Consider the following 56696-nt stretch of genomic DNA (forward strand, 5'->3'; position numbering starts at 1 on the left):
GTTCGACTCGATCCGCCCGAAGATCGAATCCGCGGTCAAGGACGCTCTCGCGAGCGGGACCAAGGACGAGCACCGGCTGCAGCAGGTCATCCGCCGCACGCTCGGCCGCTGGATCTCCTCGAAGCTGCGCCGCAAGCCGATGATCGTCCCGATGGTCGTCATCGTGTGAGCCGACTGCCCGCCACGGAGCTCGCCGCCCGAGTGTGTGAAGAGCCGGCCCACCCCGCGGGGTGGGCCGGCTCTTCACATCCGTGCGGGTTCAGCCCCGGTCGTAGGCGTGCCAGCGCTCGGCGAGCCCGGCGGCGGTCGCGCTGAGGGCGCGGGCGACCTCGGCGAAGGTCTGCGGGGTGAGCCGGGAGGACGGCCCGGACACCGACAGCCCGGCCGGTGCCGGTCCGCCGGGGACGGCGACCGCGAGGCAGCGCACCCCGACCTCCTGCTCTTCGTCGTCGACGGCGTAGCCCACCTCGCGGGCGCGTGCGATCTCGCCGAGCAGCGCCCCGACATCGGGGGCCGGGCCGCCGTCCACCGGCGGGAGGGCGAGCAGTCCGCGGGCCTCCTCGACCGGCAGCGCGGCGAGCACCGCTTTGCCGACCCCGGTGTTGTGCAGCGGCACGCGGCGGCCGACCTCGGTGAACATCCGCATCGAGCGCGGCGAGGCGGCCTGGGCCACGTAGGTCATGGAGTCGCGGGTGAAGAATGCGAGGTTGACGGTCTCCCCGAGCGACTCCGCGAGCTCCGCGAGGAGCGGCTGGGCCTCCGCGCCCGTCTGGTGCGCGGCGACGGCGCCGAGGCGCACCAGCCGGGGCCCGAGCGAATAGCTCCGGTCGGCGAGCTGGAGCACGATCCCGCGCGCGGCGAGCGTGCCGAGGATCCGGTGCACCGTGGGCACCGGGAGCCGGATCGCCGTGGCGAGATCCTTGCTCCGCGCCGCACCCCCGGCGTCCGCGAGGGCTTCGAGGACGTCGAGGGTGCGGTCGACCGATTGGACGCGCTGGGGCGAGGACACGGTTCAGCGGCGGCCGGCGGGCCCGGTGCCGCCGGGGCGGTCGTCCCCATCGGTGGCGCGGTCGCCCGTACGATTGGCGTGCGGATCCGCGGCGAGGGAGCCGGCCGGGACCTCGGCGGCCGCGCGCTCCTGCTCCTCGTCGACCGGGAGCAGCTCGTCGTTGTCCCGGCCGCTGGAGCGGGAGAGCAGGACGAACGTCACTGCGAGGCCGATGAGGATGAGCGCGAACATGATCGTGCCGATGTTGAGGCCGGGCCCGAATACCATCATGTAGGCGATCGATCCCGCCGTGAGGCAGTAGACGGCCATCGGGATGATCGTCTTGCGGATGATGTCGCCCTCGCGACCGAGCAGGCCGACGGTCGCGGCGGCGGCGACGACGTTGTGGACCGCGACCATGTTGCCGGCCGCACCGCCCACCGCCTGCGCGGCAACGACGGTCTCCGGCGAGGACGCACCGATATTCACGCCGGTGGTGAACTGGAACTGCGAGAACATGAGGTTGGACACGGTGTTCGACCCCGCGACGAACGCGCCGAGCGCCCCGACGAAGGGTGCGGCGAGCGGCCAGTTGTGACCGAGCGTCTCTGCCGCCGCCGACGCGAGCGTCACCGGCATCGAATCCATGCCCGCAGCGTTGTAGTCCGGGCCCGAGTTGATGAACACCCGGACCATCGGGACCGAGCACAGGAGTGCGACGGCCGCACCCGCGATCTGCCCGCCGGCGAGCTTCCACGCGGCGGCGACCTGGCGGCCGCTCATGCGGTGGAGCGCGATGGTGATGAGCGAGGCGAGGACGAAGAGCGCACCCGGCGAGTAGATCAGGTCCATGTTCTGGTTGATCGGGGTGCCGAAGATGCCCTCGACCTTGATGACGGCGGGGCCGGTGAGGAATGCCTTGACCGCCGGGATGTTGCGGGTGATGAGGAGGAGGACGACGACGATGAGGTACGGCGCCCAGGCCTGCACGAGCGGCATCCGCTTCTTGAGGTGCGAGGCCTCCGCGGCTGGGCTGACCGTTCCCATCCAGCGCTCGGGCCAGCGGTAGCGCGGCGCGAACTCCCAGGTGTCCTTGGGGGTGAGGAAACCGGCGCGGGCGGCGGGCACGACGATGAGGAGGCCGACGAGACCGCCGATCATCGAGGGGAACTCCGGGCCGAGGAAGGTTGCGACGAGGAGGTAGGGGACGATCATTGCGAAGGCGGCGAAGATCGCGAAGGGTGCGACGGCGAGCCCGTCAGCGAACCGGCGGCGGCTGCCGAAGAACCCGGTCATGAAGCAGCACAGGGTGAGCGGGATCAGGATGCCGCAGATCGCGTGGATGAGCGCGACCTGGCCGGCGGTGTGCGCGACGAAGCCGAGCTGATCGAGGCCGAGCACGCCGGCGCGCTCGGCGACATCGGCCGACATCGCACCGGTCTCATCGGCCAGGCCGTTGCCGATGCCGGTGAGCATGGGGGTGCCGACCGCGCCGAAGCTCACCGGGGTCGACTGGATGATGAGGCCGAACATCACCGCGGCGATCGCGGGGAAGCCGAGGGCGAGCATGAGCGGAGCGACGACCGCGGCGGGTGCGCCGAATCCGGCCGCGCCCTCGATGAAGCTGCCGAACAGCCAGGCGACGATGATGACCTGGACGCGGCGGTCGGCGGACACGGAGATGAACCCGGCGCGGATCGTGTCGATCGCCCCGGACTTCGTCACGGTGGCGAGCATGACGAGCGCACCGAACACGATCCACAGCAGGCCGATGGCGACGAGGATGCCCTGCACGATCGAGGCGCCGATGGTCACGAGGTCGATCTGCCAGGCGAAGAACGCGACCGCGGCCGCGACGACGAGGCTGATGGGCATGGCGATCGCCGCGGGCATTCGGAAGCCGAGCAGCAGCACGCCGGCCACGATGATCGGGAGGAGCGCGAGCAGCGCCGCGACGAAGAGGTTGTCCATGTCATTCCTGTCTGCGGGGGAGCCGCATGAAGTGTCGGGTCGGCACGTCCCCGCGAGGCGGCGGTGCCCGAGCGAGGTGTGATTCCAATCACGGTGACAGTAGAGCATGCCGCAGCACTGTGCAAGCGTTCGATGAGTGCTTCGCGGGGAGCCGGATGTGAGCGATCCCCGGCGATTCGGGAGGCCGTGCTTCCGCAGGGCAGAAAAACGTTCTCGAAATGAGACCGGGCTTCGGAAACTGATTTCACAGTGCGGAATCGCGATTTCATTCTCAAAGGAGTAGATTGCGAGTGACGAAGGTGTCGCACCTCATACTCGGCCGCGCGGCCCGCGGCCCGGGAAGGACGGAAGCCATGACCACCGTGGACGCCACGACCACTGCACAGACGCTCGAGGAGCTCGCCGCCCAGCTGCCCGACGGGGCGGTCATCACCGACCCCGTGAAGATGGAGGCCTATCGCTGGGACCGCGCCAACGACCCCGACGCGGGCATGCCGCTCGCGGTCGTCCGCGCCACCTGCACCGAGGACGTCCAGGCCGCCGTGCGCTTCGCGGCCGCGACGAACACCCCGGTGGTGCCGCGCGGAGCCGGTTCGGGGCTGTCCGGCGGATCCACCGCGCAGAACGGTGCGATCGTGCTCTCCGTCGAGCGGATGCGGGAGATCCGGATCGACCCGCTCACCCTCACCGCCGTCGCCCAGCCCGGCGCCATCAACGCCGAGGTCAAGGACGCGGCCGCGGAGCAGGGACTGTGGTACCCGCCGGACCCGGCCTCCTTCGAGTTCTGCTCGATCGGCGGGAACATCGCGACGAACGCCGGCGGTCTGTGCTGCGTGAAGTACGGCGTGACCACCGACTACGTGCTCGGGATGAAGGTCGTGCTCTCCGACGGCCGCCTCGTCACGCTCGGCGGGCCGCGCCTCAAGGACGTCGCCGGGCTGTCCCTGACGAAGCTCTTCGTCGGCAGCGAGGGCACGCTCGGCATCATCACCGAGGTGACCCTGCGCCTCATCCACATCAAGCGCAATCCGAACACCCTCGTCGCGACCTTCCGGACCCTCGACGACGCCACTCGTGCGGTGCTCGGCATCACCCAGCAGATGCGCCCCTCGATGCTCGAGTTCATGGACCGCCCGACGATCAACGCGGTCGAGGACGAGACCCGGATGGGCCTCGACCGGGAGGCCGCCGCGATGCTCATCGTGCAGTCCGACGAGCCGGCCGGCTACGCCCAGCACGAGATCGAGACCATCGCCGAGGTGTGCGAGGCGAACAACGCCACCGAGTGCTATCACACGGACGACCCCGACGAGGGCCAGGCATTCATCGCCGCCCGGCGCATCGCGATCCCCGCGGTGGAGAAGAAGGGCACGATCCTCCTCGAGGACTGCGGCGTGCCTCTGCCCGAGCTCGGGCGCCTCGTCTCCGGCATCGAGGAGATCAGCCGCAGGCGCGAGGTGCTCGTCGCCGTCATGGCCCACGCCGGGGACGGCAACACCCACCCGCTCGTCGTGTTCGACCCCACCGACGACGCGCAGCGCGAGCGCGCGCACGTGGCCTATGGCGAGATCATCGACCTCGCGGTCTCGCTCGGCGGCACGATCACCGGCGAGCACGGGGTGGGTCGCCTCAAGCGGCCGTGGCTCGGCGACTACCTGGGTCCGGACGTCCTCGAGCTCAACCACCGCATCAAGAACGCCCTCGACCCGCAGGGCATCCTCAATCCGGGCACCGTCTTCGAAGCCCAGGAAGGACGCTGAATGACCTCCGATACGACCGCCCCGGTCTACACCACCGTTCCCGTCATCACCCACGACACCGCCGCCCGTGCCGTCGCGCTGACGATCGAGGAGGGGGAGAGGGTCGGTGTGCGCGCCTGCGCGACGATCGTCGATCCCGCCCTCGGGCTCGTCGCCTACGGCCGCGCCGACGGCATGACGCCGCACAGCGTCGAGACGAGCCGGCGCAAGGCGAACACCGCCGCCTCCACCCGCCGGCCCAGCGCGCTCATGAACCCCGAGCTCGCGCAGAAGCTCGAGCACGGCACCGGCGGCCTGCTCACGAGCATCGCCGGCGGGGTGCCGCTCGTGTTCGACGGCACCCTCGTCGGCGGCCTCGGCGTCGCCGGCGGCAAGCCCGACGAGGATGCGGTGATCGCCGCGGCCGTGCTCGAACGGCTCGGGGCCGAACCTCCGGCGACGGCCTGACCCGGCCCACCGCACCGCACCGGGCCATCCGTCCGCCACAGTCCATCCCGCCACCCGCTCCAGACCGCACCCGCACCCGACACTGAGGAGTCCCTCATGACCACGACCCCGATCGACCTGCCCGACGGCCTCGAGATCACCGGCGAGATCAAGCCGGAGCACCTGTCCGTCCTCACCCCCGACGCCCTGCAGCTCATCGTCTCGCTGCACCGCGCCTTCGCCGGCACCCGCCAGGAGCGCCTCGCCGCCCGCAAGGACCGCCAGGCCCGCCTCGACGCCGGCGAGGAGCTCGACTTCCTCGAGGAGACGAAGGCGATCCGCGAGGACGACTCGTGGAAGGTGGCACCGCCCGCCCCCGGCCTCGAGGACCGCCGCGTCGAGGTCACCGGCCCGACCTACCGCAAGATGACGATCAACGCGCTCAACTCCGGGGCCAAGGTGTGGCTCGCCGACCAGGAGGACGCGAACACCCCGGCCTGGGACTCCGTGCTCGGCGGCCAGGTCAACCTGCTCGACTCCCTCAACCGGGAGATCGACTTCGTGTCCGAGCAGGGCAAGGAGTACACGCTGCGCCCGGACGAGGAGCTGCCGACCATCGTGGTCCGCCCCCGCGGCTGGCACCTCGAGGAGAAGCACATGCGGATCGACGGCGAGATCGCCTCGGGATCGCTCGTCGACTTCGCCCTCTACCTCGCGACCGCCGGCAAGGTGCAGATCGAGAAGGGCCGCGGCCCCTACTTCTACCTGCCCAAGATGGAGTCGCACCTCGAGGCGCGCCTGTGGAACGACGTGTTCATCCATGCGCAGGAGGCGCTCGGGATCCCGCGCGGCACCATCCGCGCCACCTGCCTCATCGAGACCTACCCGGCGGCGTTCGAGATGGAGGAGATCCTCTACGAGCTCCGCGAGCACTCCGCCGGCCTCAACGCCGGCCGCTGGGACTACATCTTCTCCGTCATCAAGACCCACCGTGCCAAGGGCGAGGACTGGATCCTCCCCGACCGCGCCCAGGTCACCATGACCGTGCCGTTCATGCGCGCCTACACCGAGCTCCTCGTGCGCACCTGCCACAAGCGCGGTGCCCACGCGATCGGCGGCATGAGCGCGTTCATCCCCTCCAAGGACGAGGCCGCCAACACCAAGGCCTTCGACCAGGTGGAGAAGGACAAGTCGCGCGAGGCGAACGACGGCTTCGACGGCTCGTGGGTCGCCCATCCCGGAATGGTCGAGGCCTGCCGCGCCGAGTTCACCAAGGTGCTCGGCGACAGCCCCAACCAGATCGACAAGACCCGCGAGGACGTCGCCGTCACCGCCGCCGACCTCCTGTCGGTCAAGGACACCCCCGGTGAGATCACCGAGGCCGGTCTGCGCGCGAACATCTCCGTGGGCATCCAGTACGTCGGGGCGTGGCTCAGCGGCAACGGCGCGGCCGCGATCAACGGGCTCATGGAGGACGCCGCGACCGCGGAGATCTCCCGCTCGCAGGTGTGGCAGTGGCTCCATTTCGGCGTCACCCTCACCGACACCGGGGAGGCCGTGACCAAGGAGCTCGTCGACCGGCTGATCGACGAGGAGGTCGACTCGCTGCCCGGCGGTGCCGCGCAGTGGGGCACCTCGAAGGACCTCTTCGCCCGCATGGCGACGGCCGAGGAGTACCACGACTTCCTCACCATCCCGGCCTACGAGCTGCTCGACTGATCCGAGTCGCACCGGCCGAGGCCGGTCCTGCCGCCCGGGCAGGCGACGCGGGGGCATCCACCGATCGGTGGGTGCCCCCGCGGCGTTCGCGGTGAGGACACAGGGTGCGCGAATCCCGGTTCCCGGACCCGCTTCCCCGTACCATGGGGATCATGGCGACCAGTACGACTTCCCCCGCTGCTGGTACCGGCACCAGGCGTCGACGCAGCGCGTCGACCGCACCCACCGGACGTGCGGGGGCACACGAGACCGACCCGAACGTGGTGACAGGTGCATGGATGGGAGTGGCCCGCATGGCAGGCAACAGGACCCGCAAGGTGCTCACCGAGACCCCCGATGAGCAGAGCCCGACCCGACGCGACGGCACCGCCTTCTTCCTCGTCGGGCTCGCGATCGTCGTCGCCGCCTTCGAGTGGTGGAACATCCCCGGCGCATTCGGCAACGGCGTGCGCGCCGTCATCGAGGGCTCCCTGGGGCGCGTCGCGCTCTCCCTGCCCGTGCTGCTCCTCGGCTACGCCGTGCGCCTGTTCCTGCGCGGCGAGGACACCCGCGGCAACAACCGGATCCTCATCGGTCTCATCGCCTTCGTGCTCGCCGCCGCCGGGCTCGCCCACATCGCGGCGGGCAGCCCCGGCTTCGCGAACTCGCGCGAGGCGATGATCAACGGGGGAGGGGCGCTCGGCTTCATCGTGTCCTCCCCGCTCGTCGCCGCGACCACGGTGTACGTCGCCGTCCCGCTCCTCGTGCTCCTCGGACTGTTCTCGCTCCTCGTCATCACGGCCACCCCGGTCAGCACGATCCCGCAGCGTCTCCACGGCCTCTACACCCTGCTCGTCGGCGGGGAGGCCGCGCCCCGCGAGGCCGCCGGAGCCGACGACACCGACCTCGTGCGCGACAACCGCACGACGAGCACACTCAAGCCGGTGATGGGCGCCAAGCGCCGCTCCCGGAAGAAGAAGGACGACTCCGCCCCGCAGTACGAGAAGGAGGAGGAGAAGGCCTACGACAAGGCCTACATCCACGACGCGGAGGTCGACCCCGACGCTCCCGCCGCCCCGTCCCCGGAGCCGGAGCTCTACGACGTCGACGCCGAACCGCGGGTCCGCCCCGGTCAGCGCCGCCCCACCCGGGCGGAGAAGGAGACGGCCAAGCTCAAGGCCGACCTCGGGATGGAGGACGAGGCGACCCGCGTCATCGACCGCGAGCCCGACCCCGAGGCCACCGTCCCCGCCGTGTCCACCCCGGCTCCGCAGGCCACCGGCGAGCTCCCGCAGCGCGTCGAGCAGCTCACGCTGGCCGGTGACATCACCTACACCCTCCCGAGCTCCGATCATCTGCTCGCCGGGCCCCCGGCGAAGGAGCGCTCCGAGGCCAACGACCGGGTCGTCGAGGCGCTGCGCGACGTGCTCGAGCAGTTTAACATCGACGCCGAGGTCACCGGGTTCTCCCGCGGCCCGACGGTCACCCGCTACGAGGTCGAGCTCGGCGCCGGCACCAAGGTGGAGAAGGTCACTGCGCTGAGCAAGAACATCGCGTACGCGGTGGCGAGCGCCGACGTGCGCATCCTGTCCCCGATCCCGGGCAAGAAGGCGATCGGCATCGAGATCCCCAACGCGGACCGCGAGACCGTCGCGCTCGGCGACGTGCTGCGCTCGCAGGCCGCGCGGAAGACCGACCACCCGATGGTCGTCGGCGTCGGCAAGGACGTCGAGGGCGGCTTCGTCGTCGCCGACCTGTCGAAGATGCCCCACCTGCTCGTCGCCGGCGCGACCGGCTCCGGCAAGTCGAGCTTCATCAACTCGATGATCACCTCGATCATGATGCGCGCGACCCCGGACGAGGTGCGCCTCATCCTCGTCGACCCCAAGCGCGTCGAGCTCACGATCTACGAGGGCATCCCGCACCTCATCACCCCGATCATCACCAACCCCAAGAAGGCCGCCGAGGCGCTCGAATGGGTCGTCCGCGAGATGGACGCACGCTACGACGACCTCGCGCAGTTCGGGTTCAAGCACGTCAAGGAGTTCAACAAGGCCGTCCGCGAGGGCCGTGTGCAGGTGCCGCCCGGCTCCCAGCGGGTGCTCCAGCCGTACCCGTACCTCCTCGTCGTCGTCGACGAGCTCGCCGACCTCATGATGGTCGCCCCGCGCGACGTCGAGGCCTCGATCCAGCGGATCACGCAGCTCGCCCGTGCCGCCGGCATCCACCTCGTGCTCGCCACCCAGCGCCCGAGCGTCGACGTCGTCACCGGCCTCATCAAGGCCAACGTGCCCTCGCGGCTCGCCTTCGCCACCTCCTCGCTCGCGGACTCCCGCGTCGTGCTCGACCAGCCGGGCGCGGAGAAGCTCATCGGCCAGGGCGACGCCCTGTTCCTCCCGATGGGCGCGGCGAAGCCGATGCGCGTGCAGGGTGCGTGGATCAACGAGAGCGAGATCGAGAAGGTCGTCTCCCACGTCAAGGGCCAGCTCACGCCGGTCTACCGCGAGGACGTCGCGGTGGAGAAGCCGGCGAAGCAGATCGACGAGGAGATCGGCGACGACCTCGACCTCCTGCTCCAGGCCACCGAGCTCGTCGTCACCACCCAGTTCGGCTCCACCTCGATGCTCCAGCGCAAGCTCCGGGTGGGCTTCGCCAAGGCCGGGCGCCTCATGGACCTCATGGAGTCCCGCGGCATCGTCGGCCCCTCGGAGGGGTCGAAGGCCCGCGACGTCCTCGTCACCCCCGAGGACCTGCCGGGCACGCTCGCGGTGATCCGCGGCGAGGAACCGCCGGCGGGAGAGGCCGCGCCCGCCAGCGGGGGTGCGGCCGGTGCCGCCGGAGCGGGAGCCGGTGCCGCCGGAGCGGCGGGCGCGGCGTACGGGACCGATCCGGACGCCGAGCCCACCGACGTCGTGCCGACCGTCGGGGACATCGATCCGGACACCGGGTTCGAGGTCGTCGAGGCCGGCGGCGAGGACGCCTGGGATCTCACCGGCAGGTAGGCTGGAGCGGTGATGACCGAGAAGCCGCAGCCGAGTCCGTGGAACCTGCCGAATGCGCTCACCGTGCTGCGCATCCTGCTCGTCCCGCTGTTCCTGTTCCTGCTGCTCGGCTACGACGGCCTCGACCCGATGTGGCGCCTCGGCGCGTTCGTCGTGTTCGGTCTGGCGATGCTCACCGACAAGATCGACGGGGACCTCGCGCGGCGCTGGGACCTCATCACCGACTTCGGCAAGATCGCCGATCCGATCGCCGACAAGTCCCTCATGGCCGCGGCCCTCATCGGCCTCGCCCTCATCGGTGCGCTGCCGTGGTGGATCCCGATCGTCATCCTCGTCCGCGAGTTCGGGATCACCGTGCTCCGGCTGCTCATCGTGCGCAGAGTAGTGCTGCCGGCCTCGAAGGGCGGCAAGCTCAAGACGCTCCTGCAGACGATCGCGATCGGCCTCTTCATCGTGCTCCTGCCGCTGGCCGCAGTCGTCCCCGACGGCGTGACGATCGCCGTCATCGTCATCGCCTGGGTCGTCATGACCGCCGCCGTCATCGTCACGCTCGTCACCGGGATCGACTACTGCATCCGGATCGCCCGGCTGCTGCGGGAGCCGCGCGAGCCCCGCGCCCGCGCATGAGCGGCTCGCCGGACCCGGACCCGGGCCCCGCTGTCGCCGAGGTCGTGACCGGCCTCGTCGAGCGCGGGCTCACCCTCGCGACCGCGGAGTCCCTCACCGCCGGCCTCATCGCCGCGACCCTCGTCACGGTGCCCGGCGCCTCGGCCGCGGTGCGGGGCGGTCTGATCACCTACGCCACCGACCTCAAGGCGCGTCTCGCCGGGGTCGACCCCGCGCTGCTCGACCGGGTCGGTCCGGTCGACGCCGAGGTCGCGAAGCAGATGGCCCAGGGCGCGGCCCGGGTGTGCGGCGCCGACCTCGGACTCGCGTGCACCGGAGTGGCCGGCCCGGACCCGCAGGACGGGAAGCCGGTGGGCCTCGTCCACCTCGCACTCGCCCATGCCGACGGCACCGAGCACGCGGCGCACCGCTTCTCCGGCGACCGGGCGGCGATCCGCGCCGCGACGACGGCCGCGGGGATCGCGCTCCTCGCGGAGCACCTGCGCAGCCGCGGCGCCCCGGGTCCCGGGGCCGGGCGTCGCCCGGTTCGACAGTAGCCCTCCGGCAGCGTCACAGTTCGCTGTCAATCGCCTGCGCAGGCCGGTGCGGGATGGAGCGGCCGGGTGCGGTGCGGTTAGGCTACAGGGAACAAATCGGTGGCGTCGGCGGTTGCATCCTTCACATGGATAGAGTTCTGAACCGAGACCGCACCCACCGTCCGCTGCTACCGGGAGGATCGTCATGACGCTGCTGCGCACCGAGATCGGCGACTCCCTGCGTGCCGCCCGCCGGCGCCAGAACCGCACTCTGCGCGACGTCTCCACCGGCGCGAGCGTGTCGCTCGGCTACCTCAGCGAGATCGAGCGCGGCCAGAAGGAGGCCTCCTCGGAGCTCCTGTCCGCGATCTGCGAGGCCCTCGATCTGCCCGTGTCCTCCCTGCTCCGCGAGGTCAGCGACCGGTTCGCGATCAGCGAGGGCGTGGAGATCCCGGACACCGTCCCGGTGGAGATGTCCCGGCGCGTGCTCCAGGGCGAACCGGCCGATGCCCTGGCCGGGCCCGCCTGAATGCGTCACACGCTCTACTGGACGTTGATGAACGAGGAGTTCGGACAGGTCCGCGCGGAATCCCTCCACACCGACCTCGCCCTGTCCACGCTGGGCTCACGCACCGCGGCCGAGGCCTTCGACGCCGGAATCGAGCCGCGCGACATCTGGACCGCGATCTGCGAGGCCACCGGGGTGCCCCCGGAGCGGCGGCTCGGCCGCGACACCCCGCGCGCAGCACCCTTCTGAGGCGGCGTGCGCCCGTTGCCGGTGCCGGGTGCTGGGGACAGGCGACGACGGCCCGCCGTCCGCGGGTCACAGCATCGCCACGACACGCCCGGACATATCGAACAGGTGTTCCCATTCCGGGTTAGGATGGGTCCCATGACGGGTTCGGCTGTGACCCGGGGACGCGCGCACCACCGTTCTCATCCACAGCCGGGCCGCTGATCCGGACCCGTGTCCGTGCCGCGTTCTAGAGTGCTGGCAGACGGACCCACCCAAGGAGGAACCCATGGCAGCACGCACCCCCCGCTCACCGCAGACCGGCTCGGCGGACAACAAGTCCAAGGCGCTCGAGGCCGCGCTCGGCCAGATCGACCGCCAGTACGGCAAGGGCGCAGTGATGCGCCTGGGCGACGAGACCCGCGCCCCGATCGAGTACATCCCGACCGGCTCGATCGCCCTCGACATCGCGCTCGGCATCGGCGGACTCCCGCGCGGCCGCGTCGTCGAGATCTACGGCCCGGAGTCCTCGGGCAAGACGACCGTGGCGCTCCACGCCGTGGCGAGCGCCCAGCGCGCCGGCGGCATCGCCGGCTTCATCGACGCCGAGCACGCGCTCGACCCGGAGTACGCGAAGAAGCTCGGCGTCGACACCGACCAGCTGCTCGTCTCGCAGCCGGACACCGGTGAGCAGGCGCTCGAGATCGCGGACATGCTCATCCGCTCCGGAGCGCTCGACGTCATCGTCATCGACTCCGTCGCCGCGCTCGTCCCCAAGGCGGAGATCGAGGGCGAGATGGGCGACTCCCACGTCGGCCTCCAGGCCCGCCTCATGTCCCAGGCGCTGCGCAAGATCACCGGTGCGCTCGCCCACTCGAAGACCACCGCGATCTTCATCAACCAGCTCCGCGAGAAGGTCGGCGTGTTCTTCGGCTCCCCGGAGACCACCTCCGGTGGCAAGGCGCTGAAGTTCTACGCCTCGGTGCGCCTCGACGTGCGCCGCATCGAGACGCTCAAGGAGGCCGGCGAGGCCGTCGGCAACCGCACCCGCGTCAAGGTCGTGAAGAACAAGATCGCCCCGCCCTTCAAGCAGGCGGAGTTCGACATCATCTACGGCCAGGGGATCTCCCGCGAGGGCAGCCTCATCGACATGGGCGTGGACAACGGCATCGTCCGCAAGTCCGGCTCCTGGTTCACCTACGACGGGGACCAGCTCGGGCAGGGCAAGGAGAACGTCAGGAACTTCCTCCGCGACAACCCGGGCCTGGCCGAGGAGATCGAGCTCAAGATCAAGCACAAGCTCGGCCTCATCGCCGAACTCCCGGACGCGCCCGCCGAGGATGCCGCAGCACCGGCACCGGCACCGGCCGACGACCCGGCGGCCGCGCCGGAGAAGAGCAATGTCGACTTCTGACGCGCACCGCCGCGAGGACCGCTCCCCGGAGGCGGTCCTCGCGGCGGCCCGGCAGGCCATCGACGAGGTCATGGCCCGCTCGAGCAGCGGGGCGACCGGCGATTCCGGTGCCGCCGGGTCACCTGACGGTGGCGCACCGCTGCCCGGCGGGCTCGCCGGGGTGTGGCGGGGTGCCGAGCGCGCCCCGGTGCCTGCAGCACCTGCGGCATCCGATGCCGAGGACGAGTCCGCGGCACTCGCCGGCGGGGTGAGCCCGGACGACCCGGAGTACAAGCGCGCGAAGAAGCGGGCGCTCAACATGCTCGCCGCCCGCGACCATGCGACCGAGGAGCTCCGGTCGAAGCTCCTGCGCAAGGAGCACCCCGAGGACGTCGTCGACACCCTGCTCGACCGGCTCACCGCCTCCGGGCTGCTCGACGACGAGCAGTTCGCCGCCGGCTTCGTGCGCGCCCGCCGGGAATCCCGCGCGCTCTCCGTACGGGCCCTCCGCCAGGAGCTCACGAAGAAGGGGATCCCTGAATCCGTCAGCGAGCACGCGCTCGAGGACCTCGACGACGAGTACGACCTCGCCTACGAGGTCGCGCTGAAGAAGGCGCGGAGCACCGCGAACCTGCCCCACGACACACGACTGCGCCGCACGCTCGGCATGCTTGCCCGGCGCGGCTTCCCCCAATCCGTGTGCATGGCCGCAGCCCGCCGTGCTCTCGAGGACGCCTGAGCATTCCGAGGGCGCGTTCGATTCCCGCGACGCACCCTGGCTCGCGACGTTCCTCTGTCCGTGACGTCCCCCTGTCTTCGACTCTCCCGACCCGGCGTTCCCGGAGTCGACGGCCATGGAGCCTTCGGGGCAGCACGGGAGGCCTCGGTACACTGGAGCCCTGATGACTGACACCACCGCACCCCCGCTGCCGCTGACCGAGGCCCCCGCAGATGCCCGCACCTACGCGGTGACGACCTACGGGTGCCAGATGAACGTCCACGACTCCGAACGGCTCTCGGGCCTCCTCGACGACGCAGGCTACCGGCCGGCCGACACCGGCGAGACCGCCGACATCGTCGTGTTCAACACCTGCGCCGTCCGTGAGAACGCGGACAACCGCCTCTACGGCAACCTCGGACGCCTCGCCCAGGTCAAGAAGGAGCGCCCGGGCATGCAGATCGCCGTCGGCGGCTGCATGGCCCAGAAGGATCGCGCCGCGATCGTCGAGCGGGCCCCGTGGGTCGACGTCGTGTTCGGCACCCACAACATGGGCTCGCTGCCTGCGCTCCTCGACCGCGCCCGCCACAACGAGGAGGCGCAGGTCGAGATCCTCGAGAGCCTCGACGTGTTCCCCTCGACCCTGCCCACCCGGCGGGAGTCGCACCATTCCGGCTGGGTGTCGATCTCCGTCGGCTGCAACAACACGTGCACCTTCTGCATCGTGCCCGCGCTGCGCGGCAGGGAGAAGGACCGCCGGCCCGGCGACATCCTCGCCGAGGTCCAGGCACTCGCCGCCGACGGCGTCATCGAGGTCACCCTGCTCGGCCAGAACGTCAACTCCTACGGGGCGGAGTTCCGCGACCGCGGCGCCTTCGCCAAGCTGCTCCGCGCCGTCGGCGCGGTCGAGGGGATCGAGCGGGTGCGCTTCACCAGCCCCCACCCGGCGGCGTTCTCCGACGACGTCATCGACGCGATGGCGGAGACTCCCACGGTGATGCCGCAGCTCCACATGCCGCTCCAGTCCGGCTCGGACCGGATCCTCAAGGCGATGCGCCGCTCCTACCGCACCTCGCGCTTCCTCGGCATCCTCGAGAAGGTGCGCGAGGGCATCCCGCACGCCGCGATCACCACCGACATCATCGTCGGCTTCCCGGGGGAGACCGAGGAGGACTTCCAGGGCACCCTCGACATCGTCCGCCGGTCTCGCTTCGCCCAGGCCTTCACTTTCCAGTACTCCAAGCGTCCCGGCACGCCGGCGGCGGACATGCCCGACCAGCTCCCCAAGGAGGTCGTGCAGGAGCGCTTCGAGCGACTCGTCGCCCTCCAGGACGAGATCTCCTGGGAGGAGAACCGCGCCCAGGTGGGCCGCCGGGTCGAGGTGCTCATCACCTCCCTTCCCGACAGCGAGCACCACCGGTACACCGGCCGTGCCGCCGACAACCGGCTCGTCCACGTCGGCCCCACCGGCCCGCTGCCCACCGTGCGTCCCGGCGACCTCCTCAGCGCCGAGGTGAGCGAGGCCCGGCCGTTCTTCCTCATCGCCGACGGTCCGGCCCTCGTGCGGCCCACCGCCTCCGGCGACGCCTGGGACCGCGCACAGGCCGACTCCTGCGGCACCGGCGGCGGCGCACCCGGCGGGCCCACCGTGCTCGGCATGCCCACCCTGCGCCCCCGGAGCTGATCCGTGCCGGCCCGCGCCGCACACCCCGACGGCCCCGGAGCATCTCACGGCCCCGAAGACCCGGTCGATCCCGCGCACCCGGACGGGCCCGACCGCCCGGACGCCTCCGACCATCCCGTGATCAACGTCGTCGGCGCGACCGCGACCGGCAAGTCCGAGCTCGCGATCGCCCTCGCCCAGCGCCTCGGCGGGGAGATCATCAACGCCGATGCGATGCAGTTCTACCGCGGCATGGACATCGGCACCGCGAAGCTCGCGCCCGGTGAGCGCGGCGGCATCGCCCACCACCTCCTCGACATCCTCGACGTCGACGAGGACGCCTCTGTCGCGACCTTCCAGCGCGAGGCTCGCGCCCTCATCACCGCGATCCGCGGCCGCGGGCACGTGCCGATCCTCGTCGGCGGCTCCGGCCTCTACGTGCGCGCCGCGACGGATCGGATGGCGTTCCCCGGCACCGACCCGCAGGTCCGGGCCCGGCTCGAGGCCGAGGCGCACGACCACGGCAGCACGGTCCTCCACCGGCGGCTCGCCGGGCTCGACCCGGAGGCGGCGCAGACCATCGCCCCGGCCGACACCCGGCGGGTGGTGCGCGCCCTCGAGGTGCTCGAGATCACCGGCGAGCCCTTCAGCGCCCAGCTGCCGCGCTACGAGTACGCCCTGCCCACCGTGCAGGTGGGGCTCGCCCTCGACCGGGCGACCCTGCACGAGCGGATCGCAGCCCGCGTCGAGCGCATGTGGGAGGCCGGCTGGGTCGACGAGGTGCGGACCCTGCTGCCGCGCGGCCTGCTCACCGGCACCACCGCCCGGCAGGCGATCGGTTACGCCCAGATCGTCGACCTGCTCGCCGGCCGCGTCGCCGAGCTCGCCGCCCGCGAATCGACGATCGTGCGCACCCGCCAGTTCGCCAAGCGGCAGGACACGTGGTTCCGGCGCGACCCCCGGATCCGCTGGCTGCCCGCGGGCGCCTCGGCCGTCGATCGCGCTCTCGAGATCCTCAGGGCGGACGGCGGCGCGCAGCGGTAGATCGGGGCAGCAGCAGAGCGGAGCAGTAGACTGGCCGGGTGACTACGTACGCACTCACCCGGGGCCACGGCACCGCCAACGACTTCGTCCTCCTCGCCGATCTCGACGGCGCCGCCGACCTCTCTCCCGAAGCGGTCGCCCTGCTGTGCGATCGTCGGCGCGGCGTGGGCGGCGACGGTCTCATCCGGGTGGTCCGTTCGGCAGCGGCCGGGATCCCCGAAGCCGTGGACGCCCACACGGTCGGTGCCGAATGGTTCATGGACTACCGCAACGCCGACGGCTCGATCGCGGAGATGTGCGGCAACGGCGTGCGCGTCTTCGCCCACTACCTCGTCGAGCACGGCCTCGCCGACCTCGCCGCCGGACCGCTCGCCGTGGGCACCCGGGCCGGCGTCAAGCACGTCGCCCGGGTCCCGGACCCCACCGGCGCGCAGGAGGCCTGGTACCGCGTCGACATGGGCCGCTGGGAGTTCCCGCGCCCGATCACCGAGGGTGCCGACTCGCTCGTCGACACCGCCGGCATCGACGTCCCCCGTCCGGCGATCAGCGTCGACATGGGCAACCCCCATACCGTCGTCGCGCTCGCCGGGGCCGAGGAGCTCGCCGCCGCCGACCTCACCCGGCTCCCGGCGGTCGACCCGCTGCCCGCGCACGGCACCAACGTCGAGTACATCGTCATCGAGCCCGACCACGACGGAGACCCGTCGACCGGCCGGCTCGCGATGCGAGTCCACGAGCGCGGGGTGGGGGAGACGCAGTCGTGCGGCACCGGGGCCTGCGCGGCCGCGCTCGCCGCCCGCTTCTGGGCCGGGGAGCACGGCCCGACGACCTGGACGATCGCTCTGCCCGGCGGCACCGTCGAGGTCGAGATCACCGAGAGCTCGGTCGCCCTGTCCGGTCCTGCCGTGCTCATCGGCGACGTGGTGCCGACCGCGGAGTTCGCCGCAGCCCTCGCCGCGCGCTGACAGGCCGCGCAGCTCCCGGATCCTCGCCCTATCAGCCTGTGTGTGCGCGGGACCGTGTGCCGGCGAGCGGAGGTCAACGGTTCCGGAAGGTATGATCCCCGGCTCTCAGTCGGCTGAGCGCGTCACGACGAGGACGCGGAAGCCCTTCGCCGAGGAGTGCTTGGCCACCGTGTAGCCCGCGCCGAGCATGTCGGCGATCCACACCCGGAGCGAATCGGCGCCGAGGTTCTTCGACACGACGAGCCACGCCTGCCCGCCCGGGGCGAGCCTCGGCAGCCAGGTCTCCAGCAGCCCGTGGAGGACCTCCTTGCCCACCCGGATCGGTGGGTTGGACCAGATCGCGTCGAACGCGATGTCGGCGGGCACCTCGGCGGCGGTGACGGTCCGGATCGCATCCAACCCGAGGTCGCGGGCATTGCAGGCGGTGAGCTCGAGGGCCCGCTCGTTGACGTCGAGCGCCCAGATCCGCACCGCGGTCCCCGCTTGACGCGCCTCGAGACCGGCCTGCAGGGAGATCGGCCCCCAGCCGCACCCGAGGTCGAGCAGCTCCCCGGCCGGCGGCTCCGGCAGCGCCTTGAGCAGCACCTGCGTGCCGAGGTCGAGTCGGCCGGGGGAGAACACGCCACCGGCCGTCGTCACCGCGACCTCCCGGCCCGCGAGCCGGGCGGTGATCGTCCGGAGCGGCCCGGGCGCGGAAGGATTCGCGGAGAAATAGTGTTCAGTCATCACGCCCATGGTAATCCGCGCACCGGCCGCCGCCCAGCGCGCCTGTGGGAGAATGGAAGACCGACCACTACCGAGAGAAGTCGATGCCCGTGACCGGATCCACCCCGGATTCCCCCGTCGATCGTCCGACGACCGACCAGCTGTCGAACGGCACCCCGCACGACGACCCGAGCACCGTCCCGACCAGCGAGGACCGACGGCGCGCGATGATCGACCGCGTCCTCTCCCGGGCCGGCACCGCGCTCACCGACGAGCAGCTCACGCACGAGGACGAGACCCAGCTCGACGTGCTCGAGCGGCGCGCCCTGCGCCGCGTCGACGGACTGTCGACCGAGCTCGAGGACGTCACCGAGGTCGAGTACCGGCAGCTGCGCCTCGAGAAGGTCGTGCTCGCCGGGCTCTACACCTCCGGCACCGCACTCGAGGCGGAGACCTCCCTGCGGGAGCTCGCCGCGCTCGCCGAGACCGCCGGCTCGACCGTGCTCGACGGCCTGCTCCAGCGTCGTGACACCCCGGACCCGGGAACGTTCTTCGGGCGCGGCAAGGCCCAGGAGCTCGCGGAGATCGTCGCCGCCGTCGGCGCGGACACCGTCGTCGTCGACTCCGAGCTCGCCCCCGGCCAGCGGCGCGGGCTCGAGGACGTCGTCAAGGTCAAGGTCATCGACCGGGTGGCGCTCATCCTCGACATCTTCGCCCAGCACGCCAAGAGCCGCGAGGGCAAGGCCCAGGTCGAGCTCGCCCAGCTCGAGTACCTGCTGCCGCGGCTGCGCGGCTGGGGCGAGTCGATGTCCCGGCAGGCCGGCGGCCGGGTGGCCGGCGGTGAGGGCATCGGCTCGCGTGGTCCGGGTGAGACGAAGATCGAGCTCGACCGGCGCCGCATCCGCACCCGGATGGCCAAGCTCCGCAAGCAGATCAAGGCGATGGAGCCCTCGCGGGAGACCAAGCGCGCCAACCGGACGCGCAACCACGTGCCGAGCGCGGCGATCGTCGGCTACACCAACGCCGGCAAGTCCTCCCTCCTCAACCGGCTCACCGCCGCCGGCGTCATGGTGCAGAACGTCCTGTTCGCCACCCTCGACCCGACGGTGCGGCAGGCGCAGACGGCCGACGGCCGCGACTTCACCTACACCGACACCGTGGGCTTCGTCCGCAACCTGCCCCACCAGCTCGTCGAGGCGTTCCGCTCGACCCTCGAGGAGGCCGCCTACGCCGACCTCCTCGTCCACGTGGTCGACGCCTCCCACCCGGACCCGACGAGCCAGATCCAGGCGGTGCGCGATGTCCTCGCCGACGTCGACACCGCCGACATCGGCGAACTCATCGTCTTCAACAAGGCCGACATCGCCGACCCGGTCGCCCTCTCCGCGCTGCTCCGCGCCCACCCGGGTGCGCTCGCGGTGTCCGCCGCGAACGGGGCGGGGATCGCCGAGCTCGAGGCGCGCATTGCCGAGCTCCTGCCCGAGCCCGAGCACGAGCTCACCGTCCTCCTGCCCTACGACCGCGGCGACCTCGTGTCCCGCATCCACGACGAGGGCACCGTGCTCGAGGAGAAGCACCTGGCGGAGGGCACCGCAGTGCAGGCGCGCGTCGACTCCGACCTCCTCAGCGAGCTCGAGGAGTACCGCAAGCCGGACATGTTCTCCGGGCCGGCTGCGTGACCGCGACCGCCGACCTCCTCGCGAGTGCCGTCGCCGCGCTGGGCGGCAGCCCGCGGGAGGGACAGCAGACCATGGCCGAGGCCGTCGCCGGCGCGCTCGGCTCGGAGACCCACCTCCTCGTCCAGGCCGGCACCGGGACCGGGAAGTCGCTGGCCTACCTCGTGCCCGCGCTCGAGCACGCCGTGCGCACCGGCGAGCGGGTCGTGGTGTCGACGGCGACCCTGGCGCTGCAGAACCAGATCGTCAACCGCGACGTGCCCCGCCTGCTCAAGGCGCTCGGCGGAGACCTCGAGCGCAAGCCGCGCGCCGCGGTCCTCAAGGGCCGCCGCAACTACGTGTGCAAGCACAAGCTCGACGGCGGCTATCCCGATGACGCGCTCGGCATGCTGTTCGACCTCGGGGCCGACGACGCCGCCGGGCGCGGCTCCGCCTCGGCGTCCGCGTCCGCGCTCGGCGAGGAGATCCAGCGGGTGCGCAGCTGGGAGCGGATCACCGAGTCCGGGGACCGCGACGACCTCGTCCCCGGCGTCTCCGACCGGGCCTGGGCCCAGGTGTCGGTCAACGCCTTCGACTGCCTCGGCTCGAAGTGCCCGGTGTTCGAGGAGTGCTACGCGGAGCGGGCGAAGATCGCCGCGGCCGCAGCCGACCTCGTCGTCACCAACCATGCGCTGCTCGCGATCGACGCCTTCGGGGACCACGCGGTGCTGCCCGAGCACGACGCCGTCGTCATCGACGAGGCCCACGAGCTGCGCGACCGGGTGACGAACGCGCTCTCCGGTTCGCTCACCGTCGCCATGCTCCACGCCGCCGCGCAGGCCGCGCGGAAGAACACCGCCGTGCAGGACGGGGTGATCGGGCTCCTCGAGACCGCCGCCTCCGCCTTCGACAAGGCGCTCCAGGCGACCACCGAGGGGCTGCTCCAGGTCTGGCCCGAAGCGCTCACCACCGCCGTCATCGCCGTCCGCGACGCAGCCCGGCAGATCCTCGCCGAGGCCGGTCGCGGCACCGAGTCCAAGGAGGCCGACGCCGGCCTGCAGATGGCCCGGGCCCGCCTCCAGGAGGTGTTCGAGCTCGCCGAGCGGATGAGCGAGCTCGCCGACAACGACGTCACCTGGGTCACCCGCTCGACCTTCCGGGAGACGGAGACCGTCTCCCTCGTCGTCGCTCCGCTCAGCGTCGCCGGCACCATGCGCAACGGGATCTTCGCCGAGTCCACCGTCGTCGCCACCTCGGCGACCCTGGCACTCGGCGGCCGGTTCGAGCCCGTGGCCGCCTCGCTCGGCCTCGCCGGTCCCGAGGCGCCCCGGTACGACGCGATCGATGTCGGCTCCCCGTTCGACTATCCCAAGCAGGCGATCCTCTACGTCGCCTCCGGGCTGCCCCGACCGGCGCGCAGCGGGCTCAACGAGGAGATGATCGCCGAGCTGCGCGAGCTCGTCACCGCCTCGCGCGGCGGTGCGCTCGGACTGTTCTCCTCCCGCTTCGCCGCCGAGCAGGCCGCGACGGCCCTGCGCGAGACGCTCGACACGCCGGTGCTGCTCCAGGGGGAGGAGTCGCTCGCCGCGCTCGTCGCCCGGTTCTCCGCGGAGGACGACACCTCGCTGTTCGGCACGATGTCGCTGTGGCAGGGGGTCGACGTGCCGGGCCGCACGTGCCGGCTCGTCGTCATCGACCGGATCCCGTTTCCGCGCCCCGACGACCCCCTCACCCGTGCGCGCACGCAGGCCGCCGAGCGGAACCGCGCCAACGGCTTCATGACGGTCAGCGCCACCCACGCCGCGCTCCGGCTCGCGCAGGGGGTCGGCCGGCTCATCCGCACCACCGACGACCGCGGCGTGGTCGCCGTGCTCGACTCCCGGCTGCGCACCGCGCGTTACGGAGGCTTCCTCGCCGATTCGCTGCCTCCGATGTGGCGCACCGAGGACGGCGCGGCCGTGCGCTCCGCCCTCTCCCGCCTCGCCGAGCAGGACTGAGGCCGACCGCCGGGGTACGACGAGGGCGGGATCAGACGAAGTCTGGGTGGGGCGCGGCCGGGCACAACGAGGGCGGAGCACCGATCGGTGCTCCGCCCTCGTGACGCTGCGGACGCGCTGTGCGGTCGGTGTCCAGCAGGCCTCAGACCCGCCGGATGACCGCGGTGACGATGCCCATGATCGTGGCGTGGTCGCCGTCGATCGGGTCGTAGATCGGGTTCTGCGGCAGCAGCCACTGCTTGCCGCCGCTGCGCTTGAGCGTCTTGACCGTGGCCTCGTCGTCGAGGAGTGCCGCGACGATCTCGCCGTTCTCCGCCGACTGCTGGCGCCGCACGACCACCCAGTCGCCGTCGCAGATCGCGGCGTCGATCATCGAGTCGCCGGCGACCTGGAGGAGGAAGAGGTCACCGGAGCCGACGACCTGGGTGGGCAGGGCGAAGACGTCCTCGACCGCCTGCTCCGCGGTGATCGGGCCGCCGGCGGCGATCCGCCCGAGCACCGGCACCATCGCCGTGTTCGCCGAACCGGGTTCGGCGGCCGGCGGGGCCTCCTCGGCCGGGTTGACGATCTCGATTGCACGGGGGCGCTTGGGATCGCGGCGCAGGTAGCCGAGGCGCTCGAGCTGGGAGAGCTGGTGGGCGACGCTCGACAGGGACGCCAGACCGGCGGCCTTGCCGATCTCGCGCATGCTCGGCGGGTAGCCGTTGGTGTACACGGCCGACTCGATCGTCTCGAGGACGAGCCGCTGGCGCGGGGTGAGGCGCTGGTCCCCGGCTGCGGCGGAGCCCTCGGGGAGCTCGACGATATCGGCCTGGGTGGCGCGGAAGTCCTCGATCTCGTCGACGACGGCGTCATTGCGCGGGCGTCCTCTGGGGCGTCGTGATTGGGGGCTCATTCCTCTTCCCTTCCCGTTCCTCTCACCGTGCTGCACGACCGGTGCGCCGTGGGCTCCGGTCCCGACCGCGAGGCCGTGTCCGCGCCCGGTGCAACACTTCGAACATAGCCGATCGCGACGTCGTTCGAATCCATTTTCACACACGTGTTCGAGAGATAGTGGACATCCGTTCGATTGTCGTGTTCAATAGTACATGAGTTCGAATCCCCGGGCCGCAGCCGCCGCGCATCATCAGTTCGGCGCACCGGCCGGCCTCGGGATCGATGAAGAGGAGGACACCCCATGTCTGCAAACACCGCACCCGCACCCGCGGCCGCCACCGTGCTCACCCCGCGCGGTCGCCGCGCCCTGCGCCTGGCCCGCACCCTCGGTCTGGCCCTGTGCGCGCTCGTCATCGGGATCGTCATCGCGCTGAGCTCCGGGGCCCAGGCCTCCGCCGGGTCCGCCGCCGGCGCCCCGGCCGGTGCGGGCTTCGACACCGTCGTCGTCGAGGAGGGCGACTCGCTGTGGTCGATCGCACAATCGGTCTCCGGCGGCCAGGACACCCGTGACGTCGTCCTCGACATCGTCGAGGTCAACGGACTCGACCGTCAGGTGGTCCACCCCGGGCAGGAGCTCGCCGTCCCCGGACGATAGACTTCTGCGGTGACGACTCTCGATGATCTCCCGCTCCGGGACGACCTGCGCGGCCGGTCCCCGTACGGCGCCCCGCAGCTCGACGTCCCCGTCCGGCTCAACGTCAACGAGAATTCCCATCCCGTCCCCGCGGAGGTCGTGAGCGCGCTCGAGCACGAGCTCTCCGCGGTGCTCCACGACCTCAACCGCTACCCCGACCGCGAGTTCGACCGCCTGCGCTCCGCGCTCGCCCACTACCTCGACGGGGTGCTCGAGCGTCAGGGAGGCCCTGCCGCCGGAACCGCCGCGCCCGAGCGCACCGACTCCGAGCGCAGTGCCACCGAGAGCACCGGCACCGGGCGCATCGACCCGGCGCAGATCTGGGCGGCGAACGGATCGAACGAGGTCCTTGCCCATATCCTCCTGGCCTTCGGCGGTCCGGGCCGCACCGCGCTCGGCTTCACCCCGAGCTACTCGATGCATCCGCTGATCACCGCGTCGACCGGCGCCGCGTGGATCGCCGTCGACCGCGAGGCGGACTTCGGGATCAGCGTCGAGTCCGCGGTGGCCGCCGTGCGCGAGCACCGGCCTGACGTCGTGTTCCTCTGCACCCCGAACAACCCCACCGGCAACGGTCTCGACCTCGCCGTCGTCGAAGCCGTGCTCGCCGCGAGCACCGGCATCGTCATCGTCGACGAGGCCTATGCCGAATTCGCGCGACCCGGATTCCGCACCGCGCTCACGCTCCTCCCGGACCACCCCCGGCTCATCGTGTCGCGCACGATGAGCAAGGCCTTCGCCTTCGCGGGCGTGCGCCTCGGGTACGCAGTCGCACACCCGGCCGTGATCGACGCGCTGCGCCTCGTGCGGCTGCCCTACCACCTGTCCGCGCTGACCCAGGCCGCCGCCTGCGCCGCGCTCGCCCACGCCCCCGCACTGCTCGCCACCGTCGACGCGCTCGTCGAGCAGCGCGAGCGCATGGCCGCCGCCCTGCTCGACGCCGGCTTCACCGTGGTGCCGAGCGACTCGAACTTCCTCCTGTTCGGCGGCATCGCCGAGCCCCACGCCCTGTGGCAGGACCTCCTCGACGCCGGCGTCCTCGTCCGCGACACCGGGATCCCCGGTCACCTGCGCGTCAACGCCGGCACCGCCGAGGAGACGGACGCCTTCATCGACGCCGTGCGCCGGGTGCTCGAGAGCACCCCGGAGCACCTCGCCGCCCCCGCCCAGATCCCCGCCGGCCCGCCCGCCGGCGCCGCCCCCCGGACAGCAAAGGACCAGGACCCCGCATGACCGAACGCCAGGCCTCGGCACACCGTGCGACGAGCGAATCCGACGTCACCGTGCGCGTCGACCTCGACGGCACCGGTGCCTCGGACATCTCCACGGGAGTGCCGTTCTACGACCACATGCTCACCGCCCTGTCGAAGCACTCGCTCATCGACCTCAACGTGAAGGCCGAGGGCGATGTCCACATCGACGTCCACCACACCGTCGAGGACACCGCGATCGTCATCGGCCAGGTCCTGCGCGAAGCGCTCGGCGACAAGGCCGGGATCCGCCGCTACGGCGACGCGCTCGTGCCGCTGGACGAATCGCTCGCCCGGTGCGTCGTCGACGTCTCCGGCCGCCCGTACTTCGTGCACAGCGGCGAGCCCGAGGGCCAGCAGTACCACCTCATCGGCGGTCACTTCACCGGCTCGATGGTCGCCCACGCGCTCGAGTCGCTCGCCTTCAACGCCGGCTTCACCGTCCACCTCTCGCTGCTCGCCGGCCGCGACCCCCACCACATCGCCGAGGCCCAGTTCAAGGCCTTCGCCCGGGCGCTGCGCGCCGCGGTCGAGCCCGACCCGCGCGTCACCGGGATCCCGAGCACCAAGGGAGCACTGTGAGCCGCACCGTCATCGTCACCCCCTTCGGCCGGCCGGATCAGCTCGCCGCGGCGTGCGTGCTCTCCGACATCCCCGGCGAGGTCGCGCCGATCGGAGACTTCTCCGCGCTCGTGCTCTCCGGCACCGACATCGCCGAGGGCAACGCCGCGGCCGCACAGCTCTCGAAGCTCACCGGACAGCACGAGGTGCTCCTCCTCGTCCGCAACGACGAGCAGATCGACGCCGCGCACTACCGGCGCGGCACCCGGGAGGCCGACGTCCCCGCCGGGCTCGCCCTCACCAACCTGCCCTCCGAGCTCGAACAGCTCCTCCTCGAGACCCTCGCCCCGCAGGACATCGACGGATGGATCGACACCGGTTCGATGACGAAGCTCCAGGCGAGCGCGGCGACCATGACCCCGGCCCGTGCGGCACTCGCCCGCACCGCGATCCTGTGGGGCATCGTCGCGCTCCTCGCCGTGATCGCGATCGTCGTCGGCGTCATCGCCGCGCTGAGCGGGATGGCAGCGGCCTGGGTCGCCGCCGGACTCGGCCTCGTCGTGCTCGTCCTCGCCGCGCTCCGCCTCCGCTCCCTGCTCGCCGGACGCACCGCATGAGCGCCCCGGTCGCGGTCCTCGACTACGGCTCGGGGAACATCCGCTCGGCCGTGCGGGCGCTCGAGCGCACCGGTGCGCGCGTCGAGCTCACCTCCGACCCGCAGCGCGCCGCCGCTGCCGCCGGCCTCGTCGTACCCGGGGTCGGGGCGTTCGCCTCGGTCATGGACGGCCTGCGTGCCGGCGGTGCCGTCGACGTCATCCGCGAGCGGCACGCCGCCGGCCGACCGCTCCTCGGGATCTGCGTCGGCCTCCAGGTGCTGTTCGCCTCCGGCTCCGAGCACGGGGTCACCAGCGCCGGCATCGGCCTGTGGGCCGGCGAGGTGACCCGCCTCCACGCCCCGGTGATCCCGCACATGGGCTGGGACACCGTCGCCCCGCCGGCCGACAGCGCGATGTTCGCCGGGATCGGCGACGAGCGCTTCTACTTCGTGCACTCCTACGCCGCGCACACCGCGCCGGCAGGAGTGCGCACCACCACGACCGTCCACGGCGAGCCGTTCGTCGCAGCCGTGGAGGACGGGGCCACCTGGGCCACGCAGTTCCACCCCGAGAAGTCCGGGGACGCCGGCGCGCAGCTGCTCGCCAACTGGGTGAAGACCCTCGACTGAGAACCGATGAAGGAAGAGACGATGACTGAACTCGTGACAGAACCCGCGCTCACCCTGCTGCCGGCCGTCGACGTGGCCGACGGCAAGGCCGTGCGGCTGGTCCAGGGCGAGGCGGGCTCCGAGACCGACTACGGCTCGCCCGTCGAGGCCGCGCAGCAGTTCGAGGACGCCGGGGCGGAATGGATCCACCTCGTCGACCTCGATGCCGCGTTCGGCCGCGGCTCGAACTACGCACTGCTCACCCAGGTCACCAAGGCGCTGTCGATCAAGGTCGAGATCTCCGGCGGCATCCGCGACACGGAGAGCCTCGAGCGCGCCCTCGACACCGGTGCGGAGCGGGTGAACATCGGCACCGCGGCGCTGGAGAACCCGGCCTGGACCGCCGAGGTCATCCGCGACTACGGCGACCGGATCGCGATCGGCCTCGACGTCCGCGGCACCACCCTCGCCGCCCGCGGCTGGACCGAGGACGGCGGGGACCTCTACGACGTCCTCGCCGAGCTCGAGGCCGCCGGCTGCGCCCGCTACGTCGTCACCGATGTGCGCAAGGACGGCACCCTGCAGGGCCCCAACCTCGACCTGCTGCGCACCCTGTGCGCGCGGACGGACCGCCCGATCGTCGCCTCCGGGGGAGTGTCGAGCCTCGACGACATCGCCGCGCTGCGCACGCTCGTGCCGGAGGGCGTCGAGGCCGCGATCGTCGGCAAGGCGCTCTACGCCGGCCGGTTCACGCTCGCCGAGGCGCTCGACGTCGCCGGCCGCTGAGGCCGTCGCACCGATGACCGAGGACACTCCCGGGACCCCGGGGAGCCGGGACCTGCCCGCCCACCTCACCGGCATGACCGCCGGGAACACTGCTGACTCGGCCGGGGTACCGTGGGCGGGCAGGGACCTCAAGCCCAATCCCTTCTCCGGGGACACAGGGCTGGCCGAGCCGCGGCTCACCGCCGCGCTCGATGCGGTGACCGCCGCACCCTTCGACCCGGCCGCCCACCGCGGTGTGCTCACGGCCCTGCGCGGTGCCCGGGTCTACGCCCCGGTCCTGCCCACCGCCGTCGAGCACACGACCGATGAGCGCGGCCTCGTCCACGACAACTCCTCGGAGATGGCGATGGTGCGCCTCGCCGCCGACGACGGCCGGGAGTGCACCCCGTGCTTCTCCGACATCCCCGCGCTCACCGCCTGGGGCACCGCGGCCAGGCCGGTGCCCATCGAGGCCGAGCGCCTGTGCGTCGCCGCGATCGAGGAGGGCGCGCAGCTCGTCGTCATCGACGCCGGGTCGGCCCACCCGTTCCTGCTCCGTCGCACCGCGCTGTGGGCCTTCGTCCAGGACCAGCCGTGGACGCCGGCGTGGGCCGACGGCGAGGTCGCCCGGGCCGCCGGTCGGATCGCCGGGCAGTTCGACTGGATCGCCCGGGTGGGACTCGCCCCGGCCGGCCGGTCCGTGCATCTCGCAGGTCCCGAGCTCGCCCTCGTCCTCGGCGTCGACCGGCTCCCGGAGCCGGGTGAGACCGCCGCCCTGCGTCAGGCGCTGAGCGCGGACGCGGAGTTCGTCGAGCGCGTCGACTCGATGGTGATCTCCATCGACCCCGCCCGCGGCTGAGACCCGCCCGCGGCCCGGCCGCAGTGGCTGTCACCCGCCCGCAGTCCTGCCACGCCCGCGGCTGCCTGCGATGGGGGAGGCGCAAGACCCGGACACGTCAACGGGCCCCGGACCAGAGGTCCGGGGCCCGTCGCGTGCAGCTCGGCTCGCAGGCGCAGGGCCGGGAGCTCAGCTGCGCAGTGCGCTCAGCTGATCCCTGCGATCAGCTCGGCTTGTTCTCCGTCGCGGCGGTGCCGGCGCCCTCCTTCTGGGCGCCGCGCACGACGTTCTCCACGCGTGCGCCGAGGTCCGCATCGACGTTCTTCCAGTAGTCGAACGCCTTGACGAGGATCGGCTCGGACACCCCGTTGAGCAGGTGCCCTGCGATGTTGCCGACCAGGCGGTCGCGGCCGGCGTCGTCGAGGACCTTGCGCACGAGATCGCCGGCCTGGTTGAAGTCGCCGTCGTCCTTGCGCAGGGTCGGGGCCGAGCGCAGGACATCGCCCTCGACGGACACGAGGTTGTTCTCCGTGGTCCGCGAGGCATCGGCGTGCGGGCCGCCGTAGCTGTTCGGCGCGTAGGTCGGCTGGTCCTTCGGGTAGTTCTCGAAGGACATCGGACCGGCCTGAGAGTAGCTGTTCTTCACCGCGTTCTTCGGGCGGTTGACCGGCAGCTGCGCGTAGTTCGGGCCGATCCGGTAGCGGTGGGTGTCGGCGTAGGAGAAGATCCGGCCCATGAGCATCTTGTCGGGGGACAGGCCGGTGCCGGGCACGAGGTTCGACGGGGCGAAGGCCGCCTGCTCGATCTCGGAGTGGAAGTCCTCCGGGTTCCGGTTGAGCTCCATGACGCCGACCTCGTGCAGCGGGTAGTCCGCGTGCGGCCAGATCTTCGTCACGTCGAAGGGGTTGATCCGGTAGTCCTTGGCGTCCTCGTAGGGCATGATCTGCACCTTGAGGGTCCAGGACGGGAAGTTGCCCGCCTCGATCGCGTCGAACAGGTCACGACGGTGGAAATCCGCGTCGATGCCGGCCATCTGATCGGCCTCCTCGGCGGAGAAGCCCTCGTGACCGTGCTTCTCGATGAACTCCTGCTTCTGGTTGGAGATCCAGTGGTACTTGACCCAGAAGCGCTCGCCGGCGGCGTTGACCCACTGGAAGGTGTGCGAGCCGTAGCCGTTCTGCTCGCGCCACGACCGCGGGATGCCGCGGTCGCCCATGAGGTAGGTGACCTGGTGGGCCGAAGCCGGCACCTGCGTCCAGAAGTCCCACTGCATGTTGTGGTCGCGCAGACCCGAGTCGCTGCGGCGCTTCTGCGAGTGGATGAAGTCCTGGAACTGGATGGTGTCGCGGACGAAGAACACCGGGGTGTTGTTGCCCACGATGTCGAGGTTGCCCTCGGTGGTGTACATCTTCACCGCGAAGCCGCGCGGATCGCGCCAGGTGTCGGGGGAGCCCTGCTCGCCGGCGACGGTGGAGAACCGGGTGAGGGTCTCGGTCTTCGTCTTCGGCTGGAACACCGCGGCCCGGGTGTACTTCGAGACGTCCTGGGTCACCGTGAAGGTGCCGAACGCGCCGCCGCCCTTGGCGTGCACCACGCGCTCGGGCACGCGCTCGCGGTTGAAGTGGGCCATCTTCTCGATGAGGTAGTGGTCCTGGAGCAGGATCGGGCCGTTGGGGCCGACGGTGAGCGAGTGCTCATCGCTGCCGACGGGGATTCCGAAATCGTTGGTCGTGTAGTTCTCGGCCATTGTTCCTCCTTAAAGGGAGACCGTTGCGGATCGTGATGGATCCTCCTGGGCGTCGCGACACCGGGCGCACTGCCCCCAGTACACGACCTCCGCGAGCTCCACGGCGAAGCCGTGGGACTCCGGGGGGTGCATGCACGGCACATCGTCCCCGCTGCACGGCACATCGACGATCTCCCGGCAGGACCGGCAGACCAGATGATGGTGGTTGTCGTGCCGCTGGAACTCGTACCGGGCCGCGGCGGAGCCGGTGGGGTCGATGCACCGGACCAGGTCGGCGCGCTCGAAGGCTGCGAGCACGTCGTAGACGGTCTGATGCGAGACCCTGCCGATCCGCGTGCGGGCGGCGGCGGTGATCTCCTCCACGTCGGGATGACCGGAGGAGGTGCGGAGCACCTCGAGCACGGCCTGGCGGGGCGCGGTCACCCGCAGCCCGGCAGCCCGGATCAGCTCGGAGGCACTCGATGTCGTCACGTCCACCACTCTATGCCCTTTTCTGGAACTGCTCAAGAAAACGACTGTGGAGTCGCTCACCCGGCCGATAGGGTGGCGAGCATGAGTGATCGAGCCGAGCCCACCCGTCCGAGCACGCTCTACCTCGATGCGATGCGGGCCGAGACCGAGGCGCGGGCCCGGGCGGCGGGTCCGCCCCACTCGGTGCACACCGGGGCGCCGGTCTCCGTCCTCCACCGCCTCCGCGCCGCGCTCGAGGGTCGGCGGGAGCGCCTCGTCGCGCTCTCCCATGCTGTCCACCGCACCGCCGAGGTGGCCTTCGAGGAGCATCGCTCGGTGCGCCTCCTCGAGGGCGTCCTCGCCGGTGCCGGGGTGAGTGCGGAGATCGGGGTGCACGGCCTCGACACCGCGCTCGAGGCGGGCTGGGGGAGCGCGGACACCGGTCGGACCGTCGCCTTGCTCGCCGAGTACGATGCGCTGCCCGGCATCGGCCATGCCTGCGGCCACAACGTCATCGCCGCCTCGGCCGTGGGCGCCTTCCTCGCCGTCGTCGACGTCATGCGCGGCACCGACCCCGCCACGCCGCTGCCCGGACGGGTCGTGCTCCTCGGCACGCCGGCGGAGGAGGGGCGCACCGGCAAGGAGATCATGGCCCGCCACGGGGCCTTCGCCGGCATCGACGCCGCGCTCATGCTCCATCCCTCGGGCACCGATGCCGCGGAGCAGACCTGGCTCGGACGGCGCACGCTCGACGTCACGTTCCGCGGGATCGCCGCGCATGCCTCGGCGCAGCCGTTCATGGGGCGCAACGCGCTCGACGCGGCCGCGCTCATGTACCAGGGGATCGGACTGCTGCGCCAGCAGATGCTCCCCGTCGACCGCGTCCACGCCTCGATCCCGGACGGCGGGGACCGGCCGTCGATCATCACCGAGTCGGCACGGGTGAGCGTGTACGTCCGCTCCGCGTACCCGCAGACCCTGCGCGAGCTCTCCGCCCGGGTCGAGGACATCGCCCGCGGCGCGGCGCTCATGACGGGCTGCGGGGTCGAGGTCGGCTGGGACGCCAATCCGCCGAGCCTGCCGGTGCGGGCCAGCGGCGAGCTCGCCGCGCGCTGGGCCGTCCACGAGCAGGAGCGCGGACGGCAGCCCGTGCCGGCCGGGATCGTGCCGGACACGCTCGCGGCCTCGACGGACTTCGGGAACGTGAGCTGGCGGATGCCGGGGATCCACCCGACGATCGCGATCGCGGACGCCGACGTCGCCTGGCACACCCGCGCCTTCGCCGATGCCGCCGCGTCCCCGCGGGCCGATGCCGCGGTGGTCGACGGGGCCTACGGGCTGGCCGCCACCGCCCTCGACTACCTGTGCGACGACGCGCTCGCCGCGGCCGTCGAGCGGGACTTCACGGCCGGCGGCGGCGCGATCGACGTCCCGAGCTATTTCGACTGAGCGGGGCACAGCCGCGAACTGCGCGGTATCCGAAACCGAGCGCGCAATTGCGCGACCGGATCCGGATACCGCGCAGTTCTGCGGGGAGGGATCGGTGAGCGGGGCCCGGGCGGGTCAGCGGACCGGGCCGGTGAACTTCTCTCCGGGCCCCTGGCCGGGGGCGTCGGGGATCGACGAGGCCTCGCGGAACGCGAGCTGCAGGCTGCGCAGCCCGTCGCGCAGCGGCCGGGCGTGGTGGTCGCCGATCTCTGTGGCGCCGGCAGTGACGAGTCCGGCGAGGGCGGTGATGAGCTTGCGCGCCTCGTCGAGGTCGGTGAGCTCGGCGGCGCTCTGCGCGTCGGTGTCCTCGGCGAGACCGCACTTGACGGCGGCGGCGCTCATGAGGTGGACGGCGGCCGCGGAGATGATCTCGACGGCCGGCACCTCGGCGATGTCCCGGACGGCCTGGGCGTCCGCGTCCGAGGCGGGGTCGAGTGGGGGATTCGTGTGCGGTTCGGTCATCCCCCCAGCATCCCATATCCTGGGCCCTGCTCCGGCACGGCGGCGCCCCGCCCCGGGCGCGGTCCGCCGTCCACCCACACCCGAGGAGGGGTCGGCTCGGCAACACCGTGGCGCCGTCCCGGGCGCGGGAGAGGCTGTGCGGCACCCGCGGCGGGGCTCGATTGTGCAGTCCGGCACCGGGCGTAGTACGATGAACGGGTGCAAAGAGGAGCCTGGCTCCCACCTGGATCGCCTCAGGCGATCGGGTTCTCGAACACGGTCCTGCTCCACACGGACCGATCGGACGTGGTCTCCGCGTGCGTGTGCTTCGAACCGGGCTCCCTTCGCATGTGCCGAAGGGGGCCTTTTCTCTTTCGGTTCACCTCATCGTCGAAGAAGGAGCGAGCACATCAGCGAGCCGCGCATCAATGATCGGATTCGGGTACCGGAAGTCCGCCTGGTCGGCCCCAACGGGGAGCAGGTGGGGATCGTCGCCATCCGCAAGGCACTCGACCTCGCCCGCGAGGCAGACCTCGACCTCGTCGAGGTGGCACCGCAGGCCAAGCCGCCCGTGGCCAAGCTCATGGACTACGGCAAGTTCAAGTACGAATCCGCTCAGAAGGCACGCGAGTCCCGGAAGAATCAGGCCAACATGGCGCTGAAGGAGATCCGGTTCCGGCTGAAGATCGACGAGCACGACTACGAGACCAAGAAGGGCCACGTCTCCCGGTTCCTCGCCGGCGGCGACAAGGTCAAGGTCATGATCATGTTCCGCGGTCGCGAGCAGTCGCGCCCCGAGATGGGCATCAAGCTGCTCAACCGGCTGGCCGAGGACGTGTCCGAGCTCGGCTCCGTCGAGTCCTCGCCGCGTGTGGACGGCCGGAACATGGTGATGGTCGTGGCACCCTTCCGCAACAAGGCGGACGCCAAGGCGGAATCCCGCAAGGCGAGCCGCGACGCCAAGGGTGCGAGCGCCGAGGTCAAGTCCCGGCGCGAACGGGCGGCCCAGGCCAAGGCGGGCACCGCTCCCGCCGACGACGACGAGTCATAAGTTCTTCGTGCTCGCACCCGGCCCGCACCGCGGGTGGGCGCGAGCGCGCGACACGCACACCGATCGTCGATCGCACCGGTTCCCACCGGCGCGTCGACATGAGAAGGAGAACGGCACCATGCCGAAGCAGAAGACCCACAGCGGCGCCAAGAAGCGCCTGCGCCTCACCGGCAGCGGCAAGGTCATGCGCGAGCGCGTGAACAATCGCCACCTCGCCGAGCACAAGTCCTCACGCCGCAAGCGTCGGCTGTCGATGGACCAGACGCTGACCAAGGGTGACGCCGCCAAGGCCCTCAAGCTGCTGGGCAAGCGCTGATCACCGGTTCCCGAGGCCGTGCAGGCCTGCGCCGCCGCAGTGCGGCACCCGATTCGTTCTAAGGAGTACACGTGGCACGTGTGAAAAGGGCGCTCAACGCCAAGAAGAAGCGCCGGGTCATCCTCGACCGCGCGAGCGGCTACCGCGGACAGCGGTCCCGTCTCTACCGCAAGGCCAAAGAGCAGGTCATCCACTCGCTGGTCTACAGCTACCGCGACCGTCGCGCCCGGAAGGGCGACTTCCGTCGCCTCTGGATCCAGCGGATCAACGCCGGGGCGCGCGCCAACGGCATGACCTACAACCGTTTCATCCAGGGTCTCAAGGGCGCCGGTGTCGAGGTCGACCGCCGCATGCTCGCCGAGCTCGCCGTCAACGACGCCGCGACCTTCGCCGCGCTCGTCAAGATCGCCAAGGAAGCCCTGCCGGCCGACGTCAACGCCGCCAAGACCTCCGCAGCCTGATCGCGCTCCGCCCACGGCGGATCCGCCGGTCGCCGATCCCGGGGAATCGACACCGATTCCCCGGGATCGCACTATTCACCGGCCCGGCGCACCACTAGGCTGGAGGGCATGAGCCGCACCCCGACGCCCGCCGACGACCGCATCACCTCGCCGAAGTCCGCCCGCATCCGCGCCGCCGCCAAGCTGGCAAACCGCTCGTGGCGGACCAAGGAGGGCCGGTTCCTCGCCGAGGGGCCCCAAGCGGTCCGCGAGGCCGTGGCCGCCGCCGGGGATCGGGGCGCACCCGTGCCGGTCCAGGTGATCGAGGTCTTCGTCACCGAGGAGACCGCCGCCCGTCACACCGACATCCTCGGAACCGCCGCGGCGGCCCGGATCCCGGTCCGCGCGATCGCCGACGCGCTCATCGGAGAGATCTCCGACACCGTCGCCTCGCAGGGGATCGTCGCCGTCTGCTCGACCCTCGACGTGCCGCTCACCGAGATCGTGACCGAGCGCGCGCGCCTCGTCGTCGTGCTGTCCCAGGTGCGCGACCCCGGCAATGCCGGGACCGTCCTGCGGGTCGCCGACGCCGCCGGCGCCGACGCGGTGATCATCACCTCCTCGAGCGTCGACGTCTACAACCCGAAGACCGTCCGCTCGACCGCCGGCTCCCTCTTCCACGTCCCCGTGGTCACCGGGGTGGGCCTGCCCGAGGTGGCCGAGCTCGCCCGGGCCCGCGGGCTCCAGGTGCTCGCCGCCGACGCCCACCCGCCGGCCCACGACCTCCACCAGCCGTGGGAGACCGGACTCGATCTCGCCCGGCCCACCCTGTGGGTGTTCGGCAACGAGGCATGGGGGCTGCCGGAGAAGGACCGCGCCGAGTGCGACGGTGCGGTGGCGATCCCGATCTACGGGCGCGCGGAGAGCCTCAACCTCGGCACCGCCGCCGCGATCTGCATCTACGAGAGCGCCCGCGCCGCCCAGGCGTAACCACCCGCACCGCGGCGAGAGGCGTGGTCTCGCGGGCTGCCGCAGGGGTGTCCCCGCACGGCCGCGGGGCGTAGCCTGGGAAGCGGACGGGCCCGCACTTCTCCGGCCGCACACCGGTGTGCGACCGGGTCCGCAGGCGCCCCACCGCCCAGCGACCAAGGAGCAGAAGATGACCGACATCCGAGAACTCGTCCTCACCGCGGACCGGGAGCTCTTCACCGAGCACGACCTCTCCACGCTCGACCGGAACTTCTCCGCCGACTACGTCGAGCACTCCCCGCTCGTCGCCGACGGCAAGGACGGCCTGCGCGCCCTCGTCAGCGGGGCCGGCGACGGCCTGCGGCACGACGTCGCCCGCGTCCTCGTCGACGAGGAGAAGGGCCTCGTCGCCCTCCACGGCGCCTACCCCGGGCTCGACCCGGACACCGTCTACGTGGGCTTCGACATCTACCGGGTGGCCGACGGGAAGATCGTCGAGCACTGGGACGGCCTCGTCGAGCAGACGCCGCCCAACGCCTCCGGACGGACCCAGCTCGACGGGCCCACCGAGGTCGACCCGACCGCCGACTCCGAGGCGAGCCGCGCCTTCGTCGAGACGGCGTGGACGCGATTCCTCCAGGGACAGGACTACGCCTCGGCCGGCGAGTTCACCCGCGCCGACGACCGGTTCGCGCAGCACTCCGGGGACATCGCCGACGGTGTGCAGAACATGGTCGACTTCCTCGAGCAGCTCAAGGCCGACGGCTCGGCGCTGACCTACGACACGATGCACCGGTCCGTCGCGGACGGGGACTTCGTCCTCACCTACTCCGAGGGGTCGATCGCGGGGGAGCGGCACTTCTTCTGCGAACTGTGGCGGATCGAGGACGGCGCCTGGGTAGAGCTGTGGGACGCGATCGGCCCGGTCGCCCCCGACGACCAGCTCGCCCACCCGCACGGCGCCTTCGCCTCGACCGCGGACTGAGAGCGCCGAGGACCACCCGCCGGGGCCGGTGCGAAGGGGTCAGGTGCGGGGGATCGTCGCCTCGAGGAGCGAGAACAGCTCGAGGGCGCACGGGTCGGCGAACGGCAGCATCTGTGTGAACAGCGCCCCGCAGTCCCGGTTCTCCCAGTCGACCCAGAAGTAGGAGTTGCACAGACCGGCCCACATGAGCCCGCCCGGAGCGCGGCCATGGGGGCCGGTCCGTGTATTCGTCATTCCGAGCAGCGACCAGTTGTCGCCCTGCTCCGGGATGAAGTCCCAGTCCTCCGTGCTCGCCGGCAGCGCCGAGCGGCGTGGGGAGACCCAGCTGGCGGGCAACTGGGCCCGGCGCGCCTCGGCGGAGAGCACCGGGCTCAGCAGCGGCGCACCGGTGATGCCGGGGGAGCCGAGTGCAGGGGAGCCCGAGTCGGCCGAGTGAGGTGCGGGGGAGCCCGGTGAATTGGAGCGCTGCGGGGCGGAATCGGCGAGCAGCGCGCGGAGCAGCCGGAGGAAGTCCCGCGGTGTGCCGTAGAGCCCGCCCCCGCCGGCGGCCTGCTCCGGATCGTCGGGGTAGCGCAGGTCGAGCGGGGCGAGCCGCGCGCTCCCGTCCTCGTACCGCGTGCGCGAGTGCATCGGCGCCGCCGGGCCGTGAGGGCCGAAGCGCACCGAATCGAGGCCCAGCGGATCGAGCACCCAGGTGCGCAGAATGCGCTCCAAGGTCTCCCCGCACCGGGCCTCGAGCACGACCCCGAGCAGGTCGATGCCGATCCCGTAGTTCCACTGGGTGCCCGGTTCCGCGATGAGCGGCAGCTCGAGGCTGGCGGCGCGGCTGCTCGCCCGGGAGGGCACCGCGTGCTCGCGGGCATAGCGGCCGAGGCGCGACTCGAGGAAGTCGTAGCCGAACCCGGCGGTGTGGGTCAGCAGCATCCGCGCGGAGATCGGTGTCCGCGGCACGGCATACCGGGCGCCGGACGCGTCGTACCCGGTGAGGATCCGGACCTCCCGGAGGTGGGTGACATCGGTGATCGGGGCGTCGAGGTCGAGCAGGCCTGCGTCGACGAGGCGGAGGGCGGCGAGCGCGGTGAACGTCTTCGACAGCGAGGCGTACCACACCACCGTGTCCTCGCTCAGGAGCTCCCCGCCGGGCGGGGTCGCGGAGAAGGAGTAGGTCTCTCGGCCTGCGGTGAGGGCGAGGAGCGCGGGCAGGCGTCGGGATTCCACGGCGGACCGGGCGGCGGATTCGAACCGCGCGAGTGCCTGGGCGCGGGACGCAGCGGACGACTCACGGCTCTCACTCGGGGCTCCACTCATGTCCCCAGTCTCGCCGCGGCCGGGTGCCCGGGCAACACCCGGGTGCGCCTGGGGAGCGGATGCGCCTCGTGCCCGAACTCGCCTCGGGCCCGGGCCCGCCACGTGATCGGCCCGGTCACCGGCCGGCGCGCGGTGGGCGGGATGCGAGCACGAGCAGGATGCCGAGCCCGGTGACGACGATCATCGCGACGACGAGGGACATCCAGCCCGCCGGGGAGATCGCATCCCCGACGATGACCGCCATGATTACCATCGCGACGACCGCCCCCAGATAGCGTGCGAGCTGGAACAGCCCGGCCGCCACCCCGGCCGCGCCGACCCGGGCGGCGGTGAACATCGCCTGATTGAGCCCGAGCGGGATGAGGCCGTAGGGGACGCCGAGGAGCACGAGGGCGAGTGCGCTGAGCCACCACTCGGACCCGGTGCCGATCGGCAGGAGCACGACGACCCCGAGGAGCAGGATCGCCGACCCGAGGACGAGGAACCGCCGCAGCCCCCACCGGCCGAGGAGCCGGGTGGCCGGGGCGACCATCGACGCCGACACCACCGCGAGCGCGGCCATGCACAGTCCCACCTGCGCCACCGGCATCCCGACGACCGCCTCGAGGAACGGCGGGAACCCGAACAGCACCAGGTAGAACACGACGTTGAACAGGCCGAACTGGAGCAGCACCATGAGCAGCGCGGGGTTCGCCCGGAGCGCGCGCAGATCGAGCACCGGCACCGGGGCGCGGAGCTCCCACAGCACGAACAGCACCCCGGCGCCCACCGCGAGCACGGCCAGCGGTGCACGCATTCCGGGGACCGAGTCGAGCAGCGCGAGGATGAGCGCCGACATCGCCAGCGAGAACCCGAGGACCCCGGGGACATCGGCGGTGAAGAAGACCGCGAGCAGCCCGCGCCGCGGTCCACCACCTCCCCGGTCCGTGCCGTCCCTGGTGCCGCCGGGAGCCGAGGTGCCCGCACCGGGCGCGTCCGCGGGCGCCTCGGCGGCGGGTCCCGTGCTCCCCGCGGAGTATCCACGGGCGGAGTCCCGGGGCGCGGCGAGGGCGACGATGATGCCGGCGCCGAGCGCGAGCGGGATGTTGAGCCAGAACTGCGCCGACCAGTCGAACAGCGCGAGCGCGAGACCGCCGAGCGCCGGCCCGAGCGCCATCCCGAGGAAGTTCACCACCTGGATCCCGCCGAGCGCCCGCACCGAATCGGGCCCCGGCCGCACCCACCGGCCCAGCAGGTTGACTGCGGACGGGTACGCGCACGCGGTGCCGAGGGCGAGCAGGCCGCGGGCCGCGCTGAGCCCCACGATGTCGCGCGCGAGCGAGCCCCATACCGCGGCGATGAGGACGACGAGCATCCCGGACACGAAGATCCGCTGCGGGCCGTAGCGGTCGGCGAACCGGCCGAGCACCGGCTGCGCGGTGCACGACACGAGGTAGAACACGGTGACGACCCAACTCACCTCGACGAACGTCGCCCCGAGGTCGCGGGCGATCGCGATGAGCGCGACGGTGATCATCGTCGAGTTCAGCGGATTGAGCATGGTGCCCAGCGACAACCCGGCGAGAACCAGGCGGGAGTGCGGCAGGGCGGGCATGACCCCCAGCATAGCGACGCCGGAGCGGGGCCAACCTTCGTTAGACTGATGGACGGTCGGTTCACCACGAGAGAAAGAAGGCCGATGACAGAGCACCTCGATCCGCGGGACGAGACCGCGGTCGCCGCCGCAGTGGACGCCGCGGCCGCCGCATTCGCCGCCGCCGACACCCTCGACGCGCTCAAGGCCGCCAAGATCGATCACATGGGCGACCGCTCCCCGCTGGCACTGGCCAACCGCGGCATCGGGCAGCTCGACCAGGCGGAGAAGGCCCAGGCCGGCAAGCTCGTCGGGCAGTCCCGCGGCGCGGTCAAGCGTGCCCACGACGCCCGGCTGGCCGAGCTCGAGGAGCAGCGCGAGGCCGAGGTGCTCGTCGCGGAGACCATCGACGTCACCCTCCCCACCGCTCGCCGCTCCACCGGCGCCCGCCACCCGCTGCAGCTGCTCCAGGAGCGCGTGGCCGACCACTTCATCGCCCACGGCTGGGAGGTCGCCGAGGGCCCCGAGGTCGAGGCCGAATGGCTCAACTTCGACTCCCTCAACTTCGGCCCCGACCACCCTGCCCGGCAGATGCAGGACACCTTCTTCCTCGACCCGGAGGACGCCGCCCTCGTGCTGCGCACCCACACCTCCCCGGTGCAGTCCCGCTCGCTGCTCGAGCGCGGTGTGCCGCTCTACGTCGTGTGCCCGGGCAAGGTCTTCCGCACCGACGAGCTCGATGCCACCCACACCCCGGTGTTCCACCAGATCGAGGGCATCGCGATCGACCGCGGCCTGACGATGGCGCACCTCAAGGGCACGCTCGACGACTTCGCCCGTGCGATGTTCGGACCCGAGTCCCGCACCCGGCTGCGCCCGAGCTTCTTCCCCTTCACCGAGCCGAGCGCGGAGATGGACTTCTGGTTCCCGAACAAGGTCGGCGGTCCCGGCTGGATCGAGTGGGGCGGTTGCGGCATGGTGCACCCCAACGTGCTCCGCGCCGCCGGGATCGACCCCGAGGAGTACCAGGGCTTCGCATTCGGAATGGGCATCGAGCGCACGCTCATGCTCCAGGAAGGGATCAACGACATGCACGACATGGTCGAGGGCGACCTCCGCTTCTCCGCCCGGTTCGGGGTGAACGCCTGATGCGCGTCCCACTCGAATGGCTCTCCGAGCACGTCGACCTGACCGTCGTCGACGACCCGCACCAGCTCGCCGCCGACCTCGCGGGCATCGGCCTCGAGGAGGAGGACTTCTTCGGTCCCGAGGTGTCCGGCCCGCTCGTCGTCGGCCGCGTCCTCGCGCTCGAGCCGGAGGAGCACTCCAACGGCAAGACGATCAACTGGTGCCAGGTGGACGTCGGGGAGGACGAGCCGCGCGGCATCGTGTGCGGCGCCCACAACTTCTCCGCAGGCGACCTCGTCGTCGCCGCGCTCCCCGGTGCCGTGCTGCCCGGCGACTTCCGGATTGCGGCGCGCACAACCTACGGTCACGTGTCCGACGGCATGATCTGCTCGCTGCGCGAGCTCGGTCTCGGCGAAGACCACGACGGCATCATCGTGCTCACCGCGCTCGGCCTCACCGGCGAGCCCGGGGACGACGCCGCAGCACTCCTCGGCCTCGACCGCACCACGCTCGACGTCAACGTCACCCCCGACCGCGGCTACCAGCTCTCGATCCGCGGCATCGCGCGCGAGTACGCGATGCTCAAGGGCCAGGCGTTCCGCGATCCGGCGAACCGCCCGGTCGCAGACCCCACCGCCGACGGCTTCCCGGTCGACCTCGCCGACGACGCCCCGATCCACGGGGTGCCCGGCTGCTCGCGCTTCACCGCGCTCATCGTCCGCGACATCGACCCGGGCGCGCGCACCCCGTTCTGGATGCAGCGCCGGCTCCTCGAAGCCGGGATGCGCCCCATCAGCCTCGCCGTCGACGTGACGAACTACGTCATGCTCGAGCTCGGTCAGCCGCTCCACGCCTACGACCTCGACCTGCTCGGCCGGCGCATCGTCGTGCGCCGCGCACGTTCCGGGGAGAAGCTCACCACGCTCGACGACGTCACCCGCACGCTCGATCCCGAGGACCTCCTCATCACCGACGAGTCCGACGGCGACTCCCGCATCATCGGGCTCGCCGGCGTCATGGGCGGCGCCGCGCTCGAGGTGTCCGCGACCACCCGGAACATCCTCCTCGAGGCCGCGCACTTCGACGAGGTCTCGATCGCCCGCACCGCCCGCCGGCACCGGCTGCCCTCGGAGGCCTCGCGCCGCTTCGAGCGCGGCGTCGACCCGGCACTCGGCCCGGTGGCCGCCCAGCGTGCCGCGGAGCTCCTCGTCGAGCTCGGCGGCGGCACCCTCGACCCGGCGACCACCGTCGCAGGCGAGGCGCCCGCCGCCCGCACCATCGCCCTGCCGCTCGATCTGGCCGCCCGGAAGGTCGGGGTCGACTACTCGCCGGCCGAGGTCACCGGGCTGCTCGAGGCGATCGGCGCGCACGTCGAGGTCAGCGGCGACACCGCGCAGGTCACCGTGCCGACATGGCGCTCCGACCTCACCGATCCGATCGACCTCGTCGAGGAGATCGCCCGGGCAGGCGGCTACGACCGCATCCCCTCGGTGCTGCCCCAGGCCCCGGGCGGCCGCGGCCTCACCGCCGCGCAGCGGGCCCGCCGGCGCCTGTCGAACCTGCTCGCCGGGCTCGGCTACACCGAGGTGCTCACCTACCCGTTCACCTCGGACAAGCGCAGCGATGAGCTGCTCCTGCCCGCCGACGACGCCCGCCGCCGGGCCGTCCGACTCGCCAACCCGATGGCCGACGACCAGCCGCTCATGCGCACCCACCTGCTCGCCACGCTCGTCGACGCCATCGCACGCAACACCGGTCGCGGCTTCAAGGACGTCGCGGTGTTCGAGGCCGGCATGGTGACCCTGCCCGAGCGCGCGCCCGAACCCGGGCTGCGGTTCGAGCCCGGCTACCACCCGAGCGCCGACGAGCTCGCGGCGATCCGCGACTCCGTCCCGCCCCAGCCCTTCCACTACGCCGGAGTCATCGCCGGCCGCGCGGAGCTGCCCGGCACCTGGGGTGCCGGACGGGCCGCCGAGGCCGCCGACGTCATCGACACAGTGCGCCGGATGGTCGCGGCGTGCGGTCTCGGCGCCGAGGTGCGCGCAGCCCGCCGGGCGCCGTTCCACCCGGGGCGGTGCGCGGAGTTCGTGCTCGCCGACGGCACCGTGCTCGGCCACGCCGGGGAGCTCCACCCCAAGGTGCTCGAGAACCTCGGCCTGCCGAAGCGCAGCGTGGCCTTCGAGATCGACCTCGACGCGCTGCTCGGCCAGGAGGACTCCCGTGATTGGGCCGGCGTCCTGTCCACCTACCCGGTGTCCCGCCAGGACGTCGCGCTCGTCGTCGCCGCCGACACCCCGGCCGCCGAGGTCGCACGGGCCCTGCGGGACGGGGCGGGTGCGGAGCTCGAGACCCTCGAGGTGTTCGACGTCTACACCGGTGACCAGGTGCCCGAGGGACGGAAGTCCCTGGCGTTCCGGATGACCTTCCGTGCCGCGGACCGCACGCTCACCGCCGACGAGGCCTCCGCGCTGCGCGAGGCCGCCACCGCCGTCGCCGCGCAGCGGTTCGGCGCCGAGGTGAGGAGCTGAGCCGATGAATGACTCCACGCTCGTCCTCGTCACCGGTGGCAGCCGGGGGATCGGCCGCCACCTCGCGGCCGGTTTCGCCGCCGCAGGGCATCCGGTGCTCCTCACCGCTACCTCCGCCGCCGGTGCCGAGCGCGCGGCCGCGGAGATCGCGCAGCAGACCGGGGCCACGGTGCTCGGAGTGCGGCTGGACGTCGCGGACCCTGAGAGCGTCGCGGCACTGCTGGACACGGTGACCGGTCTCGAGGCCGAGCGCGGCATCCGGCTCGGCGTGCTCGTCAACAACGCCGGGGTCATCGAATCGACCGAGGGCCCGGTCTGGGAGGCCGATCCGGCCGACCTCGTCCGCGTAATCAGGACGAACACCATCGGCCCGTTCCTCGTCGTCCACCGGTTCGTCCCCCATCTCCTCGATGTCGCCGCCGCGACCGGGGAACCGGTGCGGATCATCGACCTCAACTCCGGCTCCGGCGCCACCGGCACCCCGCAGTACGCGGCCTATTCCGCGTCGAAGGCGGCCCTGTTCCGACTCGCCGACTCCGTGCACCACTTCGGCTGGGAGCGCGGGCTGCGGATCTTCGAGATGTCCCCGGGCGTCATCGAATCCGACATGACCCGCTCGATGCCGATCCACGACCGGCGCACCGGAGACGACTGGACCTCCCCGGCCGCCCTCGTCGACCTCGCGCTCGCGCTCGCCGGCGGCTGGCTCGACGCCTGGTCCGGGCGCTATGTGCGCGCCGGGGTCGACACCCCGGAGTCCCTCGCCGCGGCCGCCGACGGCCTCGCGGCGAACACCCGCCGCCTCCGCCTCGATCCCCGGGAGGGCTGATCCGGACCGGTAGGCTGGGTCCGACCCGACCCGCCCCGACACGACAGGTGGTCCTGTGAATATCCTCTGGTCGATCCTGCTCGGGCTCCTCAACGCCGTCGTCGTCGGCGTGCTCGTCCGCCGCACGATCACCGTGGGCACCGGCGCGCTGCGCAACACGATCGTCTCCCTCGTCATCGGCATGTCGCTGTGGCCGATCACCCTCCAGGCCTTCGAGATGTTCGGGATCTCCCAGGACGGCGACATCCCGTGGATCGAGATGAGCTTCCCCGCCGTCATGGTGTTCCTCCTCGTGTTCGCCTGGCTCATCGTCGTCCAGATGGCGATCCTCCTCGCGATCGAGCTCGTCCTCCCCAGCGGCTCTTTCACCCACCTCCTCCGCTCCGCCACGCGCGTCCCGGTCTGGTACCGCCGGGTGAGCCGGCTCTCCCAGATCCAGCGGATCCTCCTCCGGTACGGGCTCGCACGGTACATGCGTCCGCGGATCCCGACGCTGCGCGTGTCCACCCGCGAGATCGCGAAGACCACCGCGGAGGCGTTCGCCGCCGCCGGGGTGACCTTCGTCAAGCTCGGGCAGTTCGTCGCCACCCGCGCCGACATGGTGCCGCCGGAGTTCGTCGAGGAGTTCTCGAAGCTCCAGTCCGACGTCCCCGCCGTGCCCTTCGAGGACATCCGCGCCGAGCTCGAATCCGCGTGGGGGCGCCCCGTCCACGAGGTGTTCGCCGAGTTCGACACCGTGCCGCTCGCCGCCGCCTCGGTCGCCCAGGTTTACCGCGCGGTCGCCTTCGACGGCACCGAGGTCGTCGTCAAAGTCCAGCGCCCCAAGCTGCGCCGGCAGGTGCGAGCGGACTCCGACATCGTCATGACGCTCGCCGAACGGCTCGAGCGCACCGCCGGCTGGGCGCGCTCGATCGGGGTCACCGCGATCGCCCGCGGCTTCCTCGAGACCCTGGCCGAGGAGCTCGACTACCGCGGCGAGCTGCGGCAGACCATCGCCCTGCGGAACGCGACGTCTCACCTCGAGGACTCGGTCGTGCGGATCCCGCAGGTCTATCCCGAGCTCAGCGGTGAGCGGGTCATCGTCCTCGAACGGATCCGCGGGGTCCCGCTGGCCAAGGCCGGCCCCGTGCTCGAGGGCCTGTCGGACATCGCGCGGGCAGACATCGCCCGCGACCTCTTCCTCATGGTCGCCCGCCAGGTGCTCATCAAGGGGATCTTCCACGCCGACCTGCACGCCGGCAACATCATGATCGACACCTCCGGCCGGGCCGGGCTCATCGACTTCGGCAGCGTCGGCCGGATCGATCGCCGCGACCGGCGCGACATCACCCTGCTCCTCCTCGCCTTCGAGCACCAGAACTCCGAGGCCGCGATGAACGCCGTGCTGGACATCTTCGGCACTCCCGTGGGCATCGACCTGCGGTCGATGCAGCGCGACATCGGCCAGATCATGCTCCAGTTCGAGGGCGGCATGCCCGCCGGCTCCTCGGCGCTGTTCGGGGAGCTCCTCGAGTTCGTCATGGCGCAGGGCTTCGAGATGCCGTCCGCCGTCGCGAACGCCTTCCGCGCCATCAGCACCCTCGAGGGCAGCCTGCGGATCCTCGACCCGTCCATCGATCTCCTCGACATGGTCCGCGAGCACGCGGACGAGCTCATGCGCGAATCCCGCGACCTCGCGGAGTCGGCGGAGAACCTCACCCTCTACGTCGGGTCGACGCTGCCGGTGCTCGCCAGCCTGCCGGTCGAGCTCAGCCGGGTGGTCAAGCACCTCCAGGACGGCACGCTCGACATCGGCACGAGCGGTCTCAACATCGACCTCATCAAGAACCTCGTGCGCTCGACGGTCGACCAGTTCATCCAGGTCATCATCGCCACCGCCTTCATCCTCGGCGGCGTGATGATGATGACGGCGGACTTCGGGCCGCCGCTCGCCCCGGACCTGCGCCTGTTCACGTACTTCGGCGCGTGGGTGCTCCTCGTCGGATTCGTGCTCTCCGCGGTCGTCCTCGCCCCGGCGCTGCGCGAGCGCAGATTCAGATAGCCGTCCCCTGCGGGCCCCGGGCGGCGAGGTCCTCCGCGTAGGCCCGGGCGACCCGGCCGATCTCCCGGCGGAGGAATACGACGTGGGGCAGGGCCGACATCGTCTGGCGGACGTGGAGAGCGATCCGGCGCACGGGTGTGGGATCGAGGAGCGGGCGCACGACGAGCCCGGCGGGCAGGTCGAGCGTGGCGAGCAGCGGCAGCACGGTGACCCCCATTCCCGCCGCGACCATCGCGCGCACTCCGTGGTGGTCGTCGGCGCCGGCCGCGTAGCGGAGGTCGAGCCCGGCCGCGCGGGCCGCCTCGTCGATGACCTCGCCGGACGGACTGCCCTGCACATGGAGGTCGACGAGCGCGTGCTCGGCGAGCTCGGCCATCCGCACCTCCGGGGCCTGCGCGAGCGGGTGGTCGGCCTCGGTGACGACGACGTACGCGTCGTCGAGGAGCTCGTCGCGATCGTGGCCGCGCATCCGCACCGGATCTGCGAGACCGGACTCCGCGCGCACCTCGATGTCGGCGAAGGCGCGCTCGCCGGGCGGTGCGGGCTCGTTGGCGAGGATCTCCATGTGGAGACCGGGGAAGCGGAGCTGGGCGGCGCGGAGGACATCGGGCAGCCACACCGTCGTCGCCGAGGAGAAGCTGCCGAGGGTGAGCCGCGTCGCCGGCCCCGCCGCGAGCCGGTCGACGAACGTCTGCAGGTCGGCCGCCTCGGCGAGGAGGGCCTCGGAGCGGGCGGCGAGCGCGTGCCCCGCCTCGGTGACGGCGATGCCGCGGCCGTCCCGGCGGTAGAGGGGGGCTGCGACCTCGCGCTGGAGCGCGATGATGTGCTGGCTCACCGTCGCGGGGGAGTTCCCGAGATTGCGCGCGGCCTGCTGCACGGAGCCGCTCGCGACGACCGCGCGCCACACCCGGAGGCGGTGGAGATTCTGCATGGAACGATCATAAGTCAGAACCGAATGATCATCAGGAACAGTCGGGTGGACGCGAATGGTCGCGGCGGTGCATCCTGGACCGGGCGCCCGCCGGACCGTGCGGGCGCTCTCCCATGACGAAAGGGCCCACAGCCATGCACGCAGGACGCACGGACGCATGACCGGCGCGGAGTTCATCGCCTTCCTCGGAGCGGCGCTCATCCTCGCGGTGACGCCGGGGCCCGACACCTTTCTCACCATCCGCTACGGCGCGCAGTCGTTCCGCCGGGGGATCGTCTACGCCTCCGCGGCCGCGTGCGGCATCACCGTGTGGGCGATCCTCGCGCTGTCCGGGATCGCCGCCCTGCTCCAGAGCCATCCGACGGCGCGCACCGTCCTCGCGGTGTGCGGCGGCATCTACCTGACGTTCCTCGGCGTGCGCACCCTGTGGGGCGTCTGGACCGCGGAGCGCGCCCTCCGCTCCCGCACCGCCTCCGTCCGCGCGGTGCTCGTCGCAGCGGGCGGCGCCGGTGCCCAGGAGACCGCGGCGGCCCCGGGCGCCCCCGCTTCCGCTCCGGCCCTCGTGCCCGTGACGACGAGCGGTGAGGTCCATGCCGGGATCGCCGCTCCCGACGGCGAGGTCATCCTCGACCCCACCGACCCGTCCGTCGAGACCGCGACGAGCGGCCGCGGCGTCGACCGCCGCCGCTCGCCGTTCCCGGTCGGACTGCTCAGCAGCCTGACGAACCCGAAGACCGGGATGTTCTTCCTCGCGCTGTTCCCCGCGTTCCTCCCGAGCGAGCAGGGGATCGGTCTCATCGCCGTCCTCGTCCTCACCATCGTCGCGGTGTTCGCGCTCTACTCCCTCCTCCTCGTCGCCACCGCCGCCGGGCTCGGCCGCCGGCTCGAGGGCAGGCGCGGCGCGCTCGCCATGGACCTCGTGTCCGGCGGGGTGCTCGTCCTTCTCGGACTCTCGATCCCGTTCCTCTGACGCGCCCGCGCGCGGAACGCGGAGAGGCCGGCCGGTGCACCTGCACCGACCGGCCTCTCATCGCGTCCGCTCCCGGACCCCGGTGGATTCGGGACTGGCTCAGGGCAGGAGGACGACCTTGCCGGTGGTCCGCCGCCCCTCGAGCGCGCGGTGGGCCTCGGCGGCCTCGGCGAGCGGGAAGGTCGACCCGACCCGGAAGTCGAGCCAGCCGTTCTCCAGGCCGTCGAAGAGCATCGCCGAGCGCTCGGCGAGCTCCTCGGGGTTGGTGACGAACCACTGGAGCGACGGCCGGGACAGGAAGATCCCGCCGGAGGAGTTGAGCCGCTGGATGTCGAAGGGCGGCACGGCACCGGAGGCCGCACCGAACAGCACCATCGAGCCGCGCACTGTCAGCGAGGCGAGCGAGGCGTCGAAGGTGTCCTTCCCGACCCCGTCGTAGGCGACGTCGACGCCGGCACCGTCGGTGAGCTCGCGCACCTTCGCGGCGATGTCGACGCCCTCGCCGTAGAGGAACACCTCGTCGGCCCCGGCGCCCCGGGCGAGCTTCGCCTTCTCCTCGGTGCCCACCGTGCCGATGACCCGGCCGCCGAGGTGCTTGATGATCTGGGTGAGCAGCAGGCCCACTCCGCCGGCGGCGGCGTGGACGAGCGCGGTCTGGCCCGGTTCGATCCGGTGCGAGCCGGTCGCGAGGTACTGCGCGGTGAGCCCCTGCAGCGGGATCGCGGCTGCGGCCTCGGCGGACACGCCGTGCGGCACCCGCATGACCATGTCCGCGCGCACGGCGACCTTCTCCGCGTAGGAGCCGTGCGCATCGTGCCAGGCCACCCGGTCGCCAGGCGTGAACCCGGTGACGCCCTCGCCGACGGCCTCGACCACTCCGGCGCCCTCGACGCCGACGATGTGCGGGAAGTCCATCGGGTACATGCCCGAGCGGCGGTAGGTGTCGATGAAGTTGATGCCGGCGGCCTCGACGGCGACGAACAGCTCGCCGGGACCTGCGCTCGGGTCCGGCACCTCGACGTACTCGAGGACCTCGGGTCCGCCCTTGCGGGTGGCGTGGACAGCGTGCATGGGAGTGCCTCCTCTACTGCGGCCGTCGGCCGCGGACACCGGCATGAATAATTACCGTGTGTGATGTATCGTTATACATATGTCAGGTTTCACTGTCGCCGTCTCAGGGGCCACCGGGTACGCCGGGGGCGAGGTCCTGCGCCTCCTGAGCGGGCATCCAGACCTTCACGTTACAACCGTGTGCGGCCATTCGACAGTAGGGAGCAGGCTCGGGGAGCACCAGCCCCACCTCGTCGCCTACGCGGACATGACCGTGCAGGAGTCGACCGCCGCGGTCCTCGCCGGACACGACGTCGTCGTCCTCGCGCTGCCGCACGGCGCCTCCGGCCGGATCGCCGCCGAGCTCGCCGAGTCCTCCCCGGACACCGTCATCGTCGACCTCGCCGCCGACCACCGCCTGCAGTCCGCGCGCGCCTGGGAGGCCTTCTACGGCTCGGAGCACCCCGGCACCTGGACCTACGGCCTGCCCGAGCTCCTGCTCGCCGATGGCACCCGGCAGCGCGAAAGGCTCCGCGCCACGCGGCGCATCGCGGTCCCCGGCTGCAACGTCACCGCCGTCACGCTCGGCCTGCAGCCGCTGCTCGCCGCCGGGCTCGTCGACCCGACCCGGCTCACCGCGGTGCTCGCCAACGGCGTGTCCGGGGCCGGCAAGGCGCTCAAGCCCCACCTGCTCGCCGCCGAGGTGCTCGGCGACGCGAGCCCCTACGGCACCGCCGGCACCCACCGGCACGTCCCGGAGATCGAGCAGAACCTCGCCGGCGTGCTCGGCCGCCCCGTCGACGACCCGGGCGTGCGGATCTCCTTCACCCCGACCCTCGTGCCGATGTCCCGCGGCATCCTCGCCACGCTGTCCGCCCCGCTCACCGCGGAGGCGAGCGATGAGGACGTCCGGTCCGTGTTCGAGCGCACCTACTCCGCGGAGCGCTTCGTCCGCCTGCTGCCGGCCGGGCAGTGGCCCCACACCGCGGCGACGACGGGGGCGAACACCGCGCACCTCCAGTGCGCCGTCGACGCCCGCGCCGGCACCGTGCTCGTCTCCGTCGCCCTCGACAACCTCGTGCGCGGCACCGCCGGCCAGGCACTCCAGTCCGCCCACCTCGCCCTCGGGCTCCCGGAGTCCACCGCCCTGCCCACCGAAGGAGTCGCCCCATGAGCGTGACCTACCCCCGCGGCTTCGCCGCTGCCGCGACGACCGCGGGCCTCAAGCCCAGCGGCACCCCGGACCTCGCCCTCGTCCACAACACCGGGGAATCCGATGCCGTCGCCGCCGTCTACACCTCCAACCGGTGCAGGGCCAACCCGGTGCTGTGGTCCCAGCAGGCCTCGGCCGACGGCCGCGCCCGCGCCGTCGTCCTCAACTCCGGGGGAGCGAACTGCTACACCGGCTCCTTCGGCTTCGAGACCACCCACGCCACCGCAGAGCGCACCGCAGAGCTCCTCGACATCGACGCGCTCGACGTGCTCGTGTGCTCGACCGGGCTCATCGGCGTCGGCGGGCAGGACTTCCGCGACCGGATCCTCGCCGGCCTCCCCGCGCTCGCCGAGACCGCGCAGGCCGCACCGGCCGGCGGTGAGGCCGCCGCGCGGGCGATCATGACGACCGACACCGTGCCCAAGACGGTCGAGCGCGAGGGCACCGCCTACCGGATCGGCGGGATGGCGAAGGGAGCCGGCATGCTCGCCCCGGGGCTCGCCACGATGCTCGTCGTCCTCACCACCGATGCGGTCCTCGACGCCTCCGAGCTCGACGCCGCCCTGCGCACCGCGACCGCACGGAGCTTCGACCGGCTCGACACCGACGGCTGCATGTCGACGAACGACACGGTGATCCTCATGAGCTCCGGGGCCTCGGGCCACCGGGCCGACACCGGCGAATTCACCGCGCTGCTCACCGAGGCCTGCGAGGACCTCACCCACCAGCTCCACATCGACGCCGAGGGTGCCGGCCACGACATCGTCATCACCACCCGCGGCGCCTTCTCCGAGGAGCAGGCCCTCGAGGTGTCCCGCGCGGTCGGCCGGTCCAACCTGTTCAAGGCCGCCGTGTTCGGCGAGGACCCCAACTGGGGCCGCGTCGTCGCGCAGGTCGGCATCACCTCGGCACAGTTCGAGCCCGACGCGATCGACGTGACCTTCAACGGCGTGCCGGTGTGCGTCGCCTCGAGCCCGGGGGCGGATCCCTCCGAGGTGCTCTTCGACCGCCGCGTCGTCGTCGAGATCGACCTCCACGCCGGAACCGCCGAGGGCACGATCCTCACCTCGGACCTCACCCATGACTACGTCGAAGAGAACAGCGCGTACTCGACATGACCGCACGCCAGCACCCCACCCCAGCAGAGCGCCTTGTGCGCGCCCAGGCCAAGGCCGAGACCCTGACCGAGGCGCTGCCGTGGATCAAGACCTTCGCCGGCGCCACGATCGTCATCAAGTACGGCGGCAACGCGATGGTCTCCCACGAGCTCCAGCAGGCCTTCGCCGACGACATCGCGTTCCTCCGCTTCGCCGGGCTGCGCCCGATCGTCGTCCACGGCGGCGGCCCGCAGATCTCCCGCATGCTCGAACGTCTCCAGATCCCCAGCGAGTTCCGCGGCGGCCAGCGCGTGACCTCCCCGGAGGCCGCCGAGGTCATCCGGATGGTGCTCGCCGGGCAGGTCAACCGGGAGATCGTGTCGCGCATCAACATGAACGGCGACGCCGCGATCGGGCTCTCCGGCGAGGACGCCGACCTCCTCCTCGCCGTGCCGACGACCACCGTGGTCGACGGCGAGACCGTCGACCTCGGCCGGGTCGGCGAGATCCGGCGGGTCAACACGCAGGTGCTCGAGGAGCTGCTCGACGCCGGCCGCGTGCCGGTGATCTGCTCGATCGCCGCCGAGCTCGGCGGCGCGGCCGACACCCCGCTCAACATCAACGCCGACCTCGCCGCCGCCGCGATCGCCCGGGAGATGCAGGCCGACAAGCTCATCATGCTCACCGACGTCCCCGGCCTCTACCGCGACTGGCCGGACAAGGACAGCCTGATCTCGCAGATCACCCCCGAGGAGCTGCGCGCGCTGCTGCCGCGCCTCGACTCCGGGATGATCCCCAAGATGACCGCCGCGCTCGACGCCGTCGACAGCGGGGTGCGCCAGGCGCACATCGTCGACGGCCGGATGGCGCACTCGATCCTGCTCGAGATCTTCACCACGCAGGGCATCGGCACCATGGTCCACGAGGCCGCCGACACCCCGCAGGCGACCATGCACGACGGCCACGACAGCACCGACGACCGCGGCGCCACCGGCGGCCACGGCACCGCTGACGGCCCCGACGGCACCGAGGAGACCCCATGACGCAGTCCGCCGACTGGCGCACCCACCACTCCGGCTCGATCCTGCCCGCACTCGGCCGCCCGCAGCGCCTGCTCGTGCGCGGACAGGGTGCGCGGGTGTGGGACGAGACCGGCAAGGAGTACCTCGACCTGCTCGCCGGGATCGCGGTCAACGCCCTCGGCCATGCCCACCCTGCGCTCGTCGAGGCGGTGTCGGATCAGGTCGCCACGCTCGGCCAGGTGTCGAACTACTTCGCCTCGCAGCCGCAGATCGCGCTCGCCGAGAAGCTCCTCGAGGTCGCCGCAGCGCCGCAGGGCTCCGCCGTGTACTTCTGCAACTCCGGGGCCGAGGCGAACGAGGCCGCACTCAAGATGTCCCGCCGGGTCGCCGGCGGCGGCCGGTCGAAGGTCGTCGCCGTCGCCGGCGGCTTCCACGGCCGCACCATGGGTGCCCTGGCGATGACGAGCAAGGAGGCGTTCCGCGCCCCGTTCGCCCCCGGCGTGCCCGGGGTCGTCCACGTGCCCCACGGCGACACCGAGGCGCTGCGCCGCGAGGTCGACGACACCTGCGCGGCCGTGATCATCGAGCCGATCCAGGGCGAGGCCGGTGTGCGCCGCCACCCGGCCGGCTATCTGCGTGCCGCCCGCGAGGCGACCCGCTCCGCCGGCGCCCTGCTCATCCTCGACGAGGTGCAGACCGGGATCGGTCGCTGCGGGTCCTGGTTCGCATTCCAGGACCCGGACATCGGCGAGGGGATCGTGCCGGACATCGTCACCTGCGCCAAGGGCCTCGGCGGCGGGCTGCCGCTCGGAGCGACCCTGACCTTCGGGGACGCGGTCACCGGGCTGCTCGTCCCCGGCCAGCACGGCTCCACCTACAGCGGCAACCCGGTGACCACCGCCGCCGGGCTCGCCGTGCTCACCACGATCGAGCGCGCGGGCCTGTTGCCGGCGGTGCGCGACCTCGGACAGGAGTTCGCCGGCCGGCTGCGGCTCATCGACGGTGTGGCCGCGGTGTCCGGGGCCGGGCTGCTCATCGCACTCGAGCTCACCGCCGGCAACGCCAAGGCCGTCGCCGAGGCCGCGCTCGACGCCGGCTTCATCGTCAACCCGGTGACCGACACCCGGCTGCGCATCGCGCCGCCGCTCACCATCACGGAAGGGGAGCTCGGGGAATTCCTCGCCGCCCTGCCCGCCATCCTCGACACCGCAGGAGGGACCGCCGCATGACCCGCCATTTCCTCAAGGACACCGACCTCGCCCCCGCAGAGCTCACCGAGGTCCTCGACCTCGCCGCGGAGCTCAAGGCCGCACCGTACTCCGCCCGGCCGCTCGCCGGACCGCAGACGGTCGCGGTGATCTTCGACAAGACCTCCACCCGCACCCGAGTGTCCTTCGCCACCGGCATCGCCGCGCTCGGCGGCAGCCCGCTCATCATCAACCCGGGGGAGTCCCAGCTCGGGCACAAGGAGTCGGTCGCCGACACCGCGCGCGTCCTCGAGCGCATGGTCGCAGCGATCGTGTGGCGGACCTTCGCCCAGTCCGGGCTCGAGGAGATGGCCGCCCACTCCTCGGCCCCGGTGATCAACGCACTGTCCGACGACTACCACCCGTGCCAGCTCCTCGCCGACCTCCTCACGATCCGCGAGCACCGGCACACCGGGACGGGCAACGGACTGTCCGGGCTCACGCTCGCGTACTTCGGGGACGGGGCGAACAACATGGCCCACTCCTACGCGCTCGCCGGCGTCAACGCCGGGATGCACGTGCGGATCGCCGCTCCGGCCGGCTCCCACCCGGACCCGGGGGTGCTCGCCGAGGCGCAGGAGCTCGCCGCAGTCACCGGCGGCTCCGTGCTCGTCACCGATGACCCGCGGGAGGCCGCGACCGGTTCCGACGTCCTCGTCACCGACACCTGGGTGTCGATGGGCCAGGACGACGAGGGCCGCTCCGGGGAGGAGTCGCCGTTCGCCGCCTACCGCCTCGACACGGCGCTCCACGCGCTGTCGAACGAGGCGCTCGTCATGCACTGCCTGCCGGCCTACCGCGGGCAGGAGATCACCGCCGAGCTCATCGACGGACCCCACTCGGTGGTGTTCGACGAGGCGGAGAACAGGCTGCACGCGCAGAAGGCGCTGCTGACCTGGCTGCTGGAGCACTGAGATGGCCGCCGCCGCACAGTTCGACGAGGGCCACGCCGTGTCCCCGGCGACGAAGACCGCCCGCCAGCAGCTCATCGTCGACATCATCCGCCGCGAGTCGATCACCTCGCAGACCCAGCTCATGCAGCTGCTCGCCGCGCGCGGGGTGAGCGTCACGCAGGCGACGCTGTCGCGGGACATGGCCGAGCTCGGCGCGGTCAAGGTCCGCACGAGCACCGGCTCGGCCTACGCGGTGCCCGGCGAGGGCGGCGACCGCAGCCTGCAGCGCGCAGGCGAGGGCGAGGTGCTCGACGCGAAGCTCCAGCGCCTCCTCGAGGAGCTGCTCGTCACCGTCACCAGCTCGGAGAACCTCGTCGTGCTGCGCACCCCTCCCGGCGCGGCGCAATACCTCGCCTCCGCGCTCGACCGCTCCGTGATCCCCGGCGTCCTCGGTACCATCGCAGGAGACGACACGGTGCTCGTCATCGCCGGCGACGGCCGCCGGGGGGAGCAGCTCGCCGAGCTCCTCCTCACGCTCGCCGCCGACGGCCCCTGATCCGGGCGCCGGTCCGGCTCCCGCGGTCCAGCCCACGGCACGGGCGCCGACACCCAGACATCAGACCCACCACGAACAAACAAGGAGAACCCCATGACAGAACGCATCGTGCTCGCCTACTCCGGCGGACTCGACACCTCGGTCGCGATCGGCTGGATCCAGGAGGCCACCGGCGCCGAGGTCGTGGCGATGGCTGTCGACGTCGGTCAGGGCGGCGAGGACCTCGAGACGATCCGCCAGCGCGCGCTCGACTGCGGGGCCGTCGAGGCCTACGTCGCCGACGCCCGCGACGAGTTCGCCGAGGAGTACTGCATGCCCGGCCTCAAGGCCAACACGCTGTACATGGACGCCTACCCCAACGTCTCCGCGCTGTCCCGCCCGGTGATCGTCAAGCACCTCGTCACCGCCGCCCGGAAGTTCGGCGCCACCACCGTGGCCCACGGCTGCACCGGCAAGGGCAACGACCAGGTGCGCTTCGAGGTCGGCATCACCTCGCTCGCCCCGGACATGACCTGCATCGCCCCCGTCCGCGACCTCGCGCTCACCCGTGAGAAGGCCATCGAGTACGCCGAGCGGAACAACCTGCCGATCGTCACGACGAAGAACAACCCGTTCTCCATCGACCAGAACGTGTGGGGTCGCGCGGTGGAGACCGGCTTCCTCGAGGACATCTGGAACGGCCCGACGAAGGACGTCTACGACTACACCGACGACCCGGCCTTCCCGCCGCCGGTCGACGAGGTCACCATCACCTTCGAGAAGGGCATCCCGGTGAAGATCGACGGCCAGGTCGTCACCCCGCTCGAGGCGATCGAGCAGCTCAACCAGCGCGCCGGCGCCCAGGGGATCGGCCGGATCGACATCGTCGAGGACCGGCTCGTGGGCATCAAGAGCCGCGAGGTCTACGAGGCGCCGGGCGCGATGACGCTCATCGCCGCGCACCGCGAGCTCGAGAACATCACCCTCGAGCGCGAGCAGGCCCGGTTCAAGAAGCTCGTCGACCAGCGCTGGACCGAGGTCGTCTACGACGGCCAGTGGTTCTCGCCGCTCAAGGGCTCCCTCGACGCGTTCATCGACCAGACGCAGGAGTACGTGTCCGGCGACATCCGGATGGAGCTCCACGGCGGTCGCGCCACCGTGACCGGTCGCCGCTCGGAGACCTCGCTCTACGACTTCAACCTCGCGACCTACGACGAGGGCGACAGCTTCGACCAGTCCTCGGCCCGCGGCTTCATCGATATCTACGGGCTGTCCTCGAAGCAGGCCGCCGCACGCGACCACCGCTTCGACAAGGGCGTCCGCCTCTGACCCGAAGTGCAATTTCCGAAGGTTCCTGAGAGCGGAACCGCCGGAAATCGCACTCTCGCCCGCAGGGCGCGGCACCGCACCACCGGCCGCGCCCTGCGGGGCACCGCACCACCGGCCGCGCCCTGCGGGGCACCGCCCGTGCCCTGGAACCTGCCCGCACTCCGACCATCCGCCCGCACTCCGACAGCAAGGGAACCTCGTGTCCGAACGCATCAGCCTGTGGGGCGGCCGTTTCGCCGACGGCCCCGCCGAGGCGCTCGCCGCCCTGAGCAAGTCCACCGACTTCGACTGGCGCCTCGCCGCCTACGACATCGCCGGATCGCGCGCCCACGCCCGCGTGCTCCACCGGGCCGGCCTGCTCGACGACGCCGAGCTCGACGGCATGATCGCCGCCCTCGACACCCTCGAGGAGAAGGTCCTCGCCCACGAGTTCACCGCCGCCGAATCGGACGAGGACGTCCACTCCGCGCTCGAGCGGGGCCTCCTCGAGATCGCCGGGCCCGAGCTCGGCGGCAAGCTCCGCGCCGGGCGCTCCCGCAACGACCAGATCGCCACCCTCGGGCGGATGTACCTGCGCGACAACGCCCGGCTCATCGCCGGCGCGGTCCTCGACACCGTCGACGCCCTCATCGACCAGGCCGAGGCCCACCGCGAGGTGCCCATGCCCGGGCGCACCCACCTCCAGCACGCCCAGCCGGTGCTGCTCGCCCACCACCTGCTCGCCCATGCCTGGCCGCTCCTGCGCGACGTCGAGCGGTTCGTCGACTTCGACCGCCGCGCCGCGGTCTCCCCGTACGGCTCCGGCGCGCTCGCCGGGTCCTCGCTCGGCCTCGACCCGCAGGCCGTCGCCGCGGAGCTCGGCTTCGCCGACTCGGTGGAGAACTCGATCGACGGCACCGCCTCGCGCGACGTGTTCGCCGAGTTCGCCTTCGTCTCCGCGATGATCGGCATCGACCTGTCGCGCCTGAGCGAGGAGATCATCCTGTGGGCGACGAAGGAGTTCTCCTTCGTCACCCTCGACGACGCGTTCTCCACCGGCTCGTCGATCATGCCGCAGAAGAAGAACC

The 56696-nt window shown here is 71.8% G+C and carries 53 protein-coding genes (2 of these 53 cut by a window edge); 42 read left to right on the plus strand and 11 right to left on the minus strand.

Features of this window, described 5'->3' with window-relative positions; translation table 11 throughout:
- Positions 1-169 carry the 3' portion of a ribonuclease J gene (locus AB0I45_RS04280; RefSeq protein ID WP_295688444.1) on the plus strand. The gene continues 1517 nt to the left of window position 1, outside the view, so only the last 169 of its 1686 coding nucleotides appear in the window; its start codon lies beyond the left edge, outside the window; its stop codon occupies positions 167-169.
- 90 nt (positions 170-259) lie between these two features.
- Here AB0I45_RS04280 and AB0I45_RS04285 read toward each other — a convergent pair whose 3' ends face one another.
- Together AB0I45_RS04285 and AB0I45_RS04290 are read right to left on the minus strand one after the other, a co-directional pair.
- The gene (locus tag AB0I45_RS04285; RefSeq protein ID WP_295688445.1) at positions 260-1009 is read right to left on the minus strand and encodes an IclR family transcriptional regulator; all 750 of its coding nucleotides are present in this window, start codon (positions 1007-1009) and stop codon (positions 260-262) included.
- A 3-nt stretch (positions 1010-1012) separates the two neighbouring features.
- Complete coding sequence (locus AB0I45_RS04290) at positions 1013-2959, minus strand: L-lactate permease (protein ID WP_295688447.1); 1947 nt, start codon at positions 2957-2959, stop codon at positions 1013-1015.
- 353 nt (positions 2960-3312) lie between these two features.
- On the opposite strand from AB0I45_RS04290, the gene AB0I45_RS04295 reads away from it, so the two are divergent.
- From AB0I45_RS04295 to dapF, 13 genes are all read left to right on the plus strand, one after another.
- Positions 3313-4719, plus strand: coding sequence for an FAD-linked oxidase C-terminal domain-containing protein (locus tag AB0I45_RS04295; protein ID WP_360317009.1), 1407 nt, complete (start codon positions 3313-3315; stop codon positions 4717-4719).
- Positions 4720-5166 (plus strand): heme-binding protein, encoded by a 447-nt coding sequence (locus AB0I45_RS04300; protein ID WP_247423750.1) that lies wholly within the window; start codon positions 4720-4722, stop codon positions 5164-5166.
- A 96-nt stretch (positions 5167-5262) separates the two neighbouring features.
- The gene (gene aceB / locus AB0I45_RS04305) at positions 5263-6864 is read left to right on the plus strand and encodes a malate synthase A (protein ID WP_137320085.1); all 1602 of its coding nucleotides are present in this window, start codon (positions 5263-5265) and stop codon (positions 6862-6864) included.
- Positions 6865-7157: 293 nt separating this feature from the next.
- Complete coding sequence (locus AB0I45_RS04310) at positions 7158-9845, plus strand: DNA translocase FtsK (protein ID WP_360317013.1); 2688 nt, start codon at positions 7158-7160, stop codon at positions 9843-9845.
- 12 nt (positions 9846-9857) lie between these two features.
- Positions 9858-10472 carry a CDP-diacylglycerol--glycerol-3-phosphate 3-phosphatidyltransferase gene (pgsA, locus tag AB0I45_RS04315; RefSeq protein WP_247423746.1) on the plus strand — a complete coding sequence of 205 codons (615 nt, stop codon included), beginning with the start codon at positions 9858-9860 and terminating at the stop codon, positions 10470-10472.
- Entirely contained in the window at positions 10469-11008 is a 540-nt protein-coding gene (locus tag AB0I45_RS04320) for a CinA family protein (protein ID WP_247423744.1), read from the plus strand. The genes pgsA and AB0I45_RS04320 overlap by 4 nt, the downstream gene beginning before the upstream one ends.
- 184 nt (positions 11009-11192) lie before the next feature.
- Complete coding sequence (locus AB0I45_RS04325) at positions 11193-11516, plus strand: helix-turn-helix transcriptional regulator (protein WP_137320081.1); 324 nt, start codon at positions 11193-11195, stop codon at positions 11514-11516.
- Positions 11517-11744: a DUF3046 domain-containing protein gene (locus tag AB0I45_RS04330; RefSeq protein ID WP_137320080.1), complete on the plus strand. Its 228-nt coding sequence runs from the start codon at positions 11517-11519 to the stop codon at positions 11742-11744.
- A 265-nt stretch (positions 11745-12009) separates the two neighbouring features.
- Positions 12010-13134 (plus strand): recombinase RecA, encoded by a 1125-nt coding sequence (gene recA, locus AB0I45_RS04335; protein WP_360317019.1) that lies wholly within the window; start codon positions 12010-12012, stop codon positions 13132-13134.
- Positions 13121-13852, plus strand: a complete 732-nt coding sequence (locus AB0I45_RS04340; protein WP_360317022.1) for a regulatory protein RecX — start codon at positions 13121-13123, stop codon at positions 13850-13852. Before recA ends, AB0I45_RS04340 begins: the two co-directional genes overlap by 14 nt.
- A 163-nt stretch (positions 13853-14015) precedes the next feature.
- The gene (gene miaB, locus AB0I45_RS04345; protein ID WP_360317025.1) at positions 14016-15515 is read left to right on the plus strand and encodes a tRNA (N6-isopentenyl adenosine(37)-C2)-methylthiotransferase MiaB; all 1500 of its coding nucleotides are present in this window, start codon (positions 14016-14018) and stop codon (positions 15513-15515) included.
- Between the two features lie 117 nt (positions 15516-15632).
- Entirely contained in the window at positions 15633-16538 is a 906-nt protein-coding gene (miaA, locus tag AB0I45_RS04350) for a tRNA (adenosine(37)-N6)-dimethylallyltransferase MiaA (RefSeq protein WP_360317028.1), read from the plus strand.
- Between the two features lie 38 nt (positions 16539-16576).
- Positions 16577-17503 (plus strand): diaminopimelate epimerase, encoded by a 927-nt coding sequence (gene dapF, locus AB0I45_RS04355; RefSeq protein ID WP_360317031.1) that lies wholly within the window; start codon positions 16577-16579, stop codon positions 17501-17503.
- A gap of 105 nt (positions 17504-17608) precedes the next feature.
- On the opposite strand, the gene AB0I45_RS04360 is transcribed toward dapF, so the two are convergent.
- Positions 17609-18229, minus strand: coding sequence for a methyltransferase (locus tag AB0I45_RS04360; RefSeq protein WP_360317034.1), 621 nt, complete (start codon positions 18227-18229; stop codon positions 17609-17611).
- A 206-nt stretch (positions 18230-18435) separates the two neighbouring features.
- Here AB0I45_RS04360 and hflX point away from each other — a divergent pair, with 206 nt between their 5' ends.
- Together hflX and AB0I45_RS04370 are read left to right on the plus strand one after the other, a co-directional pair.
- Complete coding sequence (gene hflX, locus AB0I45_RS04365; RefSeq protein WP_345028981.1) at positions 18436-19887, plus strand: GTPase HflX; 1452 nt, start codon at positions 18436-18438, stop codon at positions 19885-19887.
- Positions 19884-21860 (plus strand): ATP-dependent DNA helicase, encoded by a 1977-nt coding sequence (locus AB0I45_RS04370; RefSeq protein WP_360317037.1) that lies wholly within the window; start codon positions 19884-19886, stop codon positions 21858-21860. The genes hflX and AB0I45_RS04370 overlap by 4 nt, the downstream gene beginning before the upstream one ends.
- 142 nt (positions 21861-22002) lie before the next feature.
- On the opposite strand, the gene lexA is transcribed toward AB0I45_RS04370, so the two are convergent.
- Entirely contained in the window at positions 22003-22755 is a 753-nt protein-coding gene (gene lexA, locus AB0I45_RS04375; protein ID WP_137320073.1) for a transcriptional repressor LexA, read from the minus strand.
- 282 nt (positions 22756-23037) lie between these two features.
- Here lexA and AB0I45_RS04380 point away from each other — a divergent pair, with 282 nt between their 5' ends.
- The 7 genes from AB0I45_RS04380 to AB0I45_RS04410 are packed head-to-tail and all read left to right on the plus strand — an operon-like array spanning position 23038 to position 28069.
- Entirely contained in the window at positions 23038-23391 is a 354-nt protein-coding gene (locus AB0I45_RS04380; RefSeq protein WP_360317041.1) for a LysM peptidoglycan-binding domain-containing protein, read from the plus strand.
- A 9-nt stretch (positions 23392-23400) separates the two neighbouring features.
- Positions 23401-24663, plus strand: a complete 1263-nt coding sequence (locus AB0I45_RS04385) for a histidinol-phosphate transaminase (RefSeq protein WP_360317044.1) — start codon at positions 23401-23403, stop codon at positions 24661-24663.
- Positions 24660-25262, plus strand: coding sequence for an imidazoleglycerol-phosphate dehydratase HisB (gene hisB / locus AB0I45_RS04390; protein ID WP_360317047.1), 603 nt, complete (start codon positions 24660-24662; stop codon positions 25260-25262). The genes AB0I45_RS04385 and hisB overlap by 4 nt, the downstream gene beginning before the upstream one ends.
- Positions 25259-25858 (plus strand): hypothetical protein, encoded by a 600-nt coding sequence (locus AB0I45_RS04395; protein ID WP_265808672.1) that lies wholly within the window; start codon positions 25259-25261, stop codon positions 25856-25858. The genes hisB and AB0I45_RS04395 overlap by 4 nt, the downstream gene beginning before the upstream one ends.
- Entirely contained in the window at positions 25855-26466 is a 612-nt protein-coding gene (gene hisH, locus AB0I45_RS04400; RefSeq protein WP_360317051.1) for an imidazole glycerol phosphate synthase subunit HisH, read from the plus strand. The genes AB0I45_RS04395 and hisH overlap by 4 nt, the downstream gene beginning before the upstream one ends.
- 21 nt (positions 26467-26487) lie before the next feature.
- Positions 26488-27231, plus strand: a complete 744-nt coding sequence (priA, locus tag AB0I45_RS04405; protein ID WP_265808673.1) for a bifunctional 1-(5-phosphoribosyl)-5-((5-phosphoribosylamino)methylideneamino)imidazole-4-carboxamide isomerase/phosphoribosylanthranilate isomerase PriA — start codon at positions 26488-26490, stop codon at positions 27229-27231.
- Between the two features lie 13 nt (positions 27232-27244).
- Positions 27245-28069, plus strand: coding sequence for an SseB family protein (locus AB0I45_RS04410; RefSeq protein WP_265808674.1), 825 nt, complete (start codon positions 27245-27247; stop codon positions 28067-28069).
- A gap of 202 nt (positions 28070-28271) precedes the next feature.
- On the opposite strand, the gene AB0I45_RS04415 is transcribed toward AB0I45_RS04410, so the two are convergent.
- Positions 28272-29795: a catalase gene (locus AB0I45_RS04415; RefSeq protein WP_137320066.1), complete on the minus strand. Its 1524-nt coding sequence runs from the start codon at positions 29793-29795 to the stop codon at positions 28272-28274.
- Positions 29796-29804: 9 nt separating this feature from the next.
- A complete protein-coding gene (locus tag AB0I45_RS04420; protein WP_137320065.1) occupies positions 29805-30266 on the minus strand; it encodes a Fur family transcriptional regulator in 462 nt (153 codons plus the stop codon).
- Positions 30267-30347: 81 nt separating this feature from the next.
- On the opposite strand from AB0I45_RS04420, the gene AB0I45_RS04425 reads away from it, so the two are divergent.
- Complete coding sequence (locus AB0I45_RS04425) at positions 30348-31694, plus strand: M20 family metallopeptidase (RefSeq protein WP_247423718.1); 1347 nt, start codon at positions 30348-30350, stop codon at positions 31692-31694.
- Between the two features lie 114 nt (positions 31695-31808).
- Here the strand turns inward: AB0I45_RS04425 and AB0I45_RS04430 are convergent, their stop codons facing one another.
- On the minus strand, positions 31809-32195 hold the full coding sequence (locus AB0I45_RS04430; protein WP_247423716.1) for a DUF1844 domain-containing protein: 387 nt from the start codon (positions 32193-32195) through the stop codon (positions 31809-31811).
- 388 nt (positions 32196-32583) lie between these two features.
- Here AB0I45_RS04430 and infC point away from each other — a divergent pair, with 388 nt between their 5' ends.
- The 5 genes from infC to AB0I45_RS04455 all read left to right on the plus strand — a co-directional run bounded on the left by infC (position 32584) and on the right by AB0I45_RS04455 (position 35935).
- A complete protein-coding gene (gene infC / locus AB0I45_RS04435) occupies positions 32584-33225 on the plus strand; it encodes a translation initiation factor IF-3 (protein ID WP_137320512.1) in 642 nt (213 codons plus the stop codon).
- A 118-nt stretch (positions 33226-33343) separates the two neighbouring features.
- Positions 33344-33541 carry a 50S ribosomal protein L35 gene (rpmI, locus tag AB0I45_RS04440; RefSeq protein ID WP_137320062.1) on the plus strand — a complete coding sequence of 66 codons (198 nt, stop codon included), beginning with the start codon at positions 33344-33346 and terminating at the stop codon, positions 33539-33541.
- Positions 33542-33612: 71 nt separating this feature from the next.
- On the plus strand, positions 33613-34002 hold the full coding sequence (rplT, locus tag AB0I45_RS04445) for a 50S ribosomal protein L20 (protein WP_137320061.1): 390 nt from the start codon (positions 33613-33615) through the stop codon (positions 34000-34002).
- A gap of 108 nt (positions 34003-34110) precedes the next feature.
- On the plus strand, positions 34111-34971 hold the full coding sequence (locus tag AB0I45_RS04450) for an RNA methyltransferase (protein ID WP_360317060.1): 861 nt from the start codon (positions 34111-34113) through the stop codon (positions 34969-34971).
- A gap of 169 nt (positions 34972-35140) precedes the next feature.
- Positions 35141-35935 (plus strand): nuclear transport factor 2 family protein, encoded by a 795-nt coding sequence (locus tag AB0I45_RS04455; protein ID WP_360317063.1) that lies wholly within the window; start codon positions 35141-35143, stop codon positions 35933-35935.
- 39 nt (positions 35936-35974) lie between these two features.
- On the opposite strand, the gene AB0I45_RS04460 is transcribed toward AB0I45_RS04455, so the two are convergent.
- Positions 35975-37243 (minus strand): serine hydrolase domain-containing protein, encoded by a 1269-nt coding sequence (locus tag AB0I45_RS04460; RefSeq protein WP_360317066.1) that lies wholly within the window; start codon positions 37241-37243, stop codon positions 35975-35977.
- 115 nt (positions 37244-37358) lie between these two features.
- A complete protein-coding gene (locus tag AB0I45_RS04465; RefSeq protein WP_360317069.1) occupies positions 37359-38837 on the minus strand; it encodes an MFS transporter in 1479 nt (492 codons plus the stop codon).
- Positions 38838-38921: 84 nt separating this feature from the next.
- On the opposite strand from AB0I45_RS04465, the gene pheS reads away from it, so the two are divergent.
- From pheS to AB0I45_RS04485, 4 genes are read left to right on the plus strand one after another with little or no spacing between them, the layout of a single operon-like run.
- Entirely contained in the window at positions 38922-39965 is a 1044-nt protein-coding gene (gene pheS / locus AB0I45_RS04470) for a phenylalanine--tRNA ligase subunit alpha (RefSeq protein WP_360317072.1), read from the plus strand.
- Complete coding sequence (gene pheT, locus AB0I45_RS04475; protein WP_360317075.1) at positions 39965-42472, plus strand: phenylalanine--tRNA ligase subunit beta; 2508 nt, start codon at positions 39965-39967, stop codon at positions 42470-42472. Before pheS ends, pheT begins: the two co-directional genes overlap by 1 nt.
- Before the next feature lie 4 nt (positions 42473-42476).
- A complete protein-coding gene (locus AB0I45_RS04480) occupies positions 42477-43301 on the plus strand; it encodes an SDR family oxidoreductase (protein ID WP_247423703.1) in 825 nt (274 codons plus the stop codon).
- A 55-nt stretch (positions 43302-43356) separates the two neighbouring features.
- A complete protein-coding gene (locus AB0I45_RS04485) occupies positions 43357-45342 on the plus strand; it encodes an AarF/UbiB family protein (RefSeq protein ID WP_360317079.1) in 1986 nt (661 codons plus the stop codon).
- Here the strand turns inward: AB0I45_RS04485 and AB0I45_RS04490 are convergent.
- Positions 45335-46273, minus strand: coding sequence for a LysR family transcriptional regulator (locus AB0I45_RS04490; RefSeq protein ID WP_360317082.1), 939 nt, complete (start codon positions 46271-46273; stop codon positions 45335-45337). The two genes, AB0I45_RS04485 and AB0I45_RS04490, sit on opposite strands and share 8 nt — an antisense overlap.
- Positions 46274-46430: 157 nt before the next feature.
- Here AB0I45_RS04490 and AB0I45_RS04495 point away from each other — a divergent pair, with 157 nt between their 5' ends.
- On the plus strand, positions 46431-47243 hold the full coding sequence (locus AB0I45_RS04495) for a LysE family translocator (RefSeq protein WP_175406981.1): 813 nt from the start codon (positions 46431-46433) through the stop codon (positions 47241-47243).
- Positions 47244-47342: 99 nt separating this feature from the next.
- Here the strand turns inward: AB0I45_RS04495 and AB0I45_RS04500 are convergent, their stop codons facing one another.
- Positions 47343-48314, minus strand: coding sequence for a quinone oxidoreductase (locus tag AB0I45_RS04500; RefSeq protein WP_247423699.1), 972 nt, complete (start codon positions 48312-48314; stop codon positions 47343-47345).
- A gap of 79 nt (positions 48315-48393) precedes the next feature.
- On the opposite strand from AB0I45_RS04500, the gene argC reads away from it, so the two are divergent.
- From argC to argH, 8 genes are all read left to right on the plus strand, one after another.
- The gene (gene argC / locus AB0I45_RS04505) at positions 48394-49467 is read left to right on the plus strand and encodes an N-acetyl-gamma-glutamyl-phosphate reductase (RefSeq protein WP_295688767.1); all 1074 of its coding nucleotides are present in this window, start codon (positions 48394-48396) and stop codon (positions 49465-49467) included.
- Positions 49464-50624, plus strand: a complete 1161-nt coding sequence (gene argJ, locus AB0I45_RS04510) for a bifunctional glutamate N-acetyltransferase/amino-acid acetyltransferase ArgJ (protein ID WP_247423695.1) — start codon at positions 49464-49466, stop codon at positions 50622-50624. Before argC ends, argJ begins: the two co-directional genes overlap by 4 nt.
- Positions 50621-51646 carry an acetylglutamate kinase gene (gene argB, locus AB0I45_RS04515; RefSeq protein ID WP_360317088.1) on the plus strand — a complete coding sequence of 342 codons (1026 nt, stop codon included), beginning with the start codon at positions 50621-50623 and terminating at the stop codon, positions 51644-51646. The genes argJ and argB overlap by 4 nt, the downstream gene beginning before the upstream one ends.
- A complete protein-coding gene (locus tag AB0I45_RS04520; RefSeq protein WP_295688765.1) occupies positions 51643-52854 on the plus strand; it encodes an acetylornithine transaminase in 1212 nt (403 codons plus the stop codon). The genes argB and AB0I45_RS04520 overlap by 4 nt, the downstream gene beginning before the upstream one ends.
- Positions 52851-53786, plus strand: coding sequence for an ornithine carbamoyltransferase (argF, locus tag AB0I45_RS04525; RefSeq protein WP_295688764.1), 936 nt, complete (start codon positions 52851-52853; stop codon positions 53784-53786). The genes AB0I45_RS04520 and argF overlap by 4 nt, the downstream gene beginning before the upstream one ends.
- Position 53787: 1 nt before the next feature.
- A complete protein-coding gene (locus AB0I45_RS04530; RefSeq protein WP_137320044.1) occupies positions 53788-54321 on the plus strand; it encodes an arginine repressor in 534 nt (177 codons plus the stop codon).
- A gap of 93 nt (positions 54322-54414) precedes the next feature.
- Positions 54415-55629, plus strand: coding sequence for an argininosuccinate synthase (locus tag AB0I45_RS04535; protein WP_360317093.1), 1215 nt, complete (start codon positions 54415-54417; stop codon positions 55627-55629).
- A gap of 199 nt (positions 55630-55828) precedes the next feature.
- Positions 55829-56696: the 5' portion of an argininosuccinate lyase gene (gene argH / locus AB0I45_RS04540; RefSeq protein WP_295688761.1), read on the plus strand. It continues 551 nt past the right edge of the window; the window shows 868 of its 1419 coding nt (coding positions 1-868); the start codon lies at positions 55829-55831; its stop codon lies beyond the right edge, outside the window.

The sequence above is a fragment of the Brevibacterium sp. NPDC049920 genome (assembly GCF_040656435.1).
GTDB classification, from domain to species: domain Bacteria; phylum Actinomycetota; class Actinomycetes; order Actinomycetales; family Brevibacteriaceae; genus Brevibacterium; species Brevibacterium pityocampae.

Bases quoted from the DNA above. Each gene is read 5' to 3' on its own strand.
- AB0I45_RS04290 (WP_295688447.1), bottom strand. From the start codon at position 2,959: ATGGACAACCTCTTCGTCGCGGCGCTGCTCGCGCTCCTCCCGATCATC.
- AB0I45_RS04295 (WP_360317009.1), top strand. From the start codon at position 3,313: ATGACCACCGTGGACGCCACGACCACTGCACAGACGCTCGAGGAGCTC.
- AB0I45_RS04300 (WP_247423750.1), top strand. From the start codon at position 4,720: ATGACCTCCGATACGACCGCCCCGGTCTACACCACCGTTCCCGTCATC.
- aceB (WP_137320085.1), top strand. From the start codon at position 5,263: ATGACCACGACCCCGATCGACCTGCCCGACGGCCTCGAGATCACCGGC.
- AB0I45_RS04310 (WP_360317013.1), top strand. From the start codon at position 7,158: ATGGCAGGCAACAGGACCCGCAAGGTGCTCACCGAGACCCCCGATGAG.
- pgsA (WP_247423746.1), top strand. From the start codon at position 9,858: ATGACCGAGAAGCCGCAGCCGAGTCCGTGGAACCTGCCGAATGCGCTC.
- AB0I45_RS04320 (WP_247423744.1), top strand. From the start codon at position 10,469: ATGAGCGGCTCGCCGGACCCGGACCCGGGCCCCGCTGTCGCCGAGGTC.
- AB0I45_RS04325 (WP_137320081.1), top strand. From the start codon at position 11,193: ATGACGCTGCTGCGCACCGAGATCGGCGACTCCCTGCGTGCCGCCCGC.
- AB0I45_RS04330 (WP_137320080.1), top strand. From the start codon at position 11,517: ATGCGTCACACGCTCTACTGGACGTTGATGAACGAGGAGTTCGGACAG.
- recA (WP_360317019.1), top strand. From the start codon at position 12,010: ATGGCAGCACGCACCCCCCGCTCACCGCAGACCGGCTCGGCGGACAAC.
- AB0I45_RS04340 (WP_360317022.1), top strand. From the start codon at position 13,121: ATGTCGACTTCTGACGCGCACCGCCGCGAGGACCGCTCCCCGGAGGCG.
- miaB (WP_360317025.1), top strand. From the start codon at position 14,016: ATGACTGACACCACCGCACCCCCGCTGCCGCTGACCGAGGCCCCCGCA.
- AB0I45_RS04360 (WP_360317034.1), bottom strand. From the start codon at position 18,229: ATGACTGAACACTATTTCTCCGCGAATCCTTCCGCGCCCGGGCCGCTC.
- hflX (WP_345028981.1), top strand. From the start codon at position 18,436: ATGATCGACCGCGTCCTCTCCCGGGCCGGCACCGCGCTCACCGACGAG.
- lexA (WP_137320073.1), bottom strand. From the start codon at position 22,755: ATGAGCCCCCAATCACGACGCCCCAGAGGACGCCCGCGCAATGACGCC.
- AB0I45_RS04380 (WP_360317041.1), top strand. From the start codon at position 23,038: ATGTCTGCAAACACCGCACCCGCACCCGCGGCCGCCACCGTGCTCACC.
- hisB (WP_360317047.1), top strand. From the start codon at position 24,660: ATGACCGAACGCCAGGCCTCGGCACACCGTGCGACGAGCGAATCCGAC.
- hisH (WP_360317051.1), top strand. From the start codon at position 25,855: ATGAGCGCCCCGGTCGCGGTCCTCGACTACGGCTCGGGGAACATCCGC.
- priA (WP_265808673.1), top strand. From the start codon at position 26,488: ATGACTGAACTCGTGACAGAACCCGCGCTCACCCTGCTGCCGGCCGTC.
- AB0I45_RS04410 (WP_265808674.1), top strand. From the start codon at position 27,245: ATGACCGAGGACACTCCCGGGACCCCGGGGAGCCGGGACCTGCCCGCC.
- AB0I45_RS04415 (WP_137320066.1), bottom strand. From the start codon at position 29,795: ATGGCCGAGAACTACACGACCAACGATTTCGGAATCCCCGTCGGCAGC.
- AB0I45_RS04425 (WP_247423718.1), top strand. From the start codon at position 30,348: ATGAGTGATCGAGCCGAGCCCACCCGTCCGAGCACGCTCTACCTCGAT.
- AB0I45_RS04430 (WP_247423716.1), bottom strand. From the start codon at position 32,195: ATGACCGAACCGCACACGAATCCCCCACTCGACCCCGCCTCGGACGCG.
- rpmI (WP_137320062.1), top strand. From the start codon at position 33,344: ATGCCGAAGCAGAAGACCCACAGCGGCGCCAAGAAGCGCCTGCGCCTC.
- AB0I45_RS04450 (WP_360317060.1), top strand. From the start codon at position 34,111: ATGAGCCGCACCCCGACGCCCGCCGACGACCGCATCACCTCGCCGAAG.
- AB0I45_RS04455 (WP_360317063.1), top strand. From the start codon at position 35,141: ATGACCGACATCCGAGAACTCGTCCTCACCGCGGACCGGGAGCTCTTC.
- AB0I45_RS04460 (WP_360317066.1), bottom strand. From the start codon at position 37,243: ATGAGTGGAGCCCCGAGTGAGAGCCGTGAGTCGTCCGCTGCGTCCCGC.
- AB0I45_RS04465 (WP_360317069.1), bottom strand. From the start codon at position 38,837: ATGCCCGCCCTGCCGCACTCCCGCCTGGTTCTCGCCGGGTTGTCGCTG.
- pheS (WP_360317072.1), top strand. From the start codon at position 38,922: ATGACAGAGCACCTCGATCCGCGGGACGAGACCGCGGTCGCCGCCGCA.
- pheT (WP_360317075.1), top strand. From the start codon at position 39,965: ATGCGCGTCCCACTCGAATGGCTCTCCGAGCACGTCGACCTGACCGTC.
- AB0I45_RS04480 (WP_247423703.1), top strand. From the start codon at position 42,477: ATGAATGACTCCACGCTCGTCCTCGTCACCGGTGGCAGCCGGGGGATC.
- AB0I45_RS04490 (WP_360317082.1), bottom strand. From the start codon at position 46,273: ATGCAGAATCTCCACCGCCTCCGGGTGTGGCGCGCGGTCGTCGCGAGC.
- AB0I45_RS04495 (WP_175406981.1), top strand. From the start codon at position 46,431: ATGACCGGCGCGGAGTTCATCGCCTTCCTCGGAGCGGCGCTCATCCTC.
- AB0I45_RS04500 (WP_247423699.1), bottom strand. From the start codon at position 48,314: ATGCACGCTGTCCACGCCACCCGCAAGGGCGGACCCGAGGTCCTCGAG.
- argC (WP_295688767.1), top strand. From the start codon at position 48,394: ATGTCAGGTTTCACTGTCGCCGTCTCAGGGGCCACCGGGTACGCCGGG.
- argJ (WP_247423695.1), top strand. From the start codon at position 49,464: ATGAGCGTGACCTACCCCCGCGGCTTCGCCGCTGCCGCGACGACCGCG.
- argB (WP_360317088.1), top strand. From the start codon at position 50,621: ATGACCGCACGCCAGCACCCCACCCCAGCAGAGCGCCTTGTGCGCGCC.
- AB0I45_RS04520 (WP_295688765.1), top strand. From the start codon at position 51,643: ATGACGCAGTCCGCCGACTGGCGCACCCACCACTCCGGCTCGATCCTG.
- argF (WP_295688764.1), top strand. From the start codon at position 52,851: ATGACCCGCCATTTCCTCAAGGACACCGACCTCGCCCCCGCAGAGCTC.
- AB0I45_RS04530 (WP_137320044.1), top strand. From the start codon at position 53,788: ATGGCCGCCGCCGCACAGTTCGACGAGGGCCACGCCGTGTCCCCGGCG.
- AB0I45_RS04535 (WP_360317093.1), top strand. From the start codon at position 54,415: ATGACAGAACGCATCGTGCTCGCCTACTCCGGCGGACTCGACACCTCG.